The sequence below is a fragment of the Pseudomonas guariconensis genome, from assembly GCF_024127895.1.
In the GTDB taxonomy this organism is placed as follows: domain Bacteria; phylum Pseudomonadota; class Gammaproteobacteria; order Pseudomonadales; family Pseudomonadaceae; genus Aquipseudomonas; species Aquipseudomonas guariconensis_B.
Window position 1 is genome coordinate 1 of the sequence record NZ_JAMYBK010000002.1, and the last position, 57,671, is coordinate 57,671.

The 57,671-nt window shown below is 61.8% G+C and carries 51 protein-coding genes and 1 pseudogene (1 of these 52 running past the window's edge); 34 read left to right on the forward strand and 18 right to left on the reverse strand.

Annotation, left to right across the window (positions count from 1 at the left end):
• Positions 1-148: 148 nt before the first annotated feature.
• A pseudogene (locus NJF35_RS02555) lies at positions 149-433 on the reverse strand (hypothetical protein); the annotation flags it as partial.
• A 70-nt stretch (positions 434-503) separates the two neighbouring features.
• Here NJF35_RS02555 and NJF35_RS02560 point away from each other — a divergent pair.
• A complete protein-coding gene (locus NJF35_RS02560; RefSeq protein ID WP_253090655.1) occupies positions 504-2,741 on the forward strand; it encodes an NERD domain-containing protein kinase family protein in 2,238 nt (745 codons plus the stop codon).
• A gap of 136 nt (positions 2,742-2,877) precedes the next feature.
• Here the strand turns inward: NJF35_RS02560 and gyrB are convergent, their stop codons facing one another.
• The 4 genes from gyrB to dnaA are packed head-to-tail and all read right to left on the reverse strand — an operon-like array spanning position 2,878 to position 9,100.
• A complete protein-coding gene (gene gyrB / locus NJF35_RS02565) occupies positions 2,878-5,298 on the reverse strand; it encodes a DNA topoisomerase (ATP-hydrolyzing) subunit B (RefSeq protein WP_225786849.1) in 2,421 nt (806 codons plus the stop codon).
• Between the two features lie 4 nt (positions 5,299-5,302).
• Entirely contained in the window at positions 5,303-6,406 is a 1,104-nt protein-coding gene (gene recF / locus NJF35_RS02570) for a DNA replication/repair protein RecF (RefSeq protein ID WP_225786848.1), read from the reverse strand.
• Between the two features lie 14 nt (positions 6,407-6,420).
• The gene (dnaN, locus tag NJF35_RS02575; RefSeq protein ID WP_225786847.1) at positions 6,421-7,524 is read right to left on the reverse strand and encodes a DNA polymerase III subunit beta; all 1,104 of its coding nucleotides are present in this window, start codon (positions 7,522-7,524) and stop codon (positions 6,421-6,423) included.
• Between the two features lie 40 nt (positions 7,525-7,564).
• On the reverse strand, positions 7,565-9,100 hold the full coding sequence (gene dnaA, locus NJF35_RS02580) for a chromosomal replication initiator protein DnaA (protein WP_225786846.1): 1,536 nt from the start codon (positions 9,098-9,100) through the stop codon (positions 7,565-7,567).
• A gap of 583 nt (positions 9,101-9,683) precedes the next feature.
• On the opposite strand from dnaA, the gene rpmH reads away from it, so the two are divergent.
• The 21 genes from rpmH to glmS all read left to right on the forward strand — a co-directional run bounded on the left by rpmH (position 9,684) and on the right by glmS (position 30,013).
• On the forward strand, positions 9,684-9,818 hold the full coding sequence (gene rpmH / locus NJF35_RS02585; protein ID WP_003253163.1) for a 50S ribosomal protein L34: 135 nt from the start codon (positions 9,684-9,686) through the stop codon (positions 9,816-9,818).
• Positions 9,819-9,831: 13 nt separating this feature from the next.
• Positions 9,832-10,236, forward strand: a complete 405-nt coding sequence (rnpA, locus tag NJF35_RS02590) for a ribonuclease P protein component (RefSeq protein WP_084855253.1) — start codon at positions 9,832-9,834, stop codon at positions 10,234-10,236.
• A complete protein-coding gene (gene yidD, locus NJF35_RS02595; protein WP_166890638.1) occupies positions 10,229-10,474 on the forward strand; it encodes a membrane protein insertion efficiency factor YidD in 246 nt (81 codons plus the stop codon). Before rnpA ends, yidD begins: the two co-directional genes overlap by 8 nt.
• 2 nt (positions 10,475-10,476) lie before the next feature.
• A complete protein-coding gene (yidC, locus tag NJF35_RS02600; protein WP_225786845.1) occupies positions 10,477-12,159 on the forward strand; it encodes a membrane protein insertase YidC in 1,683 nt (560 codons plus the stop codon).
• 86 nt (positions 12,160-12,245) lie between these two features.
• Positions 12,246-13,616 carry a tRNA uridine-5-carboxymethylaminomethyl(34) synthesis GTPase MnmE gene (gene mnmE / locus NJF35_RS02605; RefSeq protein ID WP_225786844.1) on the forward strand — a complete coding sequence of 457 codons (1,371 nt, stop codon included), beginning with the start codon at positions 12,246-12,248 and terminating at the stop codon, positions 13,614-13,616.
• A 511-nt stretch (positions 13,617-14,127) separates the two neighbouring features.
• Entirely contained in the window at positions 14,128-16,020 is a 1,893-nt protein-coding gene (gene mnmG / locus NJF35_RS02610; protein WP_225786843.1) for a tRNA uridine-5-carboxymethylaminomethyl(34) synthesis enzyme MnmG, read from the forward strand.
• Positions 16,017-16,667, forward strand: a complete 651-nt coding sequence (gene rsmG / locus NJF35_RS02615) for a 16S rRNA (guanine(527)-N(7))-methyltransferase RsmG (protein WP_225786842.1) — start codon at positions 16,017-16,019, stop codon at positions 16,665-16,667. Before mnmG ends, rsmG begins: the two co-directional genes overlap by 4 nt.
• Positions 16,668-16,685: 18 nt before the next feature.
• Complete coding sequence (locus NJF35_RS02620; protein WP_253080403.1) at positions 16,686-17,477, forward strand: ParA family protein; 792 nt, start codon at positions 16,686-16,688, stop codon at positions 17,475-17,477.
• A gap of 9 nt (positions 17,478-17,486) precedes the next feature.
• The gene (locus tag NJF35_RS02625) at positions 17,487-18,359 is read left to right on the forward strand and encodes a ParB/RepB/Spo0J family partition protein (protein WP_253080402.1); all 873 of its coding nucleotides are present in this window, start codon (positions 17,487-17,489) and stop codon (positions 18,357-18,359) included.
• Between the two features lie 149 nt (positions 18,360-18,508).
• Positions 18,509-18,916: a F0F1 ATP synthase subunit I gene (locus tag NJF35_RS02630; RefSeq protein ID WP_084855261.1), complete on the forward strand. Its 408-nt coding sequence runs from the start codon at positions 18,509-18,511 to the stop codon at positions 18,914-18,916.
• Between the two features lie 16 nt (positions 18,917-18,932).
• The gene (gene atpB, locus NJF35_RS02635) at positions 18,933-19,802 is read left to right on the forward strand and encodes a F0F1 ATP synthase subunit A (protein ID WP_225786839.1); all 870 of its coding nucleotides are present in this window, start codon (positions 18,933-18,935) and stop codon (positions 19,800-19,802) included.
• 143 nt (positions 19,803-19,945) lie between these two features.
• Positions 19,946-20,203, forward strand: coding sequence for a F0F1 ATP synthase subunit C (gene atpE / locus NJF35_RS02640; protein ID WP_003097235.1), 258 nt, complete (start codon positions 19,946-19,948; stop codon positions 20,201-20,203).
• Positions 20,204-20,260: 57 nt separating this feature from the next.
• The gene (locus NJF35_RS02645; RefSeq protein WP_225786838.1) at positions 20,261-20,731 is read left to right on the forward strand and encodes a F0F1 ATP synthase subunit B; all 471 of its coding nucleotides are present in this window, start codon (positions 20,261-20,263) and stop codon (positions 20,729-20,731) included.
• A 12-nt stretch (positions 20,732-20,743) separates the two neighbouring features.
• Positions 20,744-21,280, forward strand: coding sequence for a F0F1 ATP synthase subunit delta (locus tag NJF35_RS02650; protein WP_225786837.1), 537 nt, complete (start codon positions 20,744-20,746; stop codon positions 21,278-21,280).
• Between the two features lie 21 nt (positions 21,281-21,301).
• Positions 21,302-22,846, forward strand: a complete 1,545-nt coding sequence (gene atpA, locus NJF35_RS02655; protein ID WP_253080400.1) for a F0F1 ATP synthase subunit alpha — start codon at positions 21,302-21,304, stop codon at positions 22,844-22,846.
• A gap of 49 nt (positions 22,847-22,895) precedes the next feature.
• A complete protein-coding gene (gene atpG / locus NJF35_RS02660; RefSeq protein WP_225786835.1) occupies positions 22,896-23,756 on the forward strand; it encodes a F0F1 ATP synthase subunit gamma in 861 nt (286 codons plus the stop codon).
• 27 nt (positions 23,757-23,783) lie between these two features.
• Positions 23,784-25,160: a F0F1 ATP synthase subunit beta gene (gene atpD / locus NJF35_RS02665; protein WP_225786834.1), complete on the forward strand. Its 1,377-nt coding sequence runs from the start codon at positions 23,784-23,786 to the stop codon at positions 25,158-25,160.
• Positions 25,161-25,204: 44 nt separating this feature from the next.
• The gene (locus NJF35_RS02670; protein ID WP_225786833.1) at positions 25,205-25,630 is read left to right on the forward strand and encodes a F0F1 ATP synthase subunit epsilon; all 426 of its coding nucleotides are present in this window, start codon (positions 25,205-25,207) and stop codon (positions 25,628-25,630) included.
• 116 nt (positions 25,631-25,746) lie between these two features.
• A complete protein-coding gene (gene glmU / locus NJF35_RS02675; RefSeq protein WP_225786832.1) occupies positions 25,747-27,114 on the forward strand; it encodes a bifunctional UDP-N-acetylglucosamine diphosphorylase/glucosamine-1-phosphate N-acetyltransferase GlmU in 1,368 nt (455 codons plus the stop codon).
• Positions 27,115-27,398: 284 nt separating this feature from the next.
• Positions 27,399-28,175 (forward strand): DeoR/GlpR family DNA-binding transcription regulator, encoded by a 777-nt coding sequence (locus tag NJF35_RS02680; RefSeq protein ID WP_225786831.1) that lies wholly within the window; start codon positions 27,399-27,401, stop codon positions 28,173-28,175.
• Positions 28,176-28,177: 2 nt separating this feature from the next.
• A complete protein-coding gene (gene glmS, locus NJF35_RS02685; RefSeq protein ID WP_225786830.1) occupies positions 28,178-30,013 on the forward strand; it encodes a glutamine--fructose-6-phosphate transaminase (isomerizing) in 1,836 nt (611 codons plus the stop codon).
• 179 nt (positions 30,014-30,192) lie between these two features.
• Here glmS and NJF35_RS02690 read toward each other — a convergent pair whose 3' ends face one another.
• The 3 genes from NJF35_RS02690 to lpdA form a co-directional block, all read right to left on the reverse strand.
• The gene (locus tag NJF35_RS02690) at positions 30,193-31,113 is read right to left on the reverse strand and encodes an alpha/beta hydrolase (protein ID WP_253080399.1); all 921 of its coding nucleotides are present in this window, start codon (positions 31,111-31,113) and stop codon (positions 30,193-30,195) included.
• Positions 31,113-32,048, reverse strand: coding sequence for a choline ABC transporter substrate-binding protein (gene choX, locus NJF35_RS02695; RefSeq protein WP_225786828.1), 936 nt, complete (start codon positions 32,046-32,048; stop codon positions 31,113-31,115). Before choX ends, NJF35_RS02690 begins: the two co-directional genes overlap by 1 nt.
• A gap of 175 nt (positions 32,049-32,223) precedes the next feature.
• On the reverse strand, positions 32,224-33,624 hold the full coding sequence (lpdA, locus tag NJF35_RS02700) for a dihydrolipoyl dehydrogenase (protein WP_253090656.1): 1,401 nt from the start codon (positions 33,622-33,624) through the stop codon (positions 32,224-32,226).
• Between the two features lie 203 nt (positions 33,625-33,827).
• On the opposite strand from lpdA, the gene cfaB reads away from it, so the two are divergent.
• The gene (gene cfaB, locus NJF35_RS02705) at positions 33,828-35,012 is read left to right on the forward strand and encodes a C17 cyclopropane fatty acid synthase CfaB (protein WP_225786826.1); all 1,185 of its coding nucleotides are present in this window, start codon (positions 33,828-33,830) and stop codon (positions 35,010-35,012) included.
• Positions 35,013-35,018: 6 nt separating this feature from the next.
• Here the strand turns inward: cfaB and cls are convergent, their stop codons facing one another.
• Complete coding sequence (cls, locus tag NJF35_RS02710; protein ID WP_225786825.1) at positions 35,019-36,458, reverse strand: cardiolipin synthase; 1,440 nt, start codon at positions 36,456-36,458, stop codon at positions 35,019-35,021.
• A 128-nt stretch (positions 36,459-36,586) separates the two neighbouring features.
• Between cls and NJF35_RS02715 the strand changes: the two genes are divergently transcribed.
• Positions 36,587-37,120, forward strand: a complete 534-nt coding sequence (locus NJF35_RS02715; RefSeq protein WP_225786824.1) for a DUF3617 domain-containing protein — start codon at positions 36,587-36,589, stop codon at positions 37,118-37,120.
• A 77-nt stretch (positions 37,121-37,197) separates the two neighbouring features.
• On the opposite strand, the gene folE2 is transcribed toward NJF35_RS02715, so the two are convergent.
• Complete coding sequence (gene folE2, locus NJF35_RS02720; RefSeq protein WP_225786823.1) at positions 37,198-38,085, reverse strand: GTP cyclohydrolase FolE2; 888 nt, start codon at positions 38,083-38,085, stop codon at positions 37,198-37,200.
• A gap of 26 nt (positions 38,086-38,111) precedes the next feature.
• A complete protein-coding gene (locus NJF35_RS02725) occupies positions 38,112-38,489 on the reverse strand; it encodes a glutamine synthetase (RefSeq protein ID WP_253080396.1) in 378 nt (125 codons plus the stop codon).
• Positions 38,490-38,601: 112 nt separating this feature from the next.
• On the opposite strand from NJF35_RS02725, the gene zigA reads away from it, so the two are divergent.
• From zigA to NJF35_RS02740, 3 genes are all read left to right on the forward strand, one after another.
• Positions 38,602-39,810 (forward strand): zinc metallochaperone GTPase ZigA, encoded by a 1,209-nt coding sequence (gene zigA, locus NJF35_RS02730; protein WP_253090657.1) that lies wholly within the window; start codon positions 38,602-38,604, stop codon positions 39,808-39,810.
• Positions 39,807-40,439 (forward strand): DUF1826 domain-containing protein, encoded by a 633-nt coding sequence (locus tag NJF35_RS02735; protein WP_225786820.1) that lies wholly within the window; start codon positions 39,807-39,809, stop codon positions 40,437-40,439. The genes zigA and NJF35_RS02735 overlap by 4 nt, the downstream gene beginning before the upstream one ends.
• 62 nt (positions 40,440-40,501) lie before the next feature.
• Complete coding sequence (locus NJF35_RS02740) at positions 40,502-41,476, forward strand: CobW family GTP-binding protein (protein WP_225786819.1); 975 nt, start codon at positions 40,502-40,504, stop codon at positions 41,474-41,476.
• Here the strand turns inward: NJF35_RS02740 and NJF35_RS02745 are convergent, their stop codons facing one another.
• Entirely contained in the window at positions 41,477-41,869 is a 393-nt protein-coding gene (locus NJF35_RS02745) for a DUF3301 domain-containing protein (RefSeq protein WP_225786868.1), read from the reverse strand. It abuts the gene before it with no gap.
• 117 nt (positions 41,870-41,986) lie between these two features.
• Here NJF35_RS02745 and pdxY point away from each other — a divergent pair, with 117 nt between their 5' ends.
• On the forward strand, positions 41,987-42,853 hold the full coding sequence (gene pdxY, locus NJF35_RS02750; RefSeq protein ID WP_253080395.1) for a pyridoxal kinase PdxY: 867 nt from the start codon (positions 41,987-41,989) through the stop codon (positions 42,851-42,853).
• On the opposite strand, the gene NJF35_RS02755 is transcribed toward pdxY, so the two are convergent.
• Positions 42,850-43,335, reverse strand: a complete 486-nt coding sequence (locus NJF35_RS02755) for an acyl-CoA thioesterase (RefSeq protein ID WP_253080394.1) — start codon at positions 43,333-43,335, stop codon at positions 42,850-42,852. The two genes, pdxY and NJF35_RS02755, sit on opposite strands and share 4 nt — an antisense overlap.
• A 317-nt stretch (positions 43,336-43,652) precedes the next feature.
• On the opposite strand from NJF35_RS02755, the gene NJF35_RS02760 reads away from it, so the two are divergent.
• The gene (locus NJF35_RS02760; RefSeq protein WP_225786816.1) at positions 43,653-45,410 is read left to right on the forward strand and encodes a cation:proton antiporter; all 1,758 of its coding nucleotides are present in this window, start codon (positions 43,653-43,655) and stop codon (positions 45,408-45,410) included.
• Positions 45,411-45,466: 56 nt separating this feature from the next.
• Here the strand turns inward: NJF35_RS02760 and NJF35_RS02765 are convergent, their stop codons facing one another.
• From NJF35_RS02765 to uvrD, 3 genes are all read right to left on the reverse strand, one after another.
• Entirely contained in the window at positions 45,467-45,874 is a 408-nt protein-coding gene (locus NJF35_RS02765) for an SMI1/KNR4 family protein (RefSeq protein WP_225786815.1), read from the reverse strand.
• A 113-nt stretch (positions 45,875-45,987) separates the two neighbouring features.
• A complete protein-coding gene (locus NJF35_RS02770; protein ID WP_225786814.1) occupies positions 45,988-46,842 on the reverse strand; it encodes a Tim44 domain-containing protein in 855 nt (284 codons plus the stop codon).
• 171 nt (positions 46,843-47,013) lie between these two features.
• Positions 47,014-49,197 carry a DNA helicase II gene (gene uvrD, locus NJF35_RS02775; RefSeq protein WP_225786813.1) on the reverse strand — a complete coding sequence of 728 codons (2,184 nt, stop codon included), beginning with the start codon at positions 49,195-49,197 and terminating at the stop codon, positions 47,014-47,016.
• A 233-nt stretch (positions 49,198-49,430) separates the two neighbouring features.
• On the opposite strand from uvrD, the gene NJF35_RS02780 reads away from it, so the two are divergent.
• Entirely contained in the window at positions 49,431-52,295 is a 2,865-nt protein-coding gene (locus tag NJF35_RS02780; protein ID WP_225786812.1) for an EAL domain-containing protein, read from the forward strand.
• A 16-nt stretch (positions 52,296-52,311) separates the two neighbouring features.
• Here NJF35_RS02780 and zwf read toward each other — a convergent pair whose 3' ends face one another.
• Positions 52,312-53,754, reverse strand: coding sequence for a glucose-6-phosphate dehydrogenase (zwf, locus tag NJF35_RS02785; RefSeq protein ID WP_225786811.1), 1,443 nt, complete (start codon positions 53,752-53,754; stop codon positions 52,312-52,314).
• Between the two features lie 104 nt (positions 53,755-53,858).
• Between zwf and hexR the strand changes: the two genes are divergently transcribed.
• Together hexR and NJF35_RS02795 are read left to right on the forward strand one after the other, a co-directional pair.
• Positions 53,859-54,725, forward strand: coding sequence for a transcriptional regulator HexR (hexR, locus tag NJF35_RS02790; protein ID WP_011536461.1), 867 nt, complete (start codon positions 53,859-53,861; stop codon positions 54,723-54,725).
• 163 nt (positions 54,726-54,888) lie between these two features.
• A complete protein-coding gene (locus NJF35_RS02795; protein ID WP_225786810.1) occupies positions 54,889-55,107 on the forward strand; it encodes a PA3496 family putative envelope integrity protein in 219 nt (72 codons plus the stop codon).
• Here the strand turns inward: NJF35_RS02795 and NJF35_RS02800 are convergent.
• Entirely contained in the window at positions 55,049-56,011 is a 963-nt protein-coding gene (locus NJF35_RS02800) for a LysR family transcriptional regulator (protein WP_317235042.1), read from the reverse strand. The two genes, NJF35_RS02795 and NJF35_RS02800, sit on opposite strands and share 59 nt — an antisense overlap.
• Before the next feature lie 189 nt (positions 56,012-56,200).
• Between NJF35_RS02800 and NJF35_RS02805 the strand changes: the two genes are divergently transcribed.
• Both NJF35_RS02805 and oadA read left to right on the forward strand, forming a co-directional pair.
• A complete protein-coding gene (locus NJF35_RS02805) occupies positions 56,201-57,616 on the forward strand; it encodes an acetyl-CoA carboxylase biotin carboxylase subunit (RefSeq protein ID WP_253090658.1) in 1,416 nt (471 codons plus the stop codon).
• Positions 57,617-57,627: 11 nt separating this feature from the next.
• A protein-coding gene (gene oadA / locus NJF35_RS02810) for a sodium-extruding oxaloacetate decarboxylase subunit alpha (RefSeq protein WP_225786808.1) crosses the window boundary here: on the forward strand, positions 57,628-57,671 show its 5' portion. It continues 1,765 nt past the right edge of the window; only the first 44 of its 1,809 coding nucleotides appear in the window; it begins with the start codon at positions 57,628-57,630; the stop codon falls past the right edge of the window.

The window sequence follows — 57,671 nt, forward strand, 5'->3', positions numbered from 1 at the left end:
GGCAGTTATTGAGCACTGCAGGATAGGTGTGTCTGTAGCGCGCAAGAACCAGGGAAAAGCCCTGGTTTTGATGCGATTGAGGCCTGAAAAATCGGCCTTGCGGCGTCGACACGTTACTTATCGCGGGCTTGGGGAAACTTGTTCGGAGAATCCCTAGAGAGTAGTTCTTGGCCACTGAATTGAGAGTGGCCAGGATCTCCTGATGGCGCTTGGCGTCTTCAGCCTGCCAGGAGGCTTTTCGATCCAGCAGCCCCTTCAACTCGACCAGGTTGTACATCCCAAGCCGGTGAAAATTTCCCCAGCTGGGAATTCCAAACAGGTTGTAGATCACCACGGTGGCATCTCGCTCGCTGGCCAAGCGCTTCTCGCCAACCAGCTTTTCAGCGGCTTCTTTGGCATCGTCATGATCGTCGTAGGTACTCAGCAGTTTCACGGTGTATCTCTCATAAAATTCACTCGCCATTTTACCGGATGGTTTTGGTAGTAAGGACAAGGAGTAAGTCATGGCAAAGCAAGTCCCCTTCGCCAAAGCAGTCAACGTCGCAGAAGAGTGGGCATTTTCTCTGCTGAAAAACGCCCTCCCAGATCACTATTGGCTGCTGACCAACATCGAACTGCTGACAGAAACCGGTCAGGCAATGGAGATCGATGCAGTAGTCGTCGGTGACTGGGGCGTGTATTTAATCGACGTGAAGGGCTACAGCGGGACGCTAGAGGCGGGGAAGGACGTTTGGCTACTGGATGGTCGCCCTGTTGATAACGCGTTGCGCAAGGCCAACCAGAACTCCCGCGTGCTTGCAGGCCGTATCCGTAACCGAGCTGGTATTGGTTTGTATGCGCCGTGGTGTCAGGGAGTAGTGCTTGTGACCGGCGATAAAGGTCATAGCATCTCGCTCATTAAAGATGAGCCCTCCCTACAAGTGTGGACGCCAGACGGGATCACCAAGGCGTTGACCAGCGCTGAGGGGCTAACAGCTACCAAGGCGTACGAGCTGATCGATGCGCAACGTGAGCTTGTCCTTGCCACTCTTGGGCAATTGCGTCAGCAGATAGCTGAAAACAATAGATTCCAGCAGTACCAAAAAACACAGTGCCTGCTGGATCAGAATGGCCTTGAGCTATGGATGGCGGAGTATCACTTGGAGAACTGGAACTCCAAGTGGATGCTGAAAATCGTGAACCGGCCCAATTGCGAGAGCCAGGAGCGCCGTGATCAGCTTCAAGCGCAATTGCGAGACGAGTTTCGGTTACTACAAGAGTTGGCTGGCTTAACCGGCGTGACCTACAGCGCGCCGCTGATTGATGACGGTGAGCTGATGGTGCTGCCAATCAGCATGCCCAAGGGCAAACCTCTCTCGCTGGTTGATCTCTCTGCGTATTCCGAGGAGTCAGCCAGGTCGACGCTGATTTCTGCCTTAGCAGCGATCCAGGGAATCCATCGACGTGGCGCCACACTGGGTAAGGTTTCCGCAAACTCGATCTATCTCACCGACGCGGGTGAGGTTTGCTTCATCGATGTCCTGAACAACCATAGTGCTGACGAAGACATCGACCTCATAACCTCACTGTTTAAACCCTTGGCCGACACTCTTCGATTAGAAATCTCAGAAAGCAACGATGCAGAAGGTCAGGCGGCCTCAGAGTGCCTATCACAGTTGATAGCGAACCTTATGAACGTGGGCGCCTCAACTGCACTTGCCTCGTCAGACGCTCCTTTTGAGGCTGAGCCAGGCGCAATTCTCGATAATCGTTATGAATTGGTCGAACAGGTCGATGAAGATGCTTTTTCAAGCATCTGGCGGTCTCGTCACGTAGCTGGACGCTTCGATTGCGCAGTTCAGATCTACGATGATGCAGATGAAGTTTGGGAGTTGGTAGCTGATCAATATCATCGGCTCGCTCAGATTTATCATCCTGCACTGGAGCGGGTATTCGATCTTGCTCGAATTCCCAGTACCGATGCTTATTTCATCAGTCGAGCATGGGCGAGTGGTGAGACGCTCTTTGACCAAGCGTCTATCAGTGCCGACGAGTTCCGGCACTGGCTGGAGCAATTACTCGCGGGGCTTGGCTATCTACACAGGCTGGGGTTCACCCATAGGAATATAACCCCGCTCAACATACTCGTGGATGGCGTCAGAGCTACCTTGGTCGGCATGAGTTCCCTGCCAGCCGAAGATCGTCGAGTGGGTGATCTTCGATACAAATTTCCAGGTGTTATCGAACAGGGCTGGTCTGCTTTTGCAGATTTGTACGCGCTTTGGGCTTCATTGCTGGATGGCCTACAACCCGGCGTATTGAAGCAAGCAGGGGGCGATCTTGAGCGCGCGATACAGCAAGTCACTCACCCTGCACTGAATGATGGCCTGAAAGCCAAAGTAGCGAAGCTGCTGCACGAAGGCACTGCGTTCCATGCTGATGACTACGTTGCATGGTTTGGGCTGGACATCACTGCCCAGCAGACCAAAGATCTACCCGACGCCTTTGCCAAAAAATGGGGTATCAGCAAGGGCTACATGACGTTCTTGGTTGTGGACATGTTGAATGATCAACGACCCCGCATTCGTAGCCAATGGGTTATCGATGCGTTGAGAACCAGGCGCATACCAGGAAACAAAACCAACAAAGCCTCTATGAATTCGACCTTCAGCAGAATGAAATCAGCCGGGATCGTTGAGGAGTACAAGACCAAGCATCGCCTGACTGTTGCCTTCTTGGCCGATTGGAACGCAGCCCAGTAGAGGCCTCAGCTAAGCAAAAAGCCCCTGCGGACTCGCGTCAGCAGGGGCTTTTACTTTCAAGCTACAGGCAAATTACTTTGGCCGAACCGCTTAACTTTGGCCGAAGTGGCAAATAACTTTGTCCACCTACACCTGATCAGAAATCCAGGTTAGCCACCGACAGCGCATTGCTTTCGATGAACTCACGACGTGGTTCCACCGCATCCCCCATCAAGGTGTTGAAGATCTGATCGGCTGCGATCGCATCTTCGATAGTCACCTTGAGCATGCGACGGACGTTCGGGTCCATGGTGGTTTCCCACAGCTGATCCGGGTTCATCTCACCCAGACCTTTGTATCGCTGGATGGTGTGGCGCTTGGCGGTTTCGTTCATCAGCCAGTCCAGGGCTTCCTTGAACTCGCTGACCGCCTTGCGACGCTCGCCACGCTGCACGTAGGCACCTTCGCCCAACAGGGTACTGAGCTTGGCGCCCAGGTTCACGACCGAACGGTAGTCGTTGCTGCCGAAGAAGTCGCGGTTGAAGGTGATGTAGCTGGCCAGGCCGTGAGAGGTGATTTCCACTTCCGGCAGCCAGACGTTGCGCTCCTTGTCCTCGCGCAGGCTGGCCTGGTAGATCAGGCCGGACTTCTGGCTGTTGTTCAGGCGCTCCTGGAGCTTGCCCAGCCAGGCCTGCATGACAGCGTGGTCGCCCAATTGCTCCAGGGTGACTTCCGGCAGGTAGATGAAGTGCTCAGTCAGCTCCTGCGGGTACAGACGCGACAGGCGCTTGAGGGTCTTCATCACACCACGGAATTCATTCACCAGGCCTTCGAGCTGCACACCGGAAACCGGTGGCGCCGACTCGTCCAGGTGCAGGCTGGCATCTTCCAGGGCCGACTGCGTCATGTATTCCTCCATGGCGTCGTCATCCTTGATGTACTGCTCCTGCTTGCCTTTCTTCACCTTGTACAGCGGCGGCTGGGCGATGTAGATGTAGCCACGCTCGACCAGCTCGGGCAGTTGGCGGAAGAAGAAGGTCAGCAGCAAGGTACGGATGTGCGAACCGTCAACGTCAGCATCGGTCATGATGATGATGTTGTGATAACGCAGCTTGTCGATGTTGTACTCTTCGCGGCCAATGCCACAGCCCAGGGCGGTGATCAGGGTGCCGACCTCCTGGGACGAGATCATCTTGTCGAAACGCGCTTTCTCGACGTTGAGGATCTTGCCTTTGAGCGGCAGGATCGCCTGGGTACGACGGTTGCGGCCTTGCTTGGCCGAGCCACCCGCGGAGTCACCCTCCACCAGGTACAGTTCGGAAAGGGCAGGGTCCTTCTCCTGGCAGTCGGCGAGCTTGCCTGGCAGGCCCGCGATATCCAAGGCGCCTTTGCGGCGGGTCATTTCACGAGCCTTGCGTGCCGCTTCACGGGCACGGGCAGCATCGATCATTTTGCCGACGACGGCCTTGGCCTCGTTGGGGTTCTCCAACAGGAAGTCGGCGAAGTACTTGTTCATCTCCTGTTCCACGGCGGTCTTCACCTCCGAGGAAACCAGCTTGTCCTTGGTCTGCGAGCTGAACTTGGGGTCCGGCACCTTGACCGAGATGATCGCGGTCAGGCCTTCACGCGCATCGTCACCGGTGGTCGAGACCTTGTTCTTCTTGGCCAGGCCTTCCTGTTCGATGTAGTTGTTCAGGTTGCGGGTCAGCGCCGAGCGGAAGCCCACCAAGTGGGTACCACCGTCACGCTGTGGAATGTTGTTGGTGAAGCACAGCAGGTTTTCGTTGAAGCTGTCGTTCCACTGCAGGGCTACCTCGACCCCCACGCCGTCGTCACGCTGGACACTGAAGTGGAAGACCTGGGAGTTCACCGGGGTCTTGTTGGTGTTCAGGTATTCGACGAATGCACGCAGACCACCTTCGTACTTGAAGAACTCTTCCTTGCCGGTGCGCTCGTCCTTGAGCATGATGCCGACGCCCGAGTTGAGGAACGACAGCTCACGGATACGCTTGGCCAGGATGTCCCAGCTGAAGTGGATGTTCTTGAAGGTTTCTGCCGACGGCTTGAAATGAATGTGGGTGCCGGTGGTTTCGCTTTCACCAACGACCTCCATTGGCGCCTGTGGAACACCATGGACGTAGGTTTGTTCCCAGATCTTGCCGCTGCGGCGTACGGTCAGTACCAGCTTCTCGGAGAGGGCGTTCACCACGGAAACACCTACGCCGTGCAGGCCGCCAGAAACCTTGTAGGAGTTGTCATCGAATTTACCGCCTGCGTGCAAGACGGTCATGATCACTTCGGCAGCCGACACGCCTTCTTCTTTATGCACATCGACCGGAATGCCGCGACCGTTATCGCGAACACTGATGGATTCGTCCGGGTGGATGATGACAGTGATGTCGTCGCAGTGACCGGCGAGGGCCTCGTCGATCGAGTTATCGACCACCTCGAATACCATGTGGTGCAGGCCGCTACCATCATCGGTGTCGCCAATGTACATGCCGGGACGTTTGCGCACGGCATCCAGTCCTTTCAGCACCTTGATGCTGGAGGAGTCGTACGTTTGATTTTCGCTCATGCCTTCACTCCCGATGGTCGTGGGTCTGGGTGATACGGCCCTGTTCCACGTGGAACAAAGCAACTGGCGTTTCCTTCTGCCAGCCTTCCCTCAGTAATTCGTGATCTACACAGGTGATAAACACCTGGCAGTTTAATTCTTCGAGCAAGCGGCACAGCGCACGGCGATGCTGCTCATCCAGTTCGGACGGCAAGTCATCGACAAGATAAATACAGTGACCGCGACGAGCTTGACTGACGAGATGGCCCTGGGCTATTCGCAAGGCGCAAACCACCAGTTTCTGCTGACCTCGCGACAGGATGTCGGCGGCGTTGTTCGCGCTCAATCGCAGACGCAAATCGGCTCGCTGTGGTCCCGCCTGGGTGTGACCCATCTGCTGATCGCGAAGAAGGGAGGAGGCGAGTACTTCGTTGAGTTCCCGGTCCTTGTCCCAGCCTCGGTAGTAGCTAAGGGTCAGCCCTTCCAGTTCGACCAGTTCGCTCAGGGTTCGCTCGAAGACAGGCTTCAAGGCCTTGATATAGTTGCGACGGTATTCATCTATTTCCGCGCTGGCCAGGCACAATTCCCGGTCCCAGGCGGCTTGCGAAGCAGCGTCAAGTGTACCATGACGCAACCATGAGTTCCGCTGCCGCAGCGCCTTCTGCAGTCGTTGCCAGGCCGCCATGAATCGAGGTTCCACGTGGAACACTCCCCAATCCAGGAACTGCCGGCGGATCTTGGGCGCCCCTTCGAGCAGGCGGAAGCTGTCTGGGTTGATCAGCTGCAAGGGCAGCATTTCCGCCAACTGGGCCGTGCTGCGGGCATTCTGCCCATCGATGCGGATGGTGAATTCTCCCTGGCGATCGCGAGAGATCCCCAGGCTGCTGGTTCCTCCCTCTACCAACTGGACCTCGCCGAATACGGTGCATGTCGGCTGCTCGTACTGGATGACCGGGTTCAAGCGGGTGCTGCGAAACGAACGCGCCAGCCCAAGCAGGTGCACGGCTTCCAGCACGCTGGTCTTGCCGCTGCCGTTGTCGCCGTAGAGGATGTTGATGCGAGGAGAGGGGGAGAGGGTCACCGGGTGCAGGTTGCGCACCGCGGTGACCATGATACGTCGAAGGGACATTTGGCCTGCTACGGTTACAGACGCATCGGCATGACAACGTAGGACGAGTCGTCGTTACCGGCTTCCTGGAGCAGGGCGCTGCTGTTGGAGTCGGAGAGGATCAGGCGAACCTGTTCCGTGGTCATGACCCCCAGCACATCCAGCAGGTAGCTGACGTTGAAGCCGATCTCCAGCGAGCTACCGTTGTAATCGACGCTGATTTCTTCTTCCGCTTCTTCCTGTTCCGGGTTGTTGGCCTGGATCTTCAATTGGCCGGCGGCCAGTTGCAGGCGGATACCGCGGTACTTCTCGTTGGACAGGATCGCGGTGCGGCTGAAGGCTTCGCGCAGCGCCTGGCGATCACCGATCACCAGCTTGTCGCCGCCCTTGGGCAGTACGCGCTCATAATCGGGGAACTTGCCGTCGACAAGCTTCGAGGTGAAGGTGAATTCGCCAGTGGTCGCGCGGATATGGTGCTGGCCCAGCACGATGCTGACCATGCCTTCCGGGTCGGTGAGCAGGCGGGCCAGCTCGAGGATACCCTTGCGCGGCACGATGACCTGGTGGCGGTCAGCCTGGCCGATAGGCGCCTGCATGGAGCACAGGGCCAGGCGGTGACCATCGGTGGCCACGGCACGCAGGGTGTCGGTGGAGACTTCCAGCAACATGCCGTTGAGGTAGTAGCGCACGTCCTGCTGGGCCATGGCGAAGCTGGTGCGCTCGATCAGCCGGCGCAGCTTGCTTTGCTCCAGGTTGCAGGTCAGCGAGCCAGGGCCTTCCTCGACGGTCGGGAAATCGTTGGCCGGCAGGGTCGACAGGGTGAAGCGGCTACGACCGGCCTTGACCAGCAGTTTCTGCTCGTCGACCTTGATATCGATCAGCACGTCGTTCGGCAGGCTCTTGCAGATGTCCATCAGCTTGCGCGCCGGAACGGTGATCTCGCCAGGCTCGGCCGGCTCTTCCAGTTGTACGCGGCCAACCAGTTCGACTTCCAGGTCGGTACCGGTCAACGACAGTTGCTGGCCTTGTACGACCAGCAGCACGTTGGACAGGACCGGCAAGGTCTGGCGGCGCTCGACGACACCTGCGACCAGTTGCAGGGGTTTCAACAGGGCTTCGCGTTGAATGGTGAAATGCATGGTCTAGTCCCTTGCCTTCAATAAGCTGCACCGACACCCATCAGGTCGTCAGCGTCCGCAGCAGGTTCTTGTAGTCCTCGCGGATGTCCGCGTCGGATTCCTTCAATTCGTTGATCTTGCGGCAGGCGTGCAGCACGGTGGTGTGGTCACGGCCGCCGAACATGTCGCCGATCTCCGGCAGACTGTGGTTGGTCAGCTCCTTGGACAGGGCCATGGCCACCTGCCGGGGACGGGCCACCGATCGCGAACGCCGCTTGGACAACAGATCGGCGATCTTGATCTTGTAGTACTCGGCCACGGTGCGCTGGATGTTATCCACACTGACCAGCTTGTCCTGCAACGCCAGCAGGTCCTTGAGCGACTCACGGATCAGCTCGATGGTGATATCCCGGCCCATGAAGTGCGAATGGGCGATCACCCGTTTCAGGGCACCTTCCAGTTCACGCACGTTGGAACGGATGCGCTGGGCAATGAAGAACGCCGCATCATGCGGCAGCTCGACCTTCGCCTGGTCGGCCTTCTTCATGAGAATCGCCACGCGGGTTTCCAGTTCCGGTGGCTCGACGGCTACCGTCAGGCCCCAGCCGAAACGGGACTTCAGGCGCTCTTCCAGGCCTTCGATTTCCTTCGGGTAGCGGTCGCTGGTGAGAATCACCTGCTGGCCGCCCTCGAGCAGGGCGTTGAAGGTGTGGAAGAACTCTTCCTGGGAGCGTTCCTTGCGGGCGAAGAACTGAATGTCGTCGATCAGCAAGGCATCGACCGAACGATAGAAACGCTTGAACTCGTTGATCGCGTTCAACTGCAGCGCCTTGACCATGTCTGCGACGAAACGCTCGGAATGCAGGTACACCACCTTGGCATTCGGATTCTTCTTCAGCAGATGGTTACCCACAGCGTGCATGAGGTGGGTCTTACCCAGGCCTACGCCGCCATACAGGAAAAGCGGGTTGTAGCCATGCTTGGGATTGTCGGCGACCTGCCAGGCGGCCGCACGGGCCAACTGGTTGGACTTACCTTCGACGAAGGTTTCGAAGGTGAAGGTCCGGTTCAGGTAGCTGGTGTGCTTGAGCGCACCTTCGACCTGTACGGTGCGTTGTTCGGTTCGAGCCGTGGCTGCCGGTGCTGGGGCGGTTTCGCCCATGGCATCGAAACTGTCGCGCGAAGACGGCTCCTCGATCTCGTTGACCAGTACCGGCTCGATCGCAGGCTCGGCGATCGGCTCGTTGTGGACCACGACCTGTGCCGGCTGCTGCGCCTGGGCTTGCTGGGCCAGGCTGGCGGCAACCGCGGCACTGACCGGCGCATTGGGGGCGGCACGCGGCGCGGAGCTGCGGCGGCTGCCTATTAATAAGGAAAGGGCAGGCGCAATGCCGTTGCCGTGCTCACCCAACAGCTCGAGCAAACGGCCCAGGTACTTTTCATTGACCCAATCGAGAACGAAACGGTTGGGCGCATAGACGCGCAACTCGTCGCCTTCGGCTTCGACCTGTAGCGGACGGATCCAGGTGTTGAATTGCTGGGCAGGCAGTTCATCGCGCAGAAGCTCCACGCACTGCTGCCAAAGTTCCACTGACACGGATATCCCCTGAGTTTGAAAGCCGGATGAGGCAAAAACAAACCGCCATTGTACCGGGCGGGCGACCACTTATCCACATGTGGCAACGACTCACCGAGTGGCAAATCGGTCAATTCACAACCAAAACGCCACCCACGCCGTGTGAATAAGCTCTGTGGATAACCTCCCTTGAGGGCTATGCACAACCCTGACCTGAAACCAGTGGATAACTTGCCTGTGGATAAGTAGCCTTTCGATCCACAGCTTTTCCGCGGGCCCGGCACAGCCAGAACACCTCTTACCGACAGGGTTATGAATCTCTGTACAGCGCGTGTTTTCTTGCTTTAACGAGGTTATCCACAGAAAGTTATCCACTAAAGATCTATAAGTTCTTCAGAAAAGCTTTTTATATGTCCTTCTGTTTTTTCATGTTGTCGTCTCGTGTCGGCCTGATCAAGCCTTCAGAGGCATCGGGGCAGGTCAGGCCTTCCATAAGGAAAGGCTGGTTGGAAATTGACCTATTGGCTTGCTTTCTCTAGAATCGCCGATCTCTTAAAAAGGGGGCCATTCCGGCCCGTTGTCGACGAACCCAGGTAACAACGCCATGAAACGTACTTTCCAACCAAGCACCATCAAGCGCGCGCGCACCCACGGCTTCCGTGCCCGTATGGCTACCAAGAACGGCCGCGCTGTTCTGTCGCGTCGTCGTGCCAAAGGCCGTAAGCGTCTGGCAATTTGATTTTTCGGCACAGGTGGTGAGTCAGGACTTCAGTCGGGACAAGCGACTGCTTACACCCCGGCATTTCAAAGCGGTCTTCGACTCCCCAACCGGCAAGGTTCCAGGGAAAAACCTGCTTATCCTTGCCCGCGAGAACGGCCTCGATCATCCACGGCTCGGCCTGGTGATCGGCAAGAAGAGCGTCAAGCTCGCCGTTCAACGCAATCGCCTCAAACGCTTGATGCGCGATTCCTTTCGCCTGAACCAGCAGATGCTCGCTGGCCTGGACATCGTGATCGTCGCGCGCAAGGGATTGGGCGAGATCGAGAACCCAGAATTGCACCAACACTTTGGCAAGCTCTGGAAGCGCCTGGTACGCAGTCGGCCCTCTCCAGCGGTTAACGCCGATTCCGCAGGGGTAGACAGTCACGATGCGTAAACTGGCCCTCGTTCCGATCCAGTTTTACCGTTACGCCATTAGTCCACTGATGGCCAGTCACTGTCGTTTCTACCCCAGTTGCTCCTGTTACGCCTATGAAGCCATCGAAACCCATGGCCTCTTGCGTGGCGGGTGGCTAGCCGTTCGTCGCCTGGGGCGCTGTCATCCGTGGAACGACGGTGGTTTCGATCCCGTTCCACCAGCTCCTTCCTCCCGAACTTCTTCGATAGCCGAGTAATCATGGATATTAAACGCACGATCCTGATCGTCGCCCTGGCAATCGTGTCCTACGTCCTGGTCCTCAAGTGGAACCAGGACTACGGCCAGGCTGCCTTGCCGACTCAGAATACTGCTGCCAGCAACGTTGCCCCGGCGCTGCCGGACACCGTGCCGGCCGGCAACGATGGCGCCAGCGCCGATGTGCCGAGCGCCAACGCTGAATCCAGCCCAGCCGAACTGGCGCCGGTCGCGGTCAGCAAGGACCTGGTCCGGATCAAGACCGATGTCCTGGACCTGGCTATCGACCCGGTGGGCGGCGACATCGTCCAGCTGACCCTGCCGAAATACCCACGTCGCCAGGACCATCCGGACATTCCGTTCCAGCTGTTCGACAACGGCAGCGAGCGTGTCTACCTGGCCCAAAGCGGCCTGACCGGCGCCAACGGCCCGGATGCCCGTGCCAGTGGTCGCCCGCTGTACGCCACCGAACAGAAGCACTACCAGCTGGCCGACGGCCAGGACCAACTGGTGGTCGACCTGAAGTTCAGCGACAACGGCGTCAACTACATCAAGCGCTTCACCTTCAAGCGCGGCGAATACGACCTGGCTGTCAGCTACCTGATCGACAACCAGAGCAGCCAGGCCTGGACCGGCAACCTGTTCGCCCAGCTCAAGCGTGACGCCAGCTCCGACCCGTCGTCGAGCACTGCCACTGGCACCGCGACCTACCTGGGCGCAGCCCTGTGGACAGCTTCGGAGCCGTACAAGAAAGTGTCGATGAAGGACATCGACAAGGGCAGCTTGAAAGAAAATGTGTCCGGCGGCTGGGTCGCCTGGCTGCAGCACTACTTCGTGACCGCCTGGATCCCGAACGCCTCGGACAACAACGTCGTCCAGACCCGCAAGGACAGCCAGGGCAACTACATCATCGGCTACACCGGCCCGGCGCTGAACGTGCCTGCCGGCGGCAAGGCCGAAACCAGCGCCATGCTGTATGCCGGCCCGAAGATCCAGTCCAAGCTCAAGGAGTTGTCCCCAGGCCTGGAACTGACCGTCGACTACGGCTTCCTGTGGTTCATCGCCCAGCCGATCTTCTGGCTGCTGCAACATATCCACAGCCTGCTGGGCAACTGGGGCTGGTCGATCATCGTCCTGACCATGCTCATCAAGGGCCTGTTCTTCCCGCTCTCGGCCGCCAGCTACCGTTCGATGGCGCGCATGCGTGCCGTGGCGCCGAAGTTGCAGCAGCTCAAGGAACGCTTCGGTGACGATCGCCAGAAGATGTCCCAGGCGATGATGGAGCTGTACAAGAAAGAGAAGATCAATCCGCTGGGTGGCTGCCTGCCGATCCTGGTGCAGATGCCAGTGTTCCTGGCCCTGTACTGGGTACTGCTGGAAAGCGTGGAAATGCGCCAGGCCCCATGGATGCTGTGGATCACCGACCTGTCGATCAAGGATCCGTTCTTCATCCTGCCGATCATCATGGGTGCCACCATGTTCATCCAGCAGAAGCTGAACCCGACTCCGCCGGATCCGATGCAGGCGAAGGTCATGAAAATGATGCCGATCATCTTCACCTTCTTCTTCCTGTGGTTCCCGGCCGGCCTGGTGCTGTACTGGGTTGTGAACAACTGCCTGTCGATCGCGCAGCAGTGGTACATCACCCGCGCCATCGAAGCCGCGACCAAGAAAGCGGCTGCTTGACGGGCTGCTGAGCTAGCCTGTGAATAAAAACGCCCCTTCGTGGGGCGTTTTTGCTATCTGTGTATTTTTCGTAGAGGTTTTCGAGCATGAACACTGTGCGTGAAACCATCGCAGCCATCGCCACCGCCCAGGGGCGCGGAGGCGTTGGCATCGTCAGGCTGTCCGGCCCGTTGGCCAGCCAGGCGGGGCAGGCCATTACTGGCCGCTCCCTGACGCCACGCCATGCCCACTACGGCCCGTTCCGCGATGACCAGGGCCTGGTGCTGGACGAAGGCATCGCCTTGTTCTTCCCCGGGCCGAATTCGTTCACCGGCGAAGACGTCCTGGAACTGCAGGGGCATGGCGGGCCAGTGGTCATGGACATGCTGCTGCAGCGCTGCCTGCAACTGGGTTGCCGCCTGGCGCGGCCGGGCGAGTTCAGCGAGCGGGCATTTCTCAACGACAAGCTCGACCTGGCCCAGGCCGAAGCGATCGCCGACCTCATCGAGGCCAGCTCGACCCAGGCTGCGCGCAATGCCCTGCGTTCGCTGCAGGGGGAATTCTCCAAGCGTGTGCATAACCTCACCGAAGCCTTGATCGCGCTGCGGATCTACGTCGAAGCGGCTATCGACTTCCCTGAGGAAGAGATCGACTTCCTCGCCGATGGCCATGTGTTGTCCATGCTCGATGCGGTGCGCAGCGAGTTGTCCACAGTGCAGCGCGAGGCCGGGCAGGGCGCCCTGCTGCGCGATGGCATGACCGTGGTCATCGCCGGCCGGCCCAATGCCGGCAAATCCAGCCTGCTCAACCGCTTGGCAGGCCGGGAGGCGGCCATCGTCACGGATATCGCCGGCACCACACGGGATATCCTGCGCGAACATATCCACATCGACGGCATGCCGCTGCACGTGGTGGACACCGCCGGCCTGCGCGATACCGACGATCATGTGGAAAAGATCGGTGTGGAGCGTGCACTCAAGGCCATTGGCGAGGCTGATCGCGTCCTGCTGGTGGTGGACTCCACCGCACCGGAAGCCAGCGACCCGTTTGCGCTGTGGCCGGAGTTCCTCGACTTGCGACCCGATCCGGCCAAGGTCACTCTCATCCGCAACAAAGCAGACCTGAGCGGCGAGGCGGTGGCCATGGAGCAGAGCGAGGACGGCCACGTCACCCTCACGCTCAGCGCCAAGGGCGACGACGTGGGGCTGGAGCTGCTGCGGGAACACCTCAAGGCCTGCATGGGTTACGAACAGACCGCAGAGAGCAGTTTCAGCGCTCGCCGGCGTCACCTGGAGGCACTGCGCCAGGCAAGCGACCATCTCGAACATGGCCGTGCGCAATTGACCTTGGCGGGAGCCGGCGAACTGCTGGCCGAAGACCTGCGCCAGGCCCAGCAGGCGCTGGGGGAAATCACCGGGGCGTTCAGCTCCGACGATCTGCTGGGGCGCATCTTCTCCAGCTTCTGCATCGGCAAGTAACGTCCTCTTCTGGGGCGCCCTGCGCCCCATCGCGACACAACGCCGCTCCCGCAGGTACGGCGACCAATCCCTGACCTTATCTCCATTCCCTGACACCAGAAGTCATCAACAGGTGCGTATTCGCTCGCCTGAGCTCTGTGGAAAACTCGCCCTCAGCGCCGTTGATAACAGGGCGTTTTGGCTGAGGACAAATCCACCTGTGGGTAACACGCATTTTAATCCACAGGTTAAATGGCGTTATCCAGAGCCCTCAGGGTCACTGAGGCACAGGGTTATAAAACCCTCAAGGCGGCGATATGAAAGGCCTACAGAAGCTTATCCACAGGCAGGCAGGGGGCTAAGAGTAAACATAAAAACAAAGCTTTTTTAAATTTTTCCTCTTTGTTTTCTTTTATTCGCCACTCATCCACAGCCTGGTCAAAATTTGCGCAAAAGGTTTCTTTAGGAGGGGGGAAGTCCCTATACTTGTCCGCTTACCTTCTCTATTCGCAAAACAGGCACGAGGTGCGTGGTGGATTTCCCTTCCCGTTTTGAAGTGATCGTCATCGGCGGCGGCCATGCCGGTACCGAGGCTGCGCTTGCGTCCGCACGCATGGGTGTGAAAACCCTGCTGCTGACCCATAACGTGGAAACCCTCGGTCACATGAGCTGCAACCCGGCCATCGGTGGTATCGGCAAGAGCCACCTGGTCAAGGAAATCGATGCGCTCGGCGGCGCCATGGCGCTGGCCACCGACAAGAGCGGCATCCAGTTCCGTATCCTGAACAACCGCAAAGGCCCGGCCGTACGTGCGACCCGTGCCCAGGCCGACCGCGCCATCTACAAGGCCGTAGTCCGCGAGGTCCTGGAAAACCAGCCGAACCTGTGGATATTCCAGCAGTCGTGCGATGACCTGATCGTCGAGCAGGACCAGGTCAAGGGCGTGGTCACCCAGATGGGTCTGCGCTTCTTCGCCGACTCCGTGGTACTGACCACCGGCACCTTTCTCGGTGGACTTATCCACATCGGCCTGCAGAACTATTCCGGTGGTCGCGCCGGCGATCCGCCCGCGATCGCCCTGGCCCACCGCCTGCGTGAGCTGCCGCTGCGCGTCGGTCGCCTGAAGACCGGCACACCACCGCGTATCGATGGCCGCTCTGTGGATTTCTCGGTAATGACCGAGCAGCCAGGCGACACGCCGATCCCGGTGATGTCCTTCATGGGCAAGGCCCAGATGCATCCACGCCAGGTCAGCTGCTGGATCACCCACACCAACGCCCGTACCCACGAGATCATCGCCTCGAACCTCGACCGTTCGCCGATGTACTCGGGCGTGATCGAAGGCGTTGGCCCACGCTATTGCCCGTCGATCGAAGACAAGATCCATCGCTTCGCCGACAAGGAAAGCCACCAGGTGTTCATCGAGCCGGAAGGCCTGACCACCCATGAGCTGTACCCCAACGGCATCTCCACGTCGCTGCCGTTCGATGTGCAGCTGGAGATCGTCCGCTCGATCCGTGGCATGGAGAATGCGCACATCGTTCGCCCGGGCTACGCCATCGAGTACGACTACTTCGACCCACGCGACCTGAAGTACAGCCTGGAGACCAAGGTCATCGGAGGCCTGTTCTTCGCCGGCCAGATCAACGGCACCACCGGCTACGAAGAGGCCGGTGCCCAAGGCCTGCTGGCGGGGACCAACGCTGCGTTGCGTGCCCAGGGTCGTGACAGTTGGTGCCCACGCCGCGACGAGGCCTACATCGGTGTGCTGGTCGACGACCTGATCACCCTCGGTACCCAGGAGCCGTACCGCATGTTCACCTCGCGCGCCGAATACCGGCTGATCCTGCGCGAGGACAACGCCGACCTGCGCCTGACCGAGAAAGGCCGCGAGCTGGGCCTGATCGACGACGCCCGCTGGGCGGCGTTCTGCGCCAAGCGCGAAGGCATCGAACGCGAGGAACAGCGGCTGAAGTCGACCTGGGTGCGCCCGGGCACACCCGAAGGCCAGGCGGTTGTGGACAAGTTCGGCACGCCATTGAGTCATGAGTACAACCTGCTCAGCCTGCTGGCCCGCCCCGAGGTGGACTACGCTGGCCTGGTGGAGGCGACCGGTGGTGAATCCATCGATCCACAGGTGGCCGAGCAGGTCGAGATCAAGACCAAGTACGCCGGCTACATCGATCGCCAGCAGGACGAGATCGCCCGTCTGCGCGCCAGCGAGGACACCCGCCTGCCTGTGGATATCGACTACGCTTCGATCGCCGGCCTGTCCAAGGAGATCCAGGGCAAGCTCAGCCAGACCCGTCCGCAGACCCTGGGCCAGGCCTCGCGCATCCCAGGCGTGACCCCGGCGGCCATTTCCCTGTTGCTGATTCACCTGAAGAAACGCGGCGCAGGCCGCGAATTGGAGCAAAGCGCTTGAGTGCCCTGGTCACCCCGCAACACGCAGAAGAGTTGTCCACAGGTGCGCGCCAGCTCGGTGTCGAGCTGAGCCCGCAGCAGCACGAACAGCTGCTGGGCTACCTGGCCCTGCTGATCAAGTGGAACAAAGCCTATAACCTCACCGCGGTGCGTGATCCAGACGAGATGGTGTCGCGCCACCTGCTCGACAGCCTCAGCGTCATGCCGTTTATCCACAGCGACACGCAAAGCTGGCTGGATGTCGGCAGCGGCGGCGGCATGCCCGGCATCCCGCTGGCCATCCTGCATCCGCACAAGCAAGTGACGTTGCTCGACAGCAACGGCAAGAAAACCCGCTTCCTCACCCAGGTGAAGATGGAACTGAAACTGGACAACCTGCAGGTTATCCACAGCCGGGTCGAGGAGTTCCAGCCTGCGCAGCCGTTCTGCGGGATCGTCTCGCGAGCGTTCAGCAGCATGGAGAATTTCACCAACTGGACACGCCACCTGGGCGACGCACGGACGCAATGGCTTGCAATGAAGGGGCTGCATCCTGCCGATGAACTGGTAGCATTGCCCGCAGACTTCACAGTGGAAAGCGAGCAGGCCCTGACCGTTCCGGGTTGCCAGGGCCAGCGCCATCTGCTGATACTGCGCCGCAAGGCATGACTGGGAACACACGCAACAATGGCTAAGGTATTCGCAATCGCGAACCAGAAAGGTGGTGTGGGCAAGACCACCACCTGCATCAATCTCGCCGCATCGCTGGCCGCGACCAAGCGTCGTGTGCTGCTGATCGACCTCGATCCACAGGGCAACGCCACCATGGGCAGTGGCGTGGACAAGCACGTCCTGGAACATTCGGTCTATGACCTGCTGATCGGGGAATGCGACCTGGCCCAGGCCATGCACTACTCCGAGCACGGTGGCTTCCAGTTGCTGCCGGCCAACCGCGACCTGACCGCCGCGGAAGTGGTGCTGCTGGAGATGCAGATGAAGGAGAGCCGCCTGCGCAACGCGCTGGCGCCGATCCGCGACAACTACGACTTCATCCTCATCGACTGCCCGCCCTCGCTGTCGATGCTGACCCTCAACGCTTTGGTCGCCTCCGATGGCGTGATCATCCCGATGCAGTGCGAGTACTACGCACTGGAAGGTCTCAGCGACCTTGTGGATAACATCAAGCGCATCGCTGCCCGGCTGAATCCGGAGCTGAAGATCGAAGGCCTGCTGCGGACCATGTACGATCCGCGCCTGAGCCTGAACAACGATGTCTCGGCCCAACTCAAGGAACACTTCGGCGACCGCCTGTACGACACGGTCATCCCGCGTAACATCCGCCTGGCCGAGGCGCCGAGTTTCGGCATGCCGGCCCTGGCGTACGACAAGCAATCGCGTGGCGCGCTGGCCTATCTGGCCCTGGCTGGGGAACTGGTGCGCCGTCAACGCCGTCAATCACGCACTGCACAAACAACTTAAGGAATCCGCATGGCCATCAAGAAACGGGGTCTCGGACGTGGGTTGGATGCACTGCTCAGTGGTCCTTCCGTCACCGTGCTCGAAGAGCAGGCGGTGAAGATCGACCAGAAGGAACTGCAACACCTGCCGGTCGAACTGATCCAGCGTGGCAAGTATCAGCCGCGCCGCGACATGGACCCCGAAGCGCTGGAGGAACTGGCGCACTCGATTCGCAACCAGGGCGTGATGCAACCGATCGTGGTCCGTCCGATCGGCGAGAACCGCTACGAGATCATCGCCGGCGAACGTCGCTGGCGCGCCACCCAGCAAGCCGGCCTGGACACCATCCCGGCCATGGTCCGCGAGGTGCCGGACGAAGCCGCCATCGCCATGGCGCTGATCGAGAACATTCAGCGCGAAGACCTCAACCCGCTGGAAGAGGCCCTGGCGCTGCAGCGCCTGCAGCAGGAGTTCGAACTGACCCAGCAGCAGGTGGCCGATGCCGTGGGCAAGTCGCGGGTGACCGTGGCCAACCTGCTGCGCCTGATCTCGCTGCCGGAAGCGATCAAGACCATGCTGGCCCATGGCGACCTGGAAATGGGGCATGCGCGTGCACTGCTGGGCCTTGAGGAAGATCGCCAGGAAGAGGGGGCGCGACATGTTGTCGCACGCGGCCTCACCGTGCGCCAAACCGAGGCACTGGTGCGCCAGTGGCTCAATGGAAAATCCGACCCGGTGGAACCGGCCAAACCTGACCCGGATATCGCACGCCTTGAACAGCGTCTCGCAGAGCGCCTGGGCTCGGCGGTGCAGATCCGTCACGGCAACAAGGGCAAGGGCCAGTTGGTAATTCGCTACAACTCGCTAGATGAGTTGCAGGGCGTCCTTGCTCACATCCGCTGAAACAATTCCCGTTGTAGCGCGCAGTCGGAAATCACTACCCAATAGTTGAATAGGGGTTAATCCACCCCTATACTCTGCGCGCATTTTGTCGGCACAAATTATGCCAAGTCGTTGCTGACTTGACAGTCGACTTTCGAGGAGCAGTTGTGATGGAAATCCGCACGCCAAACCGCTTGCCTTTCCATCGCTGGGCGGTTTTTCCGGTACTGCTGGCTCAATGTATCGTGTTTCTGCTGGCAACGCTGGTGTTGTGGCAGTGGCAAGGCGCGGTCAGTGGATATTCCGGCCTCTGTGGAGGTCTGATTGCCTGGCTGCCCAATGTGTATTTCGCCTGGAAGGCTTTTCGCTATAGCGGGGCCCGGGCAGCGCAGGCCATCGTCAAGTCGTTCTACGCAGGCGAGGCAGGCAAATTGATTTTGACGGCAGTGCTGTTCGCACTGACCTTCGCAGGAGTGAAGCCATTGGCGCCGCTAGCAGTATTCGGCGTCTTCCTGCTGACCCTACTGGTCAGCTGGTTCGCGCCCCTGCTGATGAATAAAAGACTTTCGAGACCTTAGGGCGTTTGAGGCAACCATGGCAGCAGAAACCGCTTCGGGCTATATCCAGCACCACTTGCAGAACCTGACCTACGGTCAACTACCAGACGGCAGCTGGGGCTTCGCCCATTCGGCTGCGGAAGCCAAGGCAATGGGCTTCTGGGCGTTCCACCTGGACACCCTGGGTTGGTCCGTCGCGCTGGGTCTGATCTTCCTGTTCATCTTCCGCATGGCGGCCAAGAAGGCCACTTCCGGCCAGCCTGGCGGCCTGCAGAACTTCGTCGAAGTGCTGGTGGACTTCGTCAACGGCAGCGTGAAGGACTCCTTCCACGGCCGTAGCCCGGTGATCGCCCCGCTGGCGCTGACCATCTTCGTCTGGGTGTTCCTGATGAACGCCATCGACCTGGTACCGGTCGACTGGATCCCGCAGCTGGCGATCCTGTTCTCGGGCGATCCGCACATCCCGTTCCGTGCCGTATCGACCACCGACCCGAACGCGACCCTGGCCATGGCCTTCTGCGTGTTCGCCCTGATCATCTTCTACAGCATCAAGGTCAAGGGCCTGGGCGGCTTCATCGGCGAGCTGACCCTGCATCCGTTCGGTAGCAAGAACATCTTCGTCCAGATCCTGCTGATCCCGGTGAACTTCCTGCTGGAATTCGTCACCCTGATCGCCAAGCCGATCTCCCTGGCACTGCGTCTGTTCGGCAACATGTATGCCGGCGAGCTGGTGTTCATCCTGATCGCCGTGATGTTCGGCGCCGGCATCCTCTGGCTCAGCGGCCTGGGTGTGGTGCTGCAGTGGGCGTGGGCCGTGTTCCACATCCTGATCATCACCCTGCAAGCCTTCATCTTCATGATGCTCACCATCGTCTACCTGTCGATGGCTCACGAAGATAACCATTAAGACCGCCTGGCGTGTCTGATAGCCTTCCCTGCCCGTTTGGGGGGAGGGCTGAAAAAGTCCGCAAGGGCAGTTGTACCAAACGATTTGTTTTACCGCTTCAAACTAAAAACCTAACCAATACGACGTAAAAGTCGGGAGGAAAGATGGAAACTGTAGTTGGTCTTACCGCTATCGCTGTTGCTCTGCTGATCGGTCTGGGTGCTCTGGGCACCGCCATTGGTTTCGGCCTGCTGGGCGGCAAGTTCCTGGAAGGTGCTGCTCGTCAGCCTGAGATGGTCCCGATGCTGCAGGTCAAGATGTTCATCGTCGCCGGTCTGCTCGACGCCGTTACCATGATCGGTGTTGGTATCGCTCTGTTCTTCACCTTCGCAAACCCCTTCGTTGGTCAGATCGCCGGCTAATCACTCGTTGCCACGAGTTGATTGGTGTGATGGACAAAGACCGAGCGAGGTGTTGGCGTGAACATTAATGCAACCCTGATTGGCCAATCCGTTGCTTTCTTGATTTTTGTGCTGTTCTGCATGAAGTTCGTATGGCCTCCGGTCATCAACGCCCTGCAGGAACGCCAGAAGAAGATTGCCGACGGCTTGGACGCTGCCAACCGCGCAGCTCGCGACCTGGAGCTGGCCCAAGAAAAAGCGGGTCAGCAACTGCGTGAAGCGAAGGCACAGGCAGCCGAAATCATTGAGCAGGCCAAGAAGCGCGCTGCTCAGCTTGTCGAGGAAGCCCGTGATCAGGCCCGCGTCGAAGCTGACCGTGTGAAGGCTCAGGCTCAAGCCGAGATCGAACAGGAACTCAACAGCGTCAAGGACGCCCTGCGTGCCCAAGTGGGTGCCCTGGCTGTCGGCGGTGCTGAAAAGATCCTTGGCGCCACAATCGATCAAAACGCGCATGCGGAGCTGGTTGACAAACTGGCCGCTGAAATTTAAGCGAGGGCGATCATGGCAGAACTGACCACGTTGGCCCGACCTTACGCTAAGGCTGCCTTTGAGCATGCCCAGGCCCATCAGCAACTGGCCAATTGGTCAGCCATGCTCGGCCTGGCTGCTGCGGTGTCGCAAGACGACACCATGCAGCGCCTGCTCAAGGCCCCGCGACTGACAAGCGCAGAAAAGGCCGCCGCATTCATTGAAGTGTGCGGTGACAAGTTCGACGCTCAGGCACAGAATTTCATTCATGTTGCCGCGGAAAACGAACGTCTCCTGCTGTTGCCGGAGATTTCGGAATTGTTCGAGCTGTACAAGGCCGAGCAAGAGAAATCCGTGGACGTGGAAGTCACCAGTGCTTTTGCGTTGAACCAAGAACAGCAAGACAAACTCGCCAAGGTTCTCAGTGCACGGCTCAGCCGGGAAGTACGCCTGCACGCGTCGGAGGATGCCAGCCTGATCGGCGGCGTCGTCATCCGCGCCGGCGACCTGGTAATCGATGGCTCGGTTCGCGGCAAGATCGCGAAACTGGCCGAAGCATTGAAATCTTGAGTTTGAAGGGGCAGCAGAGCAATGCAGCAACTCAATCCTTCCGAAATTAGTGAAATCATCAAGGGTCGCATCGAGAAGCTCGATGTCGGCTCCCAAGCCCGCAACGAAGGTACCGTTGTCAGCGTTTCCGACGGTATCGTGCGGATCCACGGCCTGGCCGACGCCATGTACGGCGAAATGATCGAGTTCCCGGGCGGCGTCTATGGCATGGCACTGAACCTGGAGCAGGACTCCGTCGGTGCCGTTGTCCTGGGGGCGTACACCACCCTGGCCGAAGGCATGAGCGCCAAGTGCACCGGTCGCATCCTGGAAGTGCCGGTCGGCAAGGAACTGCTGGGTCGCGTCGTCGACGCGCTGGGCAATCCGATCGATGGCAAAGGTCCGCTGAACAACACCGAGACCGATGCGGTCGAGAAGGTCGCACCGGGCGTTATCTGGCGTAAATCGGTAGACCAGCCTGTCCAGACTGGCTACAAATCGGTCGACGCCATGATCCCGGTTGGCCGTGGCCAGCGTGAGCTGATCATCGGTGACCGTCAGATCGGCAAGACCGCCATGGCGGTCGACGCGATCATCAACCAGAAAGACAGCGGCATCTTCTGCGTCTACGTGGCCGTTGGCCAGAAGCAGTCGACCATCGCCAACGTCGTGCGCAAGCTGGAAGAAAACGGCGCCCTGGCCAACACCATCGTGGTTGCCGCCAGTGCTTCGGAATCCGCCGCGCTGCAGTTCCTGGCCCCGTACGCCGGCTGCACCATGGGCGAATACTTCCGTGACCGCGGCGAAGACGCGCTGATCGTATACGATGACCTGTCCAAGCAGGCCGTTGCCTACCGTCAGATCTCCCTGCTGCTGCGCCGTCCGCCAGGACGCGAAGCGTACCCGGGCGACGTGTTCTATCTCCACTCCCGTCTGCTGGAGCGTGCTTCGCGCGTTTCCGAAGAATACGTCGAGAAGTTCACCAACGGCGCAGTCACTGGCAAGACCGGTTCCCTGACCGCCCTGCCGATCATCGAAACCCAGGCTGGCGACGTTTCCGCGTTCGTTCCGACCAACGTGATCTCCATCACCGACGGTCAGATCTTCCTGGAATCGGCCATGTTCAACTCGGGCATCCGTCCTGCAGTGAACGCCGGTGTTTCGGTATCCCGTGTAGGTGGTGCCGCTCAGACCAAGATCATCAAGAAGCTGTCCGGTGGTATCCGTACCGCCCTGGCCCAGTATCGTGAACTGGCTGCATTCGCCCAGTTCGCATCGGACCTGGACGAAGCGACCCGCAAGCAGCTGGAGCATGGTCAGCGCGTTACCGAGCTGATGAAGCAGAAGCAGTACGCTCCGATGTCCATCGCGGACATGGCGCTGTCGCTGTACGCCGCTGAGCGTGGCTTCCTGACCGACGTCGAAATCGCCAAGATCGGCAGCTTCGAGCAAGCGCTGATCGCCTACTTCAACCGTGATCACGCCGACCTGATGGCCAAGATCAACGTGAAGGGTGACTTCAACGACGAAATCGACGCTGGCATCAAGGCTGGTATCGAGAAGTTCAAGGCCACCCAGACCTGGTAAGCCGCAGCGGGGGCTTCTGGCCCCCGCTTGCTAACCTGATAGGTGATACATGGCAGGCGCAAAAGAGATTCGCAGTAAGATTGCGAGCATCAAAAGCACGCAAAAAATTACCAGCGCCATGGAGAAAGTGGCGGTCAGCAAGATGCGCAAGGCACAACTGCGCATGGCTGCTAGCCGTCCCTATGCGGAGCGTATCCGCCAGGTGATCGGTCATCTGGCCAACGCCAACCCGGAATACCGCCACCCGTTCATGGTCGAGCGCGACATCAAGCGCGTCGGCTATATCGTGGTGAGCAGTGACCGTGGTCTGTGCGGTGGCTTGAACACCAACCTGTTCAAGGCCCTGGTCAAGGACATGACCGCCAACCGCGAGCAGGGCGTCGAAATCGACCTGTGCGTGATCGGTAGCAAGGGTGCGGCATTCTTCCGCAACTTCGGCGGCAACGTCGTAGCCGCGATCAGCCACCTGGGCGAAGAGCCATCGATCAACGATCTGATCGGCTCCGTCAAGGTCATGCTGGACGCCTACCTGGACGGCCGCATCGATCGCCTCTCCGTGGTGTCGAACAAGTTCATCAATACCATGACGCAACAACCGACGGTCGAGCAGTTGGTACCGTTGGTGGCAACCCCGGATCAGGAGCTCAAGCACCACTGGGACTACCTCTACGAACCCGACGCCAAGGAGCTGCTGGACGGCCTGATGGTGCGTTACGTGGAGTCGCAGGTCTACCAGGCGGTGGTCGAGAACAACGCAGCCGAGCAGGCTGCCCGGATGATCGCCATGAAGAACGCCACAGACAACGCCGGTAACCTGATCAGCGACCTCCAGCTGATCTACAACAAGGCGCGTCAGGCTGCGATCACCCAGGAGATCTCGGAAATCGTCGGCGGCGCTGCCGCGGTTTAACGGTTCAAATATTCAGAGGATCCAGCTATGAGTAGCGGACGTATCGTTCAAATCATCGGCGCCGTCATCGACGTGGAATTCCCACGCGACGTCGTGCCGAGTGTCTACAACGCGCTGAAAGTACAAGGCGCGGAAACCACCCTGGAAGTCCAGCAGCAGCTGGGCGACGGCGTGGTTCGTACCATTGCGATGGGCTCGACCGAAGGTCTGAAGCGCGGTCTGGATGTCGTCGACACCGGCGCCGCCATCTCCGTACCGGTCGGCAAGGCGACCCTGGGCCGTATCATGGACGTCCTGGGCAACCCGATCGACGAAGCCGGCCCGATCGGCGAAGAAGAGCGCTGGGGTATCCACCGCGCCGCGCCTTCCTTCGCTGACCAGGCAGGCGGCAACGACCTGCTGGAAACCGGCATCAAGGTAATCGACCTGGTCTGCCCGTTCGCCAAGGGCGGTAAGGTTGGCCTGTTCGGTGGTGCCGGCGTCGGCAAGACCGTCAACATGATGGAACTGATCCGTAACATCGCCATCGAGCACAGCGGTTATTCCGTGTTCGCCGGTGTGGGTGAGCGTACTCGTGAGGGTAACGACTTCTACCACGAGATGAAGGACTCCAACGTTCTGGACAAGGTTGCCCTGGTCTACGGCCAGATGAACGAGCCACCAGGAAACCGTCTGCGCGTTGCCCTGACCGGCCTGACCATGGCCGAGAAGTTCCGTGACGAAGGTAACGACGTTCTGCTGTTCGTCGACAACATCTACCGTTACACCCTGGCCGGTACCGAAGTATCCGCACTGCTGGGCCGTATGCCTTCGGCAGTAGGTTACCAGCCGACCCTGGCCGAAGAGATGGGCGTTCTGCAGGAGCGCATCACCTCCACCAAGGAAGGCTCGATCACCTCGATCCAGGCCGTATACGTACCTGCGGACGACCTGACCGACCCGTCGCCGGCGACCACCTTCGCCCACCTTGACGCCACCGTCGTACTGTCCCGTGACATCGCCTCCCTGGGTATCTACCCGGCGGTCGACCCACTGGACTCGACTTCCCGTCAGCTGGACCCGAACGTGATCGGCAACGAGCACTACGAGACCGCTCGTGGCGTTCAGTATGTTCTGCAGCGCTACAAGGAGCTGAAGGACATCATCGCGATCCTGGGTATGGACGAACTGTCCGAGAGCGACAAGCAACTGGTAGCCCGTGCTCGTAAGATCCAGCGCTTCCTGTCGCAGCCGTTCTTCGTGGCCGAGGTCTTCACCGGCTCGCCAGGCAAGTACGTTTCCCTGAAAGACACCATCGCTGGCTTCAGCGGCATCCTCAAAGGTGACTACGACCACCTGCCAGAACAAGCGTTCTACATGGTCGGCAGCATCGACGAAGCGATCGAGAAAGCCAAGAAACTGTAATCCCGGCGCCCCGCAAGGGGCGCTAATCAGGTTGAGGCAAGCAGATGGCTATGACAGTCCATTGCGATATCGTCAGCGCGGAAGGAGAGATCTTCTCCGGTCTGGTCGAGATGGTGGTTGCGCACGGCAACCTGGGCGATCTGGGTATCGCTCCAGGCCACGCGCCGCTGATCACCAATCTGAAGCCAGGTCCGATCACGCTGACCAAGCAGGGTGGCGATCGCGAGGTGTTCTACATCTCCGGTGGTTTCCTCGAAGTGCAGCCGAACATGGTCAAGGTACTCGCCGATACCGTGCAACGTGCCGCCGACCTGGACGAAGCCTCCGCTCAGGAAGCCGTCAAGGCTGCTGAGAAGGCCCTGCATGAAAAAGGCGCGGATTTCGACTACAGTGCCGCCGCCGCACGCCTGGCCGAGGCCGCAGCCCAGCTGCGCACCGTCCAGCAGATCCGCAAGAAGTTCGGCGGCTGATACCGCAGGCTTCAGGCAGATTGAGAAAAAGGGTAGCCATCGGCTACCCTTTTTCTTTTTTCGTCACCCCACAAAGCCGGTCATGTCACTGACCGCCCAGGATTGGTAGCCAGTCAATGTCTCTCGATATCGTTATTCTCGCCGCAGGCCAAGGGACTCGCATGCGTTCGGCGTTGCCCAAGGTACTGCACCCCGTCGCTGGCAATTCCATGCTTGGCCATGTTATCCACAGCGCACGCCAGCTGCAGCCCAAGGGCATCCATGTGGTCATCGGCCACGGTGCCGAGCAGGTGCGAGAGCGCCTGGCCGCCGACGACCTGAACTTCGTCATGCAGGACAAGCAGCTCGGTACTGGCCACGCCGTGGCGCAGGCCCTGCCGGCGCTGAGTGCCGAGACGGTGCTGGTGCTCTACGGCGATGTGCCGCTGATCGAGGTCGATACCCTGCAGCGCCTGCTGGCCAAGGTCAGCGACACGCAACTGGGGTTGCTCACCGTCAACCTCGACGACCCGACCGGCTATGGCCGCATCGTGCGCGACGGCCAGGGCCAGGTGGCAGCGATCGTCGAGCACAAGGATGCCAGCGAAGCGCAGAAGGCGATCAAGGAAGGCAATACCGGCATCCTCGCCGTGCCTGCCGCACGCCTGGCCGACTGGCTGGGGCGGTTGTCCAACGACAACGCCCAGGGTGAGTATTACCTGACCGACGTGATCGCCATGGCCGTAGGCGACGGGCTGGTGGTCGCCACCGAGCAGCCCCATGACCCGATGGAAGTGCAGGGGGCCAACGATCGCCGCCAGCTTTCCGAGCTCGAGCGCCATTACCAGTTGCGCGAAGGCCGACGCCTGATGGCTCAGGGCGTGACCCTGCGCGATCCGGCACGTTTCGATGTACGCGGTGAGGTGACGGTCGGCCGCGACGTGCTGATCGACATCAACGTGATCCTCGAAGGCAAGGTGGTGATCGAGGACGATGTGCAGATCGGCCCTAACTGCGTGATCAAGGACAGCACCCTGCGCAAGGGCGTGGTGGTCAAGGCCAACAGCCACATCGAAGGTGCCGTGCTGGGCGAGGGCAGCGATGCCGGCCCGTTCGCCCGCCTGCGTCCGGGCAGCGTGCTGGAAGCCAAGGCCCACGTGGGTAACTTCGTCGAGCTGAAGAACGCACACCTGGGCGAGGGCGCCAAGGCCGGCCACCTGACCTACCTGGGCGATGCCGAGGTCGGTGCGCGCACCAACATCGGTGCCGGCACCATCACCTGCAACTACGACGGTGCCAACAAGTTCAAGACGGTCATGGGCGAGGATGTGTTCATCGGTTCGAACAACTCGCTGGTGGCACCTGTGGAAATCAAGGATGGCGCCACGACTGCCGCGGGTTCCACCATCACCCAGGCTGTCGAGGCCGGGCAGCTGGCTGTGGCCCGTGCACGACAGCGTAATATCGAAGGCTGGAAGCGGCCGGAGAAGATCAAGAAGAACTGACAGTTATCCACAGGCGCCTCAATGCAAAGCCGACTTATGTGAATAAGTCGGTTTTTTGTTGGCCTTTCGACCGCTTCGCGGGCAAGCCCGCTCCCACACAGGCTCCGAGCCAATCGCAAATGATGCGGTGTGCAGCGTCTTGTGGGAGCGGGCTTGCCCGCGAAGAAGCCGACGCGGTCGAAAAATTATCCACAACCTACATTCTGATGCATTCGCCTTGACGAAACTGCTTTCTTGGGTTTTGATTGCGATCATTATCTTTCGAATCGAAACTTAAATCTGTCATGTCGAAACGAAACACGCCTCAACGCCGTCACAACATCCTGGCCTTGCTCAACGAGCAGGGCGAGGTGAGTGTGGATGCCCTGGCCAAGCGTTTCGAAACCTCGGAAGTGACCATCCGCAAGGACCTCGCCGCCCTCGAAGCCAACGGCCTGTTGCTGCGCCGCTACGGTGGCGCGGTCACCGTTCCGCAGGAAATGCTCGTCGAAACCGTGCAGCCGGTATCGCGCTACAAGCAAGCGATCGCCAAGGCGGCGGTGGGGCGTATCCGCGAGCATGCACGCATCATCATCGACAGCGGCAGCACCACCGCCGCGATGATCCCGGAACTGGGCCGGCAACCTGGCCTGGTGGTGATGACCAACTCCCTGAACGTGGCCCGTGCCATCAGCGAGCTGGAGCACGAGCCGGTGCTGTTGATGACCGGCGGTACCTGGGACCCGCATTCCGAATCCTTCCAAGGCCAGGTCGCCGAGCAGGTACTACGCTCATACGATTTCGACCAGTTGTTCATCGGTGCCGATGGCATCGACCTCAACCGCGGCACCACCACCTTCAACGAATTGCTCGGCCTCAGCCGGGTGATGGCGGAAGTTGCCCGGGAAGTGATCGTCATGGTCGAGTCGGACAAGGTCGGGCGCAAGATCCCCAACCTCGAGCTGCCCTGGAGCAGCGTCAACACCCTGATTACAGACGAACGCCTGCCGATGGAGGCACGCGAACAGATTCAAGCCCGCGGCATCAACCTGATCTGCGCCGCGATCAGCCAGGAGCAATAACCATGTGTGGAATCGTCGGTGCCGTAGCCGAGCGCAATGTCACAGCCATCCTCATCGAGGGCCTCAAGCGTCTGGAATACCGTGGGTACGACAGCGCCGGCCTGGCCGTTCTCACCCCGCAGGGCCAACTGGAGCGGCGTCGCCGCATCGGCAAGGTCAGCGAACTGGAGGCCGCCCTGGCCGCCGAGCCCCTGGCCGGCCAGCTGGGCATCGCCCATACCCGCTGGGCCACCCATGGCGCGCCGAGCGAGAACAATGCCCACCCGCACTTCTCCGGCCACGAGGTGGCGGTGGTGCACAACGGCATCATCGAGAACCACGAGGCCCTGCGCGAGGAGCTCAAGGGCCAGGGTTACGTCTTCGCCTCGGAAACCGATACCGAGGTCATCGTCCACCTGATCCACCACACCCTCAAGAGCGTCGCGGACCTGGCCGATGCACTCAAGGCCGCGGTCAAGCGCCTGCACGGCGCCTATGGCCTGGCGCTGATCAGCACGCAGCAGCCGGACCGCCTGGTCGCCGCGCGCAGTGGCAGCCCGCTGGTGATCGGCCTGGGTCACGGCGAGAACTTCCTCGCGTCCGACCAGTTGGCCCTGCGCCAGGTCACCGACCGTTTCATGTACCTGGAAGAAGGCGACATCGCCGAGATCCGTCGTGACCAGGTGAGCGTCTGGGACCAGGCTGGCCACAAGGTCCAGCGCGAAATCGTGCAGTACCACGAAGGCGCCGAGGCGGCGGACAAGGGCGCCTATCGCCACTTCATGCTCAAGGAGATCCATGAGCAGCCGACCGTGGTCCAGCGCACCCTGGAAGGCCGCCTGGGCAAGGACCATGTCATGGTCCAGGCCTTCGGCCCGCAGGCTGCCGAACTGTTCGCCAAGGTCCGCAATGTACAGATCGTCGCCTGCGGCACCAGCTACCACGCTGGCATGGTCGCCCGTTACTGGCTGGAAGGCTTGGCCGGCATCCCGTGCCAGGTGGAAGTGGCCAGCGAGTTCCGTTACCGCAAGGTGGTGGTGCAACCGGACACCCTGTTCGTCTCCATCTCCCAGTCGGGCGAGACCGCCGACACCCTGGCTGCCCTGCGTAATGCCAAGGAGCTGGGGTTTCTCGGCAGCCTGGCGATCTGCAACGTCGGCATCAGCTCGCTGGTGCGCGAGTCCGACCTGACCCTGCTGACCCTGGCAGGCCCCGAGATCGGCGTGGCCTCGACCAAGGCCTTCACCACCCAGCTGGTGTCGCTGATGCTGCTGACCCTGGCCCTGGGCCAGGTGCGTGGCAGCCTGGCCGCCGGCGTCGAGGCCGAGTTGGTGGAAGAGCTGCGTCGCCTACCGGCACGCCTGGGCGAGGCACTGGCGATGGACGGTATCGTCGAGAAGACCGCCGAGCTGTTCGCCGACAAGCACCACACTCTGTTCCTCGGCCGTGGTGCGCAGTACCCGGTGGCGATGGAGGGCGCGCTCAAGCTCAAGGAGATCTCCTACATCCACGCCGAGGCCTACCCGGCCGGTGAGCTCAAGCATGGCCCGCTGGCGCTGGTGGACAGCGACATGCCGGTGGTCACCGTGGCGCCGAACAACGAACTGCTGGAAAAGCTCAAGTCCAACCTGCAGGAAGTGCGCGCCCGGGGTGGTGAGCTGGTGGTGTTCGCCGACGAGCAGTCGGGCATGAGCAACGGCGAAGGTACCCATGTGATCAAGGTGCCACACATCGTCGATGCCCTGGCACCGATCCTCTACACCATTCCGCTGCAGCTGTTGTCGTACTATGTGGCGGTGCTCAAGGGCACTGACGTTGACCAGCCGCGTAACCTGGCCAAGTCGGTGACGGTGGAGTAACGGGGTAGGGAAGGCGTGGTGGTGGTTTTAGAGAGTTAAAACTGCCGCTGAGCCATAAAAACTGTCGCAGCAGGAGGTGAGCCCACCTGGCCTCCCTCCTGTAGCGCTCGTCTCTTAGTTCCAACGATCTTTCGCCGTCATTCTTGAGCGACCTGTATCGGTACTCAGGCCCTAACCGCTCACGCCAGTCTGCCTGCCAGCGAATCGAACAGTGCCTCGTACAGTCGATCCACCTCCGGTAGATCCCTCGCCCGCAGGCAGCCATGGACTAGCCCTGGGCCTGGGAAATAGTCTACCGCCACGCCATCGCGGCGTAGCCGTTCGGCATAGTGCAAGCCGTCGTCGCGTAGAGGGTCGAACTCGGCGACGCTGATCATGGCTGGCGCCAGCCCGATGAAGTGGCGGGCGCGCAGTGGCAAGGCCAGGTGGCTCTGGATGGGCTCGGGCAGGTAGGCGTCCAGGCAAGCCTGCATATCCTCGATAGACAGCAGCGGGGCATCCGCACACTCGCGACGCGAAGCTGTGTCCTCATCACCCAGGGCCGGGTAGATCAGTGCCTGGATGCGTGGCTGCTCTTCATCGGCATCACGCAGCGCCAGGCACAGGGCGGCGGCAAGGTTGCCGCCGGCGCTGTCGCCGACGACCACCATCCGTGTGCGGTCGATGGGTTCGTCAAGTAGGCCGTCACGCAGGGCGCGCCAGGCCGCGAGGCTGTCGTCCAAGGCGGCGGGGAAGGGATGCTCCGGCGCGAGTCGGTAGTCCACCGCTACTACCAGCAGCCCCAGCCGTACGGCCAGTTCGGCGCAGAAGAACATGTGCGAGTCGAGATCGCCGAGCGTCCAGCCTCCGCCGTGGAGAAACAGCGCCGCAGGCCAGCCGCTGGGCGGTGCCGGGCGTGCCGGGTGAAACAGTCGCAACGGTGCCAGCCCGGCCCGCTTCAGGTCACGTGTCTGCAAACCTGCCGGGCGAGGCGGGGTGAAGGCTGCAGCCATGCGCGAATAGGCGGCACGTTGTGCGGTGATCGAGGAATCGGCCACACCGAAGGCGAGCGTGCGCTCGACGAAGGCCGCCATACCGGTCGATAGCGGGTAGCAGGCCATTACTGACCGGCGACCAGCGCCGCATCGGCTGGCTTGCCGTCGAAGGTGGTCACCCCAGCGAGCCAGGCCGAAACCTGTTCGGGATGGGCCTTGAGCCAGGCTCGGGCGGCGTCCAGCGGCGCGGTGCGGTCCAGGATGGGCTCCATCACCTGGCTGACGCCCTCGCTGGTGAAGCGCAGGTTGTGCAGCAGTTTGGCAACGTTGCCGCACTGCTGTTGGTAGCCTGCGACGGTCATGATCGAGACCGTGGCGGAGCCTTCGTTCGGGCCGAATGCATCGTCGCTGCCGGAGAGGTATTTCATGTCGATCTGAAGGTTCATCGGGTGTGGTTTCCAGCCGGCGAACACGACCCACTTCTGTTGATTGACAGCGCGCTTCACCGCCGTGAGCATGCCGGCCTCGCTGGACTCGACGCCCTGGAAGCCTTTCAGGCCGAACTTATCGTCGGCGATCATCTGCGCAGTGATGCGGTTCATGCCGCTGCCCGGCTCGATCAAGTAGATCCGGTTGTTCAGCTTGTCGCGGAATTTGGCGATATCGGCGAAGGTCTTCAGGCCCGCGTCATAGACATAGGCGGGCACGGCATAGGTAGACTGTGCGTCACTCAGGGTGGCGGGGCTGATGACGTCGATCTGCTGCTTGTCCAGATAGGGCTTGGCCACCGACTGCATGGTGGGCTGCCAGTAGCCGAGGAAGAGGTCGAGGCGTTTCTCGGCCATGCCAGCGAGGATGATCTGCTGCGAGGCGCTGGTCTGCTTTACCTTGTAGCCCAGGCTGTCGAGCAGGGCTTCGGCCACTGCGCTGCTGGCCACTACATCGGTCCAGTTCACCGACCCCATGCGCACATTCTGGCAGGCGGCCGGCTCGGCGGCCCAGGCTCCGCTGGCGACGCTCAACAGTGCGGCGCAGGTGGCCGCTGTGATCGATAGCTTCATGACCTCTCCTTATCGTTGTTATGTCATGGGGCCCCGCGCGGCGGTGGCTGCTGCTCACGTTACGGACAGCCTGAAACGAAAAACCGCACAGCGGCGACCAGCAATTGCACGGTGGCGACCTTGGCTGTGCGGTAGTGTGAAGGACGGCGGGTGTGAGCCCGCCTCCCACTCGATTTCAGATCTGCATCGCCATGCCGTCCACATTCATCGCGGCCTGGCGCAGCGCCTCGGAACGGGTCGGGTGCGGGTGGCAGGTGAGGGCGATGTCTTCGGCCGAGGCCGAGAACTCCATGGCCACGCAGAACTCGCCGATCATCTCGCTCACGCTCGGGCCGACCAAGTGTACGCCCAGCACTTCGTCGGTGTTGGCGTCGGCAATGACCTTGGCGAAGCCTTCGGTCTCGTGGTTGATCTTGGCCCGGCTGTTGGCGGTGAAGGGGAACTTGCCGACCTTGTAGGCACGGCCTTCGGCCTTGAGCTGTTCTTCGGTCTTGCCCACGCTGGCCAGCTCCGGGCGGGTATAGATGACGCCGGGAATCAGGTTGTAGTTGACCTCGTGCGCCTTGCCGGCGATGCGCTCGATGCACGACACTGCCTCGTCCTCGGCCTTGTGCGCCAGCATCGGGCCTGAGGTGACGTCGCCGATCACCCAGATGCCGGGCACCGAGGTGCGGTGGTGGTCGTTGGCCAGCATGCCGCGTTTGTCGGTCGCAAGGCCGACGCTTTCCAGGTTCAAGCCCTGGGTATAGGGCCGGCGGCCGATGGCGACCAGCACATAGTCGGCTTGCAGGGTTTCGGCGGTACCGCCGGCGGCCGGCTCCAGGGTCAGGCTGACGCCATCGGCCGAGGCCGTGGCCTGGGTTACCTTGCTGCCGAGCTTGAAGGCCATGCCTTGCTTGGCCAAGGCCTTTTGCAGGGTCTTGGCGGTTTCTTCGTCGGTGCCGGGGCAGATGCGATCGAGGTACTCGATGACCGTCACCTCGCTGCCCAGGCGACGCCACACCGAACCCAGCTCCAGGCCGATCACGCCGGCACCGATGACCACCAAGTGCTTGGGAACCTGCGGCAGGGCCAGGGCACCGGTGGAGTCGATGATGCGCTGGTTGTCGATGGTCACGCCCGGCAGCGGAGTGGGTTCGGAGCCGGTGGCGATGACGATGTCCTTGGCTTGCAGGGTGGTTTCGCTGCCATCCTCGGCCTTGACGACGACCTTGCCGACGCCGTCGAGGCGGCCCCAGCCCTTGACCCAGTCGACCTTGTTCTTGCGGAACAGGTATTCGATACCCTTGGTCAGGCCGCTCACGCTCTCGTCTTTCTGCTTCATCATCTGGGCCAGGTTCAGCGTCGGCGTGACCTCGATGCCCAGGTGGGCGAGCTCGCCGCCACTGGCCGCTTCGTAGAGCTCCGAGGCGTGCAGCAGGGCCTTGGAGGGCATGCACCCGACGTTCAGGCAGGTGCCACCGAGGGTCGACCGGCCTTCGACGCATGCGACGCTCAGGCCCAGTTGGCCGGCACGGATGGCGGCGTTGTAGCCGCCCGGGCCGCCGCCGATGATCACCACATCATAGGATTTCATGGGATTACTCCAGGAGTGAGGAAGCGAAGGAGCACAAGATTAGTCCGGGTGACAAAAATTGTATACAATCTGTGACTTGGTTAGGCCAGATAGTTCTAGACTATGGTCTCGATTAACGGAAACTTCGTATGAATGAACTACCCTGTTCCGGTGGCGTCCCAAAATTGATGGCGACGCTCGGAAAATGAAAGGGAGGGTCATTCATGCTTGCGCAACTTCCACCTGCGTTGCAGAGCCTGCACTTGCCTTTGCGCCTGAAGCTGTGGGACGGCAACCAGTTCGACCTGGGGCCTAGCCCGCAGGTCACCATCCTGGTCAAGGAACCTCAGCTGATCAGCCAGCTGACCCATCCGAGCATGGACGAACTGGGCACCGCCTTCGTCGAAGGCAAGCTGGAGCTGGAAGGCGATATCGGCGAAGCCATCCGGGTCTGCGACGAGCTCAGCGAAGCTTTGCTCAGCGACGAAGACCAGGCTCCACCGGTCCGCACCGCCCACGACAAGGACACGGACGCCGAGGCCATCTCCTATCACTATGACGTGTCCAATGCCTTCTACCAGCTCTGGCTCGACCAGGACATGGCCTATTCCTGTGCCTATTTCCGCGAGCCGGACAATACCCTCGACGAGGCCCAGCAGAACAAGTTCGACCACCTGTGCCGCAAGTTGCGCCTGCAGGCCGGTGATTACCTGCTCGATGTCGGCTGTGGCTGGGGCGGGCTGGCGCGCTTCGCCGCCCGTGAGTACGGTGCCAAGGTGTTCGGCATCACCCTGAGCAAGGAGCAGCTCAAGCTGGGACGCCAGCGGGTCAAGGAGGAGGGGCTGGCCAACCAGGTCGACCTGCAGATCCTCGACTACCGCGACCTGCCCCAGGACGGCCGCTTCGACAAGGTGGTCAGTGTCGGCATGTTCGAACACGTCGGCCACGCCAACCTGGAGCTGTACTGCCAGAAGCTGTTCGGCGCCGTACGCGAAGGTGGCCTGGTGATGAACCATGGCATCACCGCCAAGCATGTGGATGGCCGGCCGGTAGGGCGGGGCGCGGGCGACTTCATCGACCGCTATGTCTTCCCCCATGGCGAGCTGCCGCACCTGTCGATGATCAGCGCGCGGATCTGCGAGGCCGGGCTCGAGGTGGTGGATGTGGAGAGCTTGCGCCTGCACTACGCCAAGACCCTCAACCACTGGAGCGAGAACCTGGAGAACCAGTTGCACAAGGCCGCGGCCCTGGTGCCGGAAAAGACCTTGCGTATCTGGCGCCTGTACCTGGCCGGTTGTGCCTATGCGTTCTCCAAGGGATGGATCAACCTGCACCAGATCCTGGCAGTTAAGCCCTACGCGGATGGGCACCACGACCTGCCCTGGACCCGTGAGGACCTCTACCGCTGATCCGCTTCACAGGATCGGCGAGATCAGCCGCGCGATACGCATCCCGAGCTGTTGCAGGCGATGCGTGCCGCGGCTGTCTTCGCTGCTGATTTCCGTGGCGTCGGCAAAATCCTTGAGCAGCATCGCTTCTACTTGGTCGGCGAAGTCCCGGTCCACCGTCAGCAAGGTAATCTCGAAATTCAACCGGAACGAGCGGTTGTCCAGGTTGGCGCTGCCGATCGCACTGACCTCGTCGTCCACCAGCACTACCTTCTGATGCAGGAATCCGGGTTGGTAGCGGAACATGCGCACCCCGGCACGTACCGCTTCGAAGGCGAACAGGCTCGAGGCGGCATAGACGATGTGATGGTCTGGGCGTGACGGGATGAGGATGCGCACGTCGACGCCGCGTAGCACGGCGAGGCGCAGAGCGGCGAATATCGCTTCGTCGGGAATGAAGTACGGGCTGGTGATCCAGATCCGTCGGGTCGCCGAGTGGATGGCCTCCAGGAAGAACAGCGCACAGGTTTCCTGGGAGTCGGCCGGGCCGCTGGCGAGCACCTGGCAAAGTACGCCGTTGTCGGGGTAGGTGTCTGGCAGGATCAGGGGCGGCAGCTCGCGGGTGGCCCAGTACCAGTCTTCGGCGAACGACTCCTGCAGGCAGGCCAGAACCGGACCGCTGACCTGCACATGGGTATCGCGCCAAGGCGACAGGCGCGGATGGCCGCCCAGGTATTCGTCCCCCACGTTGTGCCCGCCGAGGAACCCCAGCACGCCATCGACCACGACGATCTTGCGGTGATTGCGGAAGTTGACCTGGAAGCGATTGAACCAGCCGCGTCGGGTCGCGAAGGCATGGACCTGCACGCCACCGTCGCGCAGCACCTGGCAGTAGCTGGACGGCAAGGCGTGGCTGCCGACCCGGTCATAGAGCACGAAGACCTGCACCCCTTCGGCAGCTTTGCGCAGCAGTAGCTGCTGCAGTTCCGTGCCGATGGCGTCGTCATGGATGATGAAGAACTGCACCAGCACCGCATGGCGTGCTTCGCCGATGGCGGCGAAGATGGCGTCGAAAGTAGCCTGGCCGTCGATCAGCAGCTTCACTTGGTTGTTCGCCAGGCAGGGCATGCGCCCCAGTTTCGGTAGGGCGCGCAGGGCTGCATAGCTTTCCGACTCGCGAGCCGCCAGCGCTTCCTCTACCCAGGGTCGCCAATTGAGGTTGGCCATGGCCACGTGCATTTCCTGGTTGGCCTGGCGCCTGGCCTGGATATAGGCATAGAAGGAGCGGGCACCGAAAATCAGGTAGGGGATGAGGGTGAAGTAGGGAATGAAGAATAGCGACATCGCCCAGGCGATTGCACCCTGGGCGGTACGCACGGTGAACACCGCATGGAGCGCGGCGATGATACCGAGTAGGTGGATCAGGCCGAGCAAGTAACCGAAGAAGTAGGGGCTGTGATAATCCATACGCATCCTGCTTGCGGAGAGCACTGCAGATAACAGAGCACGTTCCCGGCCTAGCTTGCAACCCGGAAGCGGAAATGACGTCTAAGGCACAATCGGCCAGTTGCCGGTATTTCGAGGAGCATTCATCCATGAAGATTCGTCTGCCATTGTTGGCGCTGGCATTTGGCCTGAGCAGTCCGCTGGTCCATGCGCAGATGCTGCAACCCGGCCTGTGGGAGTTGACCACCAGCAACATGCAGGTCGATGGCAAACCCCTGCCCGACATGGAGTTCATGCTCGGGCAGTTGAAGAACTTGCCGCCGGAGCAGCGAGCGATGATGGAAGGCGTCCTGGCCAAGCAGGGCGTCACCTTGGCGGGGAAAGGTGTACGTTCCTGCCTGACCCCGGAGCAGGTCAAGACCGACGACATCCCGCTGCAGGATCCGCAGTCCGGGTGTACCCAGCGGATTACCGAGCGCACGGGCAATGTCTGGAAATTCGAGTTCAGTTGCCCCAAGGCGCAGGGGAGCGGCCAGGCTACTTTTCTCAGCGACCGTGAGTTCCTTACCCAGGTCAGCGGTACGTTCAATGCCTCGGGTGTTCAGCAGCAGGGCAGCATGAATACCCGGGCCGTTTGGCTGAGCGATGACTGCGGCTCGGTGAAGCCGCGTAGCGACGGGTGATCCACAGCCTTTTGGGAGCCGGCTCAAGCGACATTGGGGGCTGCAAGGCAGCCTCCAATGGCAACTGAGCTCGATCCTCACCACTGCCAGCGGCTAATCGCGACAGCATCATGGGCATGCAAGCTCTCCGCATGTTCCACGCGCAATTCGAACCCGCTGACCCAAGCGAGCTGTCGTAATGCCAAGTGCAGGCGTCTTGCCGCATCCTCGCAAAACATCAGGTTCTGCCCATTGGCCAGGGCAAAGGCCTGCTCATCGGCGCGTTTTACCGCCGTCTGCACGGCGGTGCCCAACGCAGCTTCCGCCCTGTCGATCAGTTGGGTGACCGGAAGCTCCTCCAGATTGCTCTGCAAACGCACCCTGACATATGCCTGGCTGCGCTGACTGTGAGGTGTGGCGACGATTCCCTGGCTGCTGCCCAGCCACTCCAGGATCGCTTGCCGATCCGTTTCGCGGTTGGCGAAATCCGCCACGAACTGCTGCTGTATCAATTGCCTGGCCAGTGCAGCCGAGCAAGGGCATGTGGATGAATAAGGAATCACAACGGATAGTTCCACGTGGAACATCGCATTTTCGATCCTGGCATCCACGGTTACCGGATAGCTTTTCCAACCCGCCAATGGGCTCACCAGGGCAGGTCGTTTCAGCATGTGGTCGAATGCCAGCCGCAGATAGGCGGCAGAGGCAAGCCCTTCATGGCTGGCGAGAAAGCGGGCCAACAACCGCCGCACGGCCAGGGGGTTGAGTTCCGACTGCTCGAGGGATTCCAGGGCCAGATAAAGCCGAGACATGTGTATCCCTCGTGACACGCCGTCATCGAGGTTGACCCCGGCATCGGCCCGGGCGTTCAGGGTTCGTCCTTCGAACTGCAGCGGCAGTGCGATGCCCTGCATGCCTACCCAGTCCAAAGGCGATGTTCGTTGGCTGGTCTGGATGGCGATGTCGGGGAGCGTCAGGCTGGTCATTTGCGGATTCCAAGAAAGGTTGGCATTCAGCGGCAGCCGCCGATCAGGCTGCAGTGCAGGTTGAAGCGCTGCCCGCTGGAACTGGAGACGCGGTTCAGGGTGGTCCAGCCGATACGCCGGCTATAGCCCACCCACGCCTCGCCGTCGCTGGCCAGGCCGGTGAAGAACGTCAGTGAGCCGTAACGGCTGTTGGCTTGTGCCCACAGCCGACGGCTCACACTGTCGTAGCCGCGCAGGTAGAAGGTGCTGCCCTCGGTACGCACGCTGTAATAGCTGCCTTGGCCATCCTGGCAAGCCAGAAGCGTTGCGCTGCGTGTACACAGGGGGAGATCTGTGCGTGGCATGGCAAGTACTGACGAAGGCGCGATGAGCAACAGCAGCACAACGGCACGGGGCAGTTTCATTTTCATCTCCGGGTACCGTTCGACGAGCACGGCTTGGCGAAAGTGTATTGTTATAATATAACAGTAGGCAATGCATCGTTTCGAATGCGCTCGTCTGATGAGGGTTCCGCCAATGACCAAACGTCTCCCTGTTACCGTGCTGTCCGGCTTCCTGGGGGCCGGCAAGAGCACCTTGCTCAACCATGTCCTGCGTAATCGCGAGGACCTGCGTGTTGCCGTGATCGTCAACGACATGAGTGAAATCAACATCGATGCCAGCGAGGTACAGCGCAATGTCAGCCTCAACCGTGCAGAAGAGAAGCTGGTGGAGATGAGCAACGGCTGTATCTGCTGCACCCTGCGCGAGGACCTGCTCGAGGAAGTGGCGCGCTTGGCGCAGGAGGGCCGTTTCGACTACCTGCTGATCGAGTCCACTGGCATCTCCGAGCCGTTGCCGGTGGCCGAGACGTTCACCTTCCGTGACGAACAGGGCCGTAGCCTGTCCGACATGGCACGCCTGGACACCATGGTCACGGTAGTCGATGGCCTGAATTTCCTGCGTGACTACCAGGCGGCGGATAGCCTGGCCAGCCGTGGCGAAACCTTGGGCGAGGGGGATGAGCGATCGATCAGCGACCTGCTGATCGAGCAGGTGGAGTTCGCCGATGTGCTGCTGGTCAGCAAGATCGACCTGATCGGCCAGCATGAGCGCGAAGAGCTCACGGCCATCTTGCGCAGCCTCAATGGCCGGGCGCAGATCGTGCCCATGGTCACGGGCCAGGTGCCGCTTGAGCGCATTCTCGATACCGGCCTGTTCGATTTCGACCAGGCCGCCCAGGCGCCCGGCTGGTTACAGGAATTGCGCGGCGAACACGTCCCGGAAACCGAGGAATACGGGATCGCCGCGAGCACCTGGCAGGCCCGTCGGCCACTGCATCCACAACGCTTCTTCGACTTTATCCACAAGCCCTGGAGCAATGGCAGGCTGTTGCGTTCGAAGGGGTTCTTCTGGTTGGCCAGCAAGTTCCAGGAGGCCGGAAGCTGGTCCCAGGCCGGGGGCATGATGCGCCATGGGTTGGCCGGGCGCTGGTGGCGTTTCGTGCCACGGGAGCATTGGCCGCAGGACGAGGAGAACACCGCGGCAATTCTCAAGCACTGGAGCGTAGAGGTCGGGGATTGCCGCCAGGAACTGGTATTCATCGGGCAGAACATCGATTTCGCCAGGTTATCCACAGAGCTGGATGCCTGTTTGTTGACCGATGAGGAAATGGCGTTGGGGCCGATGGCCTGGTTGCGCCTGCCCGACCCGTTCGGCCCCTGGCATGAGGAGGCTGCCGCGTGATGCTGGCAAGCAGGGCTGTGGATATCCGTCAGGTCTTCGGCGAATCGCCCCAGGTGCTGGCGGAGATTCTCCAGGATGGGGTCAACCTGGCGGTTTGGCAGCGCCGGCTGGCGGCGCAGGTGGAGGACTTCGCTGCACTGTTGCTCAGCCTGGGCCAACCCATGGCGGACGAGCGGGTGATCGATGTGGACGAGCGGGAAATGCCCGTGCTGCCTGGCCTGTTGAGCGGCGCAGCCGACCTGCATGGCTACGAAGGCTTTGTCGCAGACGTGGCGTGGTTGGTATCGGCCTACACCTGCCTGCTTGGCGCCCGGCGCGTCGGCTTGCGCCTGCGGGTGCTGGAAGGGACGATGTGCCCGCGCTTTCATGTGGATCACGTGCCGTTGCGCTTGCTCACCACCTATGCCGGCAAGGGCAGCGAATGGCTGGAGGAAGGCCGCATCGATCGCACCGCATTACCGCACGCCCCACCGCCTGTGGATAACATCCAGTGCCTGCAGGTGGGGGCAGTCGCCTTGCTCAAGGGCGAGAAGTGGCTGGGCAATGAAGGTGCCGGCCTGATACACCGCTCGCCGCTGACCGGAGCGGGGGAGCTGCGCCTGTTGCTCAGCCTTGACTGGTTGGCTTGAGGGCGCATAGTGGGTGGTTTATGGGGCCTGCGGCGGCCCTGGGGACGCCATTGAACCATCACATGTTGCAAAACATCCCTACCCACGTGATCGCTGGCCCATTGGGTGCCGGCAAGACCAGCCTGATCCGTCAGCTGCTGGCCCAGCGCCCCGCGGGAGAACGCTGGGCGGTGCTGGTCAACGAATTCGGCCAGATCGGCCTCGACGCGGCCTTGCTCTGCCGCGATGAGGAGGGCATCGCCATCGGCGAGGTGGCTGGCGGTTGCCTGTGCTGCGTAAACGGCATGCCGTTCCAGGTGGGGCTGGGCCGGCTGCTGCGCAAGGCACGACCCCACCGCCTGTTCATCGAGCCCTCTGGCCTCGGCCATCCACTGCAACTGCTCGAACAGCTTGGCCAAGCGCCATGGACAGGCGTGCTGGCCGTGCAGCCGCTGTTGATGGTCCTGGATGCCCAGGCCCTGGCACGTGGCCAGGCGCTGCCGGACACGCAGCGTGAGGCGCTGGCGGCAGCGGCCTTGCTGGTTTTCAACAAGGCTGGCCTTGTGGATGAACCGTCACGCCTGTTGATAACTGCACAACTGCCGGCCTTATCGGCATTGTGGACAGAGCATGGCGCATTTTCCCTGGCGCAGCTTCCGGTTTTGCCCACAGAAGAGGCTCGATGCTCGCTTGTGGATAAGCTTGCTGTGGACAACGCTTTCGTGTCGTCTGCCGCCTTGTGGACAGATCCGCGCCAACCGATCTGCCAGGCACAACAGGGCGAGGGCGGGTGGAGCATCGGCTGGCGCTGGCACCCCAGCCAGCGCTTCGATGCACTACGCATGCAGGCTTTTCTCGAGGCATGGCCATGGCGCCGGGCCAAGGGTGTTATCCACAGCGGTGAAGGCTGGCGCTCGTTCAATGCCTTGGACGCAGGCCCACAGGCCTGGCAACCGAGCGAGTGGCGCAAGGATTCCCGTATCGAACTGATCTTCGACCAGGCCCAACCGCGGGAAGCCCTGCAGGCGGCGCTGGCCGACTGTCGCCTGGAGGGCTGATCAGTTGCGCCAGCGATTGTGCTCCTGGCGCCATTGCTGCATCTCGATGACGTTGTCGGCCTTTGGCGGGGTCTTGATCTCGAACGGGTAGGGCGCCAGTTCGATCAGCATGGTGTGGGCACCGAACTGGGTCACCGTCCCAGGGTGGCGTTGTTCGCCAGTGACGGTGAATTCGAAACCGTAGATCCGCGCCAGGCGCTTGCGGCCGTTGGCATCACGCACGAAGGCGATGCGCTTGAGCGCGACGTTGTCGTCGAGCAGTTCCAGGTCGAGGTTGGCGCAATGCTGCTTGACCCGCTCCAGCGCCTTTTCGCGTAGCCCATGGTTGTGCCACAGCCAGGCGCCGGCCGTTGCCACCAACATCAGGACGAAAAGGTTCTCCAGGGTCAACATTTGCATAGGCTCCAGACAGGTCAGTCCAGCTTAACCGCGTTCCTGGCCTGTCGTACAGGTGGCAATCGGGTTCATACTGCGCCTCGCATCCCAAGAACTGCTTCGGAAAAATACCCCATGAAACGCACGCCGCATCTACTCGCTATCCAGTCCCATGTGGTCTTCGGCCACGCCGGAAACAGCGCGGCGGTGTTCCCCATGCAGCGGGTCGGGGTCAACGTCTGGCCGCTCAACACCGTACAGTTCTCCAACCATACTCAGTATGGCCAGTGGGCAGGCGAAGTGCTCGCGCCCGCGCAGATTCCGGCATTGGTGGAAGGTATTGCCGGCATTGGCGAGCTAGGGCACTGCGATGCGGTGCTCTCCGGGTACCTGGGCAGCGCCGAACAGGGCCGGGCGATCCTGGCTGGTGTCGAGCGGATCAAGGCGGTGAATCCCAAGGCGCTGTACCTGTGCGATCCGGTCATGGGGCATGCGGAGAAAGGCTGCATCGTGCCGGTGGAGGTGAGCGAGTTCCTGCTCGAGCAGGCCGCTGCGGTAGCCGACATCCTCTGCCCCAATCAGCTGGAGCTGGACAGTTTCTGCGGGCGCCGGGCCGAGTCGCTGGAGGACTGCGTGGCCATGGCGCGCAGCCTGCTCGAGCGCGGGCCGCAGGTGGTGCTGGTCAAGCACCTGGCCTACCCGGGGCGCGCTGCGGACAGTTTCGAGATGTTACTGGTGACCCGGGACGAAAGCTGGCACCTGAGCCGCCCCTTGCTGGCTTTCCCGCGTCAGCCGGTGGGCGTGGGCGACCTGACCTCGGGCCTGTTCCTGGCCCGCGTGCTGCTGGGCGACAGCTGGGTACGCGCCTTCGAGTTCACCGCAGCGGCAGTGCATGAGGTGCTGCTCGAAACCCAGGCCTGCGCCAGCTACGAACTGCAACTGGTGCGGGCCCAGGATCGCATCGTGCATCCGCGGGTGCGCTTCGAGGCCCAGCCGGTCTAGATCGAGTCGGTCTTGAGGTTCTGGTAGCGCTGCTCCAGCTCCTGGCGGATCTGTCGACGCTGCTGGCCCTGCAGGAAGCGGCGTTTCTCTTCCTGGGTCTGGGGCTGGCGCGGCGGTACCGGCACCGGGCGACGGTTGTCATCGACCGCGACCATGGTGAAGAAGCAGCTGTTGGAGTGGCGCACGGAGCGTTCGCGGATGTTTTCGGTCACTACCTTGATGCCCACCTCCATGGAGGTGTTGCCGGTATAGTTGACCGATGCGAGGAAGGTCACCAGCTCGCCGACGTGCACCGGTTCGCGGAAGATCACCTGGTCCACCGAGAGGGTCACCACATAGCTCCCGGCATAACGGCTGGCGCAGGCGTAGGCGACTTCGTCGAGGTACTTGAGCAGGGTGCCGCCATGTACGTTGCCGGAAAAGTTGGCCATGTCCGGGGTCATCAGGACAGTCATCGTCAACTGGGCGTTTCCAGGTTCCATAGTGAGCTCACGGTAAGGTTGCGCTGAAACGGGGCCGTTATCTGCAGACACTTCTGTTCCCCCTTGGTGGTTCCGATCTTTACGGGACGTCGGCCGATGCGACATCGTCACGCGGATAGTGCCATCGACAATGACGCAATGGCCGATCTGTTTCTACATATTGCATCGGCTTTCTGCGGCAGGGCGCGATGTTAACCTGAGCACGCCCATGCAACATGGGCGTTCCTGCGTTAAAAACATTATGTATTTGCTGCTCGCTCAGGTTTGCCTTGGCAGAGGAGCGGTTTGCCCTGGCATCGAGAAAGGAGTACCACGCCATGCATGCCATCAGCTTCATCCAGGATCTGGCAGTGATCATGCTGGTCGCCGGGGTGGTCACCATTTTGTTCCATCGCTTCAAGCAGCCCGTGGTGCTGGGCTACATCGTCGCCGGTTTCATCATTGGCCCGCACACACCGCCCTTCGGCCTGATCCACGATGAAGACACCATCAAGACCCTCGCCGAACTGGGGGTGATCTTCCTGATGTTCTGCCTGGGCCTGGAGTTCAGCCTGCGCAAGCTGTTCAAGGTCGGGGCCACGGCGTTCATCGCGGCGTTCATGGAAATCGTCCTGATGATCTGGATCGGTTTCGAGATCGGCCGCTGGTTCGGCTGGAATACCATGGATTCGCTGTTCCTCGGGGCGATCCTGGCCATTTCCTCGACCACCATCATCGTCAAGGCGCTCAACGACTTGAAGATGAAGAACGAGCGTTTCGCCCAGCTGATCTTCGGCGTACTGATCGTCGAGGACATCCTCGGCATCGGCATCATCGCCCTGTTGTCGGGCATCGCGGTCAGCGGCACGGTAAGCTCGGGCGAAGTGTTCTCCACGGTGGGCAAGCTGTCGTTGTTCATGATCGTCGCGCTGGTGATCGGCATCCTGCTGGTGCCACGGCTGCTGGCGTACGTGGCGAAGTTCGAGAGCAACGAGATGTTGCTGATTACCGTGCTGGGCCTGTGCTTCGGTTTCTGCCTGCTGGTGGTCAAGCTCGAATACAGCATGGTCCTGGGCGCGTTCCTGATCGGCGCGATCATGGCCGAATCCCGCCAGTTGCTGAAGATCGAGCGCCTGATCGAGCCGGTTCGCGACCTGTTCAGCGCCATCTTCTTCGTTGCCATCGGCCTGATGATCGACCTGAGCGTGCTGATCCAGTACGCCTGGCCGATCCTGGTGATTACCCTGGCGGTGGTGCTGGGCAAGATGCTGTCCTGCGGCATGGGGGCCTTCATCGCCGGCAATGACGGCCGCACCTCGCTGCGGGTGGGGATGGGGCTTTCGCAGATCGGCGAGTTTTCCTTCATCATCGCCGCCCTCGGCATGTCGCTGCAGGTCACCAGCGACTTCCTCTACCCCGTCGCCGTCGCGGTGTCGGCCATCACCACTTTGCTCACGCCCTACCTGATCCGCGCCGCCGACCCGCTCTCGCGAAAGCTCGGCAATGTGGTGCCAAGCCGACTGGCGAGGGTGCTGTCGTTGTATGGCGAGTGGCTGCGCAGCATCCAGCCCCAGGGCGAGGGGGCCATGCTCGCGGCGATGATCCGGCGCATCCTGCTGCAGGTGGGCGTGAACCTGGCCCTGGTGATTGCCATCTTCTTCAGTGGTGGCTACTTCGCCGGGCGTATCGGCGAGTGGTTGAGCGAATGGGTCAGCGATGTCAGCCAGCAGAAGGCACTGATCTGGGGCGCCGCGCTGCTGTTGTCGCTGCCGTTCCTGATCGCCGCCTACCGCAAGCTCAAGGCGCTGTCGATGCTGCTGGCGGAGATGGGCGTGAAGCCTGAGATGGCCGGGCGACATACCCAGCGTGTGCGTCGGGTGATCGCCGAGGTGATTCCGCTGCTGTCGTTGCTGGTGATCTTCCTGCTGCTGTCGGCCCTGTCGGCGAGCATCTTGCCCACCAATGAGCTGTTGCTGGTGATCGCAGTCGTGGCGGCGGTGGTGGTGGCACTGTTGTGGCGCTGGTTCATCCGGGTGCATACCCGCATGCAGATCGCCTTGCTGGAAACCCTGGACAACCACCGCGACTCGCACTGAGCGAGCGCATGCCGACTGCCTGCGCCTTCATCGGCGCAGGCAGGTTCGATTGCCGGTCAGCTTTCCAGCCAGACGTCCCGGGCCCAGTGCCAGACCGTCTCCCAGCTGTCTTCGCTGATCGCTTCTTCTTCCGCGTCCCACAGCACCACCGTGCCATCTTCCTCGACGCAGTAGTAGTTGTCGCCATCCTGGCACAGCGGCACCAGGTCGCGGGGGACGCCGGCATCCCAGGCATTGGCGGCCACCTCGGGCAGGTAGGTGTGGGATTGCGGGTCGGTGACGGTCACTGGCTCCAGGCTGCCGTAGACCACGTCGCTGACGGTCAGCAGGAACTCCCGCAGGCCGAACGGCATGTTGATCAGCAGTTCTTCCTCGATCTCGACCAACAGGTCTTCGTCCGGCAGTTCCAGTGGCACCGGTACCGGCTCATTGGCTTCACGGAGCTGATCGATCACTTCTTCCACGGTTCACATCCTCTGACCTTGATGACGACGCTGCGCGTTATACCCTAGTAGCCCACTGGGCCAAAAGCAAAAACCCCGGGACATGCCCGGGGTTCGTTGTGCAATGCCTGGAATCAGCCGTTCTGGCGGATACCGGCGAGCAGCCAAGGCTGGTTCTCGCCCTGGGCGCGCTCCATGTGCCAGCTTTCGCTGAAGGCTTCGCCCTGGTCGAAACGGGAGGTCTTCGACACACCATGGAAGGTCAGGGTGGCGATGGTCCGGTCGGCACGGTCGTCGATGCCTTCCAGCTGCACTTCGAGGTTGTCGATGTAGGTGGACTGGAAGCCATCACCCAGGTCGGCACGCTCGCGCTTGAGGAACTCGAGCATCTGCGGGGTGACGAACTCGGAGATCTTGTCCATCTCGTTGGCGTCCCAGTGCTGCTGCAGCGACATGAAGTGGGTGCGTGCGGCGGCCAGGAAGCTCTGCTCGTTGAACCAGGCTGGCGCGTTGATCACCGGTGCGGCTGCGGCAGCGGGGGCTGCGGCGCCACCGAAGATCGACGGTTGGGCAGGCTGGGCGTGGGTTTCGCGCTGGTACGGTGCGTGGTTGGCACCGGCCATCTGCGGCTGCTGCTGGCGACGCCGCGCGGCGATGAAGCGGAACACCAGGAAGGCGATCAGGCCCATGATCAGGAAGTCGAGGATCTGCATGCCCTGGAAGCCATCGCCCATGAACATGGAGGCCAGCAGGCCACCGGCGGCGAGGCCGGCCAGTGGGCCCAGCCAGCGCGAAGCACCGCTGGCTGCGGCCGGAGCGCGGCCAGGCGCGGTCGGCGCGGCGGCAGGCGTGGTTGGCGTGGCCTGGCGGGTCTGGTGGATAGGCGCGGAGCCCGAGCTCTTGCCACCGCCGAAGCGCTTGGCGTTGGCATCCAGGCTCAGCGTCAGGCCGACGCAGAGCGCCAGAGCGATGCTAAGAAAACGTTGCATAAGTGGGATTTCCCCTGTTGTGGATTGCACGCGCGTCATGGTGCACAGGTTGTAGGACATATGGCCAGTGCCATAATGTTTCCAGCTTTTGCCTGATTGGCCGGAGGCCAAGGCTGATCAGGCTGTAGGACATTTCAACTGTTATCTGGGGCTGCAATGCAGCCCCACAGGTCAGATCGCTTCCAGCTTGGCGTACCCCAGCATCAGCCACTTGCTGCCTTCGGCGAAGTTCACCTGCACCCGCGCCTGGGCACCGGAGCCCTCGAAGTTGAGGATCACGCCCTCGCCAAACACCGCATGCTGCACGCGCTGGCCGAGGGCGAACGCGGTCTGCGGGATGCTGGCATTGGCGAACAGGCTGCTCGAGGTGGCCTGCGCACCGCCGAAGGGGCGGCTGACACTGTTGGACAGGCGCACTTCCTGGACCAACCCGGCCGGAATCTCCCGTACGAAGCGCGACACCTTGTTGTAGGTCTCGCTGCCATACAGCCGACGTGTCTCGGCATAGGTCATGATCAGCTGGCGCATGGCCCGGGTGATGCCCACGTAGGCCAGGCGCCGCTCCTCTTCCAGACGGCCGGGCTCCTCCAGGCTCATCTTGTGGGGGAACAGGCCCTCTTCCATGCCCACCAGGAACACATAGGGAAACTCCAGGCCCTTGGCACTGTGCAGGGTCATCAACTGGATGCTGTCCTCGTGCTCGTCGGCCTGGGCATCGCCGGCTTCCAGCGAGGCGTGGCCAAGGAAAGCCGACAAGGGCGAGAGGTCGGCGTCGTCGTCACTGGTTTCGAAGTTGCGCGCCGCGCTGACAAGTTCCTCGAGGTTCTCTACCCGCGCCTGGCCTTTCTCGCCCTTTTCTTCCTGGTGATAGATGATCAGCCCGGACTGTTCGATGACGGTCTGGGTCATCAGGTGCAGCGGCATGTCCAGGACCTTGGCGGCGAGGTTCTCGATCAGTTCGATGAAGGCGCCCAGAGCACTGGCGGCGCGGCCCTTGAGGGCCTTGGCGGCGAGCAACTGGCACATCGCCTCCCACATCGACAACTGGCTGTGGCGCGCGTGCTCGCGGATGGCCTCGACGGTCTTCTCGCCGATGCCGCGGGGCGGCACGTTGATCACCCGCTCCAGGGCCGCGTCGTTGCCACGGCCTTCGAGCAGGCGCAGGTAGGCCATGGCGTTCTTGATCTCGGCGCGTTCGAAGAAGCGCTGGCCACCATAGATACGGTAGGGGATGCGCTCGCGCAGCAGGGCTTCCTCCAGCACCCGCGACTGGGCATTGGAGCGGTAGAGAATGGCGATCTCGCTGCGTGCGTTGCCCTGCCTGAGGATGCTTTCGATGGTTTCCACCACGTAGCGCGCTTCGTCGTGCTCGTTATAGGCGGCGTACAGGCTCAGCGGCTCGCCTTCGCCCATGTCGGTCCACAGCTCCTTGCCCAGGCGCCCGCTGTTGTTGGCGATCAGCGCGTTGGCAGCCTTGAGGATGCCGCCGGTGGAGCGATAGTTCTGCTCCAGGCGGATCAGTTCGGCGTCGGGGAAGTCGGCGGTGTACTGGTGGATGTTCTCGATCTTGGCGCCGCGCCAGCCATAGATCGACTGGTCGTCGTCACCCACGGCCATCAGGCTGTCGCCACCGGCGGCGAGCAGGCGCAGCCAGGCGTACTGCACTGCGTTGGTGTCCTGGAACTCGTCCACCAGCAGGTGGCGGAAGCGCCGCTGGTAGTGCTCGAGCAAGCCGGGGTGGTCGCGCCACAGGTCCAGGGCGCGCAGCAGCAATTCGGAAAAGTCGATGACCCCGGCACGCTCGCAGGCCTGTTCGTAGGCTTCGTAGATCGAGCGCATGGTGGCCAGGAACAGGTCGCCGCTGGCCTGGATGTGCTGCGGGCGCAGGCCTTCGTCCTTCTGCCCGTTGATGAACCATTGGGCCTGGCGCGCCGGCCAGCGCTGTTCGTCGAGGCCGAGCTCGCGGATCACCCGCTTGATCAGGCGTTGCTGGTCGTCGCTGTCGAGGATCTGGAAGTTCTGCGCCAGCCGCGCTTCCTGCCAGTGGGCCCGCAACAGGCGGTGGGCCAGGCCGTGGAAGGTCCCCACCCACATGCCGGCTGGGTTGATGCCCAGCAGTTGCTCGATCCGCTGGCGCATTTCCGCCGCGGCCTTGTTGGTGAAGGTCACCGACAGGATCGAGTGGGGCGAGGCCTGCTCGACCTGGATCAGCCAGGCGATACGGTGCACCAGCACGCGGGTCTTGCCCGAGCCGGCGCCGGCAAGCACCAATTGACGCCCCACCGGGGCCGCTACGGCCTGGCGTTGGGCGTCGTTGAGGGAGTTCAGCAGGAGGGAGAGGTCATCGTTGCGCATCCGGCCATTCTAGGGCCGCGCAGGGGGCAGGGGCAAACGGCCCTAGGATAAATCTTGCCGTGCCTGGCCGGCCACTCATCGACACGGCTGAGTGAGCCGCGTGCTTGAGCGGTCGCGGGGCGAAGGCCGCGGTATTTTCGCGCATCCTGACGCAGAGCAGTTTGGCCTGGGGCGGGGCTTGTGTATGCTCCCTGCTCGTTTTGCGGCCAAGAACATAACAAGAACACTGCCCTATGACCCAGGATTGCACGGCGAGCGGAGCATCGCCGCAAACCATAAGGAACGTACGCAGGCAATTCGCGACCCAGCTCTCCATCGAGCGAACCCGCCTGCTCTACCAGGGCTCGCTGTTGCCCACCCTGTTCATGTTGCTCAACGGCCTGCTGTGCGCCTGGCTGTTGTGGAGCCCTGCGCGCTACCTGCTGGTCGGCGTGTGGCTGATCTGGTTGCTGGCGCTGGTGGCCCTGCGGGTGATCCAGGTGGCGGCTTTCGATGCGGCGACGCCAGCGCGCCAGGCCAAGCCGACCTGGCATCGCATGTTCCTGCTCGGCTCGGCGTTCAGCGGCCTGACCTTGGCCTGTGCGGCAATCGTCCTGGTGCCTGTGGAGAACTTCGTGCAACAGGCCTGGGTGTTCGGCTTGCTGGGGGCAGCGGTGCTGTCGGCCAGCGTGGCCTATGCGGTGAGCCTGCCGGCCTTTCTCAGTTTCGCCTTGCCCTGCCTGCTGCCACCGATCCTGTTCCTGTTCTACTACCAAGCGGGTCTGCAGCGGGGGTGGGGCTGGCTCGGCCTGATCCTGCTGGCGGCGCTGATGGTGGTGGCCTGGCAGGTCAACCGGCTGATCGAGCGCGGCCTGTTGCGGCGCTTCCAGAACCAGGCGCTGATCGAGCAGTTGCAGGAGGCCCAGCGCCATGGCGAGCACCTGAACCAGGTATTGCTCAGCGAGGTGGAACAGCGCCGGTGCGCCGAAGATCAACTGCGCCAGGCCCAGGCCGGGCTGGAGCAGCAGGTAGCCCAGCGCAGCCATGAACTGGACCTGGCCAACCATGCCCTGGGTACGAGCGAGCAGCGCCTGGCCCTGGCATTGGACGCCAGTGAGCTGGGGCTGTGGGACTGGAACCTGGAGAGCGACGAGGTGCATCACACCCAGCTACATGCCTTGTTCGGCCTGGACCCGCGGCAGGTCCGCTCGGTCCGTGCCGACCTCAAGCCACGCCTGCATCCGGACGACCTGCCGCTGTTGCGCCGGACCCTGGTCGAGCACCTCAAGGGCCGCAGCGAAGACTATTGTGTCGAGTACCGCGTGCGCCACACCCAAGGCCACTGGTGCTGGATCGAGGACCGTGGCCGGGCGGTGGAGCATGGCCCCGACGGCAAGGTGCTGCGCATGCTCGGTACGCGCCGCGACATCACGGCGCGCAAGGAGCAGGAAGAGCAGCAACGCCTGGCCGCCACTGTGTTCGAAGCGGCCAGCGAAGGCATCGCCATTCTCGATGCGGATTTCCAGCTGCTGGCGGTCAATCAGGCTTTTTGCGACATCACCGGCTACTGTCGGGGGGAGCTGATCCAGCGCAACGCCCTGGACCTGCCCTGCAGCCGCGATGCCCGGCGCCACAGCCAGGCGATCGGCCAGGCCCTGGAGCAGCAGGGGCGCTGGCAGGGCGAGTTGGTGGAGGCGCGCAGCAATGGCGAACTCTACCCGCAATGGCTGCAGCTCAATGGCGTGCGTGACGTGCGCGGCAATATCAGCAACATCGTCGGTTTCTATACCGACCTGTCGGCGCGACGCGAATCCGAGGAGCGCTTGCGCTACCTGGCCCATTACGATGACCTGACCGGGCTGGCCAACCGCGCGCTGTTTCGCCTGCGCCTGCACGAGGCGGTGCAGCGGGTGCGCCTCAATGGTCGCAGCCTGGCGCTGCTGCACATCGACCTGGACCGTTTCAAGCTGCTCAACGAGAGCCTCGGCCATGAATGGGCCGACACGTTGCTCAAGCGGATGGCCCAGCGCATCGCCAATGCGGTGCCCGAGGCCGATACTGTCGCGCGTCTTTCCGGTGATGAATTCGTCGTGCTGTTCGACGGCTACAGCAACCTGTCCAGCCTGGTGCGGGTCACTACGCGGTTGCTCGACAAGTTGCGCGTTCCCCAGCGCCTGGGTGGCCATGAAGTGGTGGTCAGCGCCTCGGTGGGGATCAGCCTGTTGCCGGACGCGACCTTCGACGTCAACGCGCTGCTGAGCCAGGCTGACATGGCCAAGCAGCATGCCAAGCACCTGGGCGGCGACAATTTCCAGTTCTACACCGAGAGCCTGCGCGCCAGCACCCTTGAGCGCCTGCAACTGGAAAACCAACTGCGCAAGGCCCTCGACGAGCGGCAGTTGCTGGTCTACTACCAGCCCAAGCTGTGCCTACGCAGCGGCCGCCTGCACGCGGCCGAAGCGCTGGTGCGCTGGCAGCATCCCGAATGGGGCATGGTGCCGCCGGGCGAGTTCATCGGCCTGGCCGAGGAAACCGGGCTGATCGCACCGATGGGTGAGTTCGTCCTGCGCCAGGCCTGCTGGCAGGCGTGCGAGTGGCAGCGCCAGGGGCTGGCGATCCGCGTCTCGGTGAACCTGTCGGTCTACCAACTGCGCCAGGGCAAGATCGTCAGCCTGGTGCGCCAGGTGCTGGACGAGAGCGGGCTGGCGCCGCACCTGCTGGAGCTGGAACTGACCGAAAGCCAGTTGCTCGACAGCGTCGAGCACATCATCGCCACCTTCCGCCAGTTGCATGAGCTGGGGGTCAAGCTGGCTATCGACGACTTCGGCACTGGCTATTCGTCGCTGAGCTACCTCAAGCGCTTCCCGGTCGACTACGTGAAGATCGACCAGGCCTTCATCCGCGGCCTGCATGAAGGCCGGCAGGATGCGGCCATCACCCGGGCGATCATCGCCATGGCCAAGAGCCTTGAGCTGAAGGTGGTGGCGGAGGGGGTGGAAACCCGCGAGCAGCTGGCATTCCTGCGCGAGCATGGGTGTGACGAGGCGCAGGGCTACCTGATCAGCAAGCCGGTCGACGCGCGACGCTTCGAGGCCCTGCTGGCCAATCCCGGCGCCTAGGGGGCAAAGCGCTGCTTCATGCGTGCCAGGCCCGGCCCTGGTGCGCCAGCAGGCTGTTGGCTTGCTCCGGCCCGTTGGTGCCGGCGGGGTAGGGGCGCGGGGCCTGGAAGTGCTCCTCCCAGCCCTTGAGGATCGGGTCGATCCAGGCCCATGCGGCTTCCACTTCGTCGCGGCGCATGAACAGGGTCGAATCGCCCGCCAGCACATCCAGCAGCAGGCGCTCGTAGGCTTCCCAGCGGCGGGTCTGGCCGAACACCTGGGCCAGGTTCAGGTCCAGTTCCACCGGTTCCAGGCGCATGCCCTTGCCCGGGCTCTTGGTCATCATGCGCAGGCTGATGCGTTCCTCCGGTTGCAACTGGATCAGCAACTGGTTGACCTGGCCACCGCTGAACAGCTGATGGGGCACAGGCTTGAACTGGATGACGATCTGCGACGAGCGCCGCGCCATGCGCTTGCCGGTGCGCAGGTAGAACGGCACGCCGGCCCAGCGCCAGTTGTCGATCTGTGCCTGCACGGCGACGAAGGTCTCGGTATCGCTGTCGTTGTCCACGTCCTTCTCGAAGTAGTAGGCCGGCACTTCCTGGCCGCCGATCCTGCCGGCGCCGTACTGGCCGCGCACGGTCTTGTCCTGCACGTCCTGGCCGGTGATCGGCTTGAGGGCACGGAGGATCTTCACCTTCTCGTCGCGCACCGCCTCGGCCTCGAACTGCGCGGGAGGCTCCATGGCCACCAGGCACAGCAACTGCAGCAGGTGGTTCTGCAGCATGTCGCGGGTCGCCCCGGCACGGTCGTAATAGGCACCACGGTTCTCCACGCCGAGGGTCTCGCAGACGCTGATCTGTACATGATCGACCTGGCCATTGCGCCACACCGGCTCGAGCAGGGCATTGGCGAAGCGCAGGGCCATGAGGTTCTGCACCGTCTCCTTGCCCAGGTAGTGGTCGATGCGAAACACCTGGGACTCGTCGAACACCGCGCCTATGGCTTCATTGATGGCGGTGGCCGAACCGAGCGAGTGGCCGATGGGTTTTTCCAGCACGATGCGCGCCTCGCTGTCGGCCAGGCCTGCGATGCGCAGGTGGTTGACGATGGGCACGAACAGGTTGGGGGCGGTGGCCAGGTAGTAGACCCGCGTCAGCCCGCCGGGCTCGCCGAGATAACGGGCCAGGCGGCCGAAGTCGGCGCTTTGCGAGGCGTCCATGGCGAAGTAGTCCAGGCGGGCGCAGAAGCGCCGCCAGACGTCCTCTTCGAAATCATTGCGAGCGATCTGGGCGCGGCAGTGGCGTTCGGCGAGCTTGACGTACTCGTCCCGTGGCAGGTTGCGCCGGGCCAGGGCAATGATGCGCACGGCGTTGTGCAGACGGGCCTCGCGATACAGATGGTAGAGCGCCGGCAGCAATTTGTGCAGGGCCAGGTCGCCCGTGCCGCCGAAGACCAGGATGTCGCAAGGAATAGTCAAAACCACCACTCTCCACATTCGTTTAGCTGGGCGGGTCGCCGGTCATGTAGTATAACTACAAGAAAGCTACATCCCGGCCAGCCGATCATAACCGAGTCCAGCCTGTGAATCTGTTGCAACATATCGCCCAATCGCGCCACTTGCTGCGCAAATCGGAACTGAAAGTGGCCGACCATGTACTGCTCGATCCGGCTGCCGTCATGCACAGTTCCATGGCCGACCTGGCCCACAGCGTAGGGATCAGCGAACCGACCATCGTGCGCTTCTGCCGGGCCATCGGTTGCTCGGGCTTCCAGGACCTGAAGCTCAAGTTGGCCCAGAGCCTGGCCGCTGGCGCCAGTTTCGGGCAGTTCGCGATTCACGAGGACGACTCGGTCGCCGACTACAGCCTGAAGATCTTCGACACCACCTTGCATACCCTGATGGAAGTGCGCGAGCACCTCGACCCGCAGGCACTGCAGCAGGCGGTGACCGCCATGGCCCAGGCCCAGCGCGTGGAGTTCTACGGTTTCGGTGCCTCAGGTGCGGTGGCCGCCGATGCCCAGCACAAGTTCTTCCGTCTGCTGCTCAGCGCCGCGGCCTATTCCGACCCGCACATGCAGGCGATGTCGGCGGTGACCCTGAAGCCGGGCGACGTGGCGGTGTGCATCTCCCAGTCGGGCCGCTCCAAGGACCTGCTGATCACTGCCAACCTGGTGCGCGAGAGCGGTGCCAACCTGATTACCCTGTGCCCGAGCCAGACGCCGCTGGCGGAGTTGTCCACCGTCAACCTGGCCATCGACGTGCACGAGGACACCGAGATCTACACCCCGCTGACCTCACGGATCGCCCACCTGGTGGTGATCGATGTGCTGGCCATGGGCGTGGCCATGGCCCGTGGGCCGAGCCTGGTCAACCACCTCAAGAGCGTCAAGCGCAGCCTGCGCAGCCTGCGGTTGTCGCCGAAGTCGATCAAGGCGACCGACGACTGATCCTGGATGCCCAAGGCAAGCCAAGCGGCCCCAGAGGCTCTTGGCCTGCGAACAAGCCGCCATTGGCGGCAAGAATTCACGATACTGTCACCCGATCTGCACCAAACCGTAAAACCATCACGCCAGTCTGAAACTCCCCGCATCCTCATCTGGGAGACAGGCAATGGCTCGTGACCACGATGGCTCGTACCACCCCAGCGCCAAGGCTCGCAAACAGCACGAGAAGGATCAGCGTCGCATGGAGTTTCGCCGTGCGATCGAAAGCTACTGCGAGCAACGCCAATTACTGCGTGAGATCGCCGACTACCCTGAGTTGAAAGACATCACGGTATGGCAGGTATCGGCGGCAACTTCCCCGAAAATCGCTCCACAAGCCCGCTGATCCTCGCACGTTCATTGCGAATGAACGCCTGGAACGCCAAGGCCACCGGCGACTGCCGCTTGGCCTTGGACTGCACCAGGCACCAGCTGCGGTACAGCGGCAGCTCCTCCACCGGCAGTTCCTTGAGCACGCCCGTGGCCAGTTCCATGTTCAGCGCATGGCGGGTCAGCAGGGCAATGCCCAGGCCGGCGATCACGCATTCGCGCTGGGCGTCGGAGGACGCCACTTCCAGGGTCTGGGTGAAGTGCACGCGCTTGTCCTTGAAGTATTCCTCGCAGGCCTTGCGTGTGCCCGAACCTTGCTCGCGGATGAGCAGGGTATGAGGCTCCAGGTCCTGCAGGCGGAGCTTTTCCAGCTTGCACAGCGGGTGGTCGGGCGGCGCCACGGCGACGATCGGGTTGTTCAGGAACGGCATGAACTCCAGGCCCATGTCCTGGGGGACCATCGACATGATGATCAGGTCGTCGCGGTTGTCCGACAGGCGCCGGATCGCCTGGGCCCGGTTGACCACGGTGAGGGTCAGGTTGACCTCCGGGTGACGTTGCTTGAAGGCGGCGAACAGGTGTGGCACGAAGTACTTGGCGCTGGACTCGATCGCCAGCTTCAACTGCCCCTGCAGTGAACCCTGCATGTCCGACAGCTGCATGTCGAGGTTCTCCAGGCGCCCGAAGATGTCCCGGCTGGCCCGTTGCAGGGCTTCGGCCGCTTCGGTCAGGTAGAGCTTCTTGCCGACGTACTCGAACAGCGGCTGGCCGATCAGCTCTTCGAGCTGACGGATCTGTAGACTAACGGCGGGTTGCGTCAGCGCCATTTCCTCCGCCGCTCGGCTGTACGAGCGCAAATCGCACACTTCGTTGAAGATCTGCAATTGACGCAATGTCATACGCATCAATGACTTACGCATTTCTCTCCAGGCTCCGGCAAAACCTTGTTACTGCACTATAAGCTTTTGCTAATGCTGCCTCTAATAAATATTGATTTTTGTTTATCAACCTACAGCGCTAGGGTGAATACGCGACTGGCCAGTAGCGTCTGGTCACGCGCCGACCGGTAGAACCGGGTCGTCTGTTCCATCGGCTTTGGGAAGACTCCAGTGATAAAAAAAATCCTGATCGCCAACCGGGGTGAAATCGCAGTTCGGATCGTGCGTGCATGCGCCGAGATGGGCATTCGCTCGGTCGCGATCTTTTCCGACGCCGACCGTCATGCCTTGCACGTCAAGCGCGCCGACGAGGCCTACAGTATCGGTGCCGAGCCCCTGTCCGGCTACCTGAACCCGCGCAAGCTGGTCAACCTTGCCGTGGAAACCGGCTGCGATGCCCTGCATCCGGGCTACGGTTTCCTTTCGGAGAACGCCGAACTGGCGGAAATCTGCGCCGAGCGCGGGATCAAGTTCATCGGTCCTGCCGCCGACGTCATTCGCCGCATGGGCGACAAGACCGAGGCGCGCCGCACCATGATCCAGGCCGGGGTGCCCGTGACCCCTGGCACCGAAGGCAACGTCGCCGACATCCATGAAGCCCTGAGCGAAGGTGACCGCATCGGTTACCCGGTGATGCTCAAGGCCACCTCCGGTGGTGGTGGCCGCGGCATCCGTCGCTGCAACAGCCGCGAGGAGCTGGAGCAGGCCTTCCCGCGGGTGATCTCCGAGGCCACCAAGGCCTTCGGTTCGGCCGAAGTATTCCTGGAAAAGTGCATCGTCAATCCCAAGCACATCGAGGCGCAGATCCTCGGTGACAGTTTCGGCAACGTGGTGCACCTGTTCGAGCGCGATTGCTCGATCCAGCGTCGCAACCAGAAGCTCATCGAGATCGCCCCGAGCCCCCAGCTGACCCCGGAACAGCGCGCCTACATCGGCGACCTGGCGGTGCGCGCGGCCAAGGCGGTCAACTACGAGAACGCCGGCACCGTGGAGTTCCTGCTCGCCGATGGCGAGGTGTACTTCATGGAGATGAACACCCGCGTGCAGGTGGAGCACACCATCACCGAGGAAATCACCGGCATCGATATCGTCCGCGAGCAGATCCGCATCGCCTCGGGCCTGCCCCTGTCGGTCAAGCAGGAAGACATCCAGCACCGCGGCTACGCGCTGCAGTTTCGCATCAATGCGGAGGATCCGAAGAACAACTTCCTGCCCAGCTTCGGCAAGATCACCCGTTACTACGCACCTGGCGGCCCCGGGGTACGCACCGATACCGCGATCTACACCGGCTACACCATTCCGCCGTTCTACGACTCCATGTGCTTGAAACTGGTGGTCTGGGCGCTGACCTGGGAAGAAGCCATGGACCGTGGCCTGCGGGCCCTGGACGACATGCGTGTGCAAGGCGTGAAGACCACTGCCGCGTATTACCAGGAGATCCTGCGCAATCCGGAATTCCGTAGCGGCCAGTTCAACACCAGCTTCGTGGAAAGCCACCCGGAACTGACCAACTACTCGATCAAGCGCAAACCCGAAGAGCTGGCCCTGGCCATCGCCGCCGCCATTGCTGCACACGCAGGCCTGTGAGGAACCGAATAATGTCCAAGAAAATCTTTGTCACCGACACAATCCTGCGCGACGC

Bases quoted from the DNA above. Each gene is read 5' to 3' on its own strand.
- NJF35_RS02560 (WP_253090655.1), top strand. From the start codon at position 504: ATGGCAAAGCAAGTCCCCTTCGCCAAAGCAGTCAACGTCGCAGAAGAG.
- gyrB (WP_225786849.1), bottom strand. From the start codon at position 5,298: ATGAGCGAAAATCAAACGTACGACTCCTCCAGCATCAAGGTGCTGAAA.
- recF (WP_225786848.1), bottom strand. From the start codon at position 6,406: ATGTCCCTTCGACGTATCATGGTCACCGCGGTGCGCAACCTGCACCCG.
- dnaN (WP_225786847.1), bottom strand. From the start codon at position 7,524: ATGCATTTCACCATTCAACGCGAAGCCCTGTTGAAACCCCTGCAACTG.
- rpmH (WP_003253163.1), top strand. From the start codon at position 9,684: ATGAAACGTACTTTCCAACCAAGCACCATCAAGCGCGCGCGCACCCAC.
- yidD (WP_166890638.1), top strand. From the start codon at position 10,229: ATGCGTAAACTGGCCCTCGTTCCGATCCAGTTTTACCGTTACGCCATT.
- yidC (WP_225786845.1), top strand. From the start codon at position 10,477: ATGGATATTAAACGCACGATCCTGATCGTCGCCCTGGCAATCGTGTCC.
- mnmE (WP_225786844.1), top strand. From the start codon at position 12,246: ATGAACACTGTGCGTGAAACCATCGCAGCCATCGCCACCGCCCAGGGG.
- NJF35_RS02620 (WP_253080403.1), top strand. From the start codon at position 16,686: ATGGCTAAGGTATTCGCAATCGCGAACCAGAAAGGTGGTGTGGGCAAG.
- NJF35_RS02625 (WP_253080402.1), top strand. From the start codon at position 17,487: ATGGCCATCAAGAAACGGGGTCTCGGACGTGGGTTGGATGCACTGCTC.
- NJF35_RS02630 (WP_084855261.1), top strand. From the start codon at position 18,509: ATGGAAATCCGCACGCCAAACCGCTTGCCTTTCCATCGCTGGGCGGTT.
- atpB (WP_225786839.1), top strand. From the start codon at position 18,933: ATGGCAGCAGAAACCGCTTCGGGCTATATCCAGCACCACTTGCAGAAC.
- atpE (WP_003097235.1), top strand. From the start codon at position 19,946: ATGGAAACTGTAGTTGGTCTTACCGCTATCGCTGTTGCTCTGCTGATC.
- NJF35_RS02650 (WP_225786837.1), top strand. From the start codon at position 20,744: ATGGCAGAACTGACCACGTTGGCCCGACCTTACGCTAAGGCTGCCTTT.
- atpA (WP_253080400.1), top strand. From the start codon at position 21,302: ATGCAGCAACTCAATCCTTCCGAAATTAGTGAAATCATCAAGGGTCGC.
- atpG (WP_225786835.1), top strand. From the start codon at position 22,896: ATGGCAGGCGCAAAAGAGATTCGCAGTAAGATTGCGAGCATCAAAAGC.
- atpD (WP_225786834.1), top strand. From the start codon at position 23,784: ATGAGTAGCGGACGTATCGTTCAAATCATCGGCGCCGTCATCGACGTG.
- NJF35_RS02670 (WP_225786833.1), top strand. From the start codon at position 25,205: ATGGCTATGACAGTCCATTGCGATATCGTCAGCGCGGAAGGAGAGATC.
- glmU (WP_225786832.1), top strand. From the start codon at position 25,747: ATGTCTCTCGATATCGTTATTCTCGCCGCAGGCCAAGGGACTCGCATG.
- NJF35_RS02680 (WP_225786831.1), top strand. From the start codon at position 27,399: ATGTCGAAACGAAACACGCCTCAACGCCGTCACAACATCCTGGCCTTG.
- glmS (WP_225786830.1), top strand. From the start codon at position 28,178: ATGTGTGGAATCGTCGGTGCCGTAGCCGAGCGCAATGTCACAGCCATC.
- NJF35_RS02690 (WP_253080399.1), bottom strand. From the start codon at position 31,113: ATGGCCTGCTACCCGCTATCGACCGGTATGGCGGCCTTCGTCGAGCGC.
- choX (WP_225786828.1), bottom strand. From the start codon at position 32,048: ATGAAGCTATCGATCACAGCGGCCACCTGCGCCGCACTGTTGAGCGTC.
- lpdA (WP_253090656.1), bottom strand. From the start codon at position 33,624: ATGAAATCCTATGATGTGGTGATCATCGGCGGCGGCCCGGGCGGCTAC.
- cfaB (WP_225786826.1), top strand. From the start codon at position 33,828: ATGCTTGCGCAACTTCCACCTGCGTTGCAGAGCCTGCACTTGCCTTTG.
- cls (WP_225786825.1), bottom strand. From the start codon at position 36,458: ATGGATTATCACAGCCCCTACTTCTTCGGTTACTTGCTCGGCCTGATC.
- NJF35_RS02715 (WP_225786824.1), top strand. From the start codon at position 36,587: ATGAAGATTCGTCTGCCATTGTTGGCGCTGGCATTTGGCCTGAGCAGT.
- folE2 (WP_225786823.1), bottom strand. From the start codon at position 38,085: ATGACCAGCCTGACGCTCCCCGACATCGCCATCCAGACCAGCCAACGA.
- NJF35_RS02725 (WP_253080396.1), bottom strand. From the start codon at position 38,489: ATGAAACTGCCCCGTGCCGTTGTGCTGCTGTTGCTCATCGCGCCTTCG.
- zigA (WP_253090657.1), top strand. From the start codon at position 38,602: ATGACCAAACGTCTCCCTGTTACCGTGCTGTCCGGCTTCCTGGGGGCC.
- NJF35_RS02740 (WP_225786819.1), top strand. From the start codon at position 40,502: ATGTTGCAAAACATCCCTACCCACGTGATCGCTGGCCCATTGGGTGCC.
- NJF35_RS02745 (WP_225786868.1), bottom strand. From the start codon at position 41,869: ATGTTGACCCTGGAGAACCTTTTCGTCCTGATGTTGGTGGCAACGGCC.
- pdxY (WP_253080395.1), top strand. From the start codon at position 41,987: ATGAAACGCACGCCGCATCTACTCGCTATCCAGTCCCATGTGGTCTTC.
- NJF35_RS02755 (WP_253080394.1), bottom strand. From the start codon at position 43,335: ATGGAACCTGGAAACGCCCAGTTGACGATGACTGTCCTGATGACCCCG.
- NJF35_RS02760 (WP_225786816.1), top strand. From the start codon at position 43,653: ATGCATGCCATCAGCTTCATCCAGGATCTGGCAGTGATCATGCTGGTC.
- NJF35_RS02770 (WP_225786814.1), bottom strand. From the start codon at position 46,842: ATGCAACGTTTTCTTAGCATCGCTCTGGCGCTCTGCGTCGGCCTGACG.
- uvrD (WP_225786813.1), bottom strand. From the start codon at position 49,197: ATGCGCAACGATGACCTCTCCCTCCTGCTGAACTCCCTCAACGACGCC.
- NJF35_RS02780 (WP_225786812.1), top strand. From the start codon at position 49,431: ATGACCCAGGATTGCACGGCGAGCGGAGCATCGCCGCAAACCATAAGG.
- NJF35_RS02795 (WP_225786810.1), top strand. From the start codon at position 54,889: ATGGCTCGTGACCACGATGGCTCGTACCACCCCAGCGCCAAGGCTCGC.
- NJF35_RS02800 (WP_317235042.1), bottom strand. From the start codon at position 56,011: ATGCGTAAGTCATTGATGCGTATGACATTGCGTCAATTGCAGATCTTC.